The sequence below is a fragment of the Nocardia sp. NPDC001965 genome, assembly GCF_053594175.1.
In genome coordinates this window covers 664-57657 of record NZ_JBSFDZ010000028.1, presented here as the reverse complement: position 1 = coordinate 57657, position 56994 = coordinate 664, and the positions used below count along the sequence as shown (strand labels likewise).

53 protein-coding genes (1 of these 53 only partly in view) are annotated in these 56994 nt (G+C 68.0%); 21 read left to right on the top strand and 32 right to left on the bottom strand.

Annotation, left to right across the window (positions count from 1 at the left end; all coding sequences use genetic code 11):
• The 3 genes from ACWCPQ_RS27890 to ACWCPQ_RS27880 form a co-directional block, all read left to right on the top strand.
• Positions 1–306, top strand: the end of a protein-coding gene (locus ACWCPQ_RS27890) for a diguanylate cyclase domain-containing protein (RefSeq protein ID WP_449904300.1). 960 nt of this gene lie to the left of the window's left edge; only the last 306 of its 1266 coding nucleotides appear in the window; its start codon lies off the left edge, out of view; it ends in the stop codon at positions 304–306.
• A gap of 56 nt (positions 307–362) precedes the next feature.
• A complete protein-coding gene (locus tag ACWCPQ_RS27885) occupies positions 363–917 on the top strand; it encodes a TetR/AcrR family transcriptional regulator (protein WP_449904298.1) in 555 nt (184 codons plus the stop codon).
• Between the two features lie 70 nt (positions 918–987).
• Positions 988–2742 (top strand): alpha/beta fold hydrolase, encoded by a 1755-nt coding sequence (locus tag ACWCPQ_RS27880; RefSeq protein WP_449904295.1) that lies wholly within the window; start codon positions 988–990, stop codon positions 2740–2742.
• Between the two features lie 161 nt (positions 2743–2903).
• Here the strand turns inward: ACWCPQ_RS27880 and ACWCPQ_RS27875 are convergent, their stop codons facing one another.
• The 3 genes from ACWCPQ_RS27875 to ACWCPQ_RS27865 form a co-directional block, all read right to left on the bottom strand.
• Positions 2904–3578 carry an NADPH-dependent F420 reductase gene (locus ACWCPQ_RS27875; protein ID WP_449904293.1) on the bottom strand — a complete coding sequence of 225 codons (675 nt, stop codon included), beginning with the start codon at positions 3576–3578 and terminating at the stop codon, positions 2904–2906.
• Positions 3579–3717: 139 nt separating this feature from the next.
• Positions 3718–4326 (bottom strand): hypothetical protein, encoded by a 609-nt coding sequence (locus ACWCPQ_RS27870; RefSeq protein WP_449904291.1) that lies wholly within the window; start codon positions 4324–4326, stop codon positions 3718–3720.
• Complete coding sequence (locus tag ACWCPQ_RS27865; RefSeq protein WP_449904289.1) at positions 4323–5057, bottom strand: hypothetical protein; 735 nt, start codon at positions 5055–5057, stop codon at positions 4323–4325. The genes ACWCPQ_RS27870 and ACWCPQ_RS27865 overlap by 4 nt, the downstream gene beginning before the upstream one ends.
• Positions 5058–5707: 650 nt before the next feature.
• Here ACWCPQ_RS27865 and ACWCPQ_RS27860 point away from each other — a divergent pair.
• Positions 5708–6091, top strand: a complete 384-nt coding sequence (locus tag ACWCPQ_RS27860) for a winged helix-turn-helix transcriptional regulator (RefSeq protein ID WP_449904287.1) — start codon at positions 5708–5710, stop codon at positions 6089–6091.
• Between the two features lie 11 nt (positions 6092–6102).
• Here ACWCPQ_RS27860 and ACWCPQ_RS27855 read toward each other — a convergent pair whose 3' ends face one another.
• The gene (locus ACWCPQ_RS27855; RefSeq protein ID WP_449904285.1) at positions 6103–6783 is read right to left on the bottom strand and encodes a TetR/AcrR family transcriptional regulator; all 681 of its coding nucleotides are present in this window, start codon (positions 6781–6783) and stop codon (positions 6103–6105) included.
• 118 nt (positions 6784–6901) lie between these two features.
• Here ACWCPQ_RS27855 and ACWCPQ_RS27850 point away from each other — a divergent pair, with 118 nt between their 5' ends.
• Entirely contained in the window at positions 6902–7315 is a 414-nt protein-coding gene (locus tag ACWCPQ_RS27850) for a Dabb family protein (protein ID WP_449904282.1), read from the top strand.
• A gap of 66 nt (positions 7316–7381) precedes the next feature.
• On the opposite strand, the gene ACWCPQ_RS27845 is transcribed toward ACWCPQ_RS27850, so the two are convergent.
• Both ACWCPQ_RS27845 and ACWCPQ_RS27840 read right to left on the bottom strand, forming a co-directional pair.
• On the bottom strand, positions 7382–8212 hold the full coding sequence (locus ACWCPQ_RS27845) for a mycofactocin-coupled SDR family oxidoreductase (protein WP_449904280.1): 831 nt from the start codon (positions 8210–8212) through the stop codon (positions 7382–7384).
• Positions 8213–8227: 15 nt separating this feature from the next.
• A complete protein-coding gene (locus tag ACWCPQ_RS27840) occupies positions 8228–8950 on the bottom strand; it encodes a carboxymuconolactone decarboxylase family protein (protein ID WP_449904278.1) in 723 nt (240 codons plus the stop codon).
• 109 nt (positions 8951–9059) lie between these two features.
• Here ACWCPQ_RS27840 and ACWCPQ_RS27835 point away from each other — a divergent pair, with 109 nt between their 5' ends.
• A complete protein-coding gene (locus ACWCPQ_RS27835; RefSeq protein ID WP_449904276.1) occupies positions 9060–9737 on the top strand; it encodes a TetR/AcrR family transcriptional regulator in 678 nt (225 codons plus the stop codon).
• 199 nt (positions 9738–9936) lie between these two features.
• Here the strand turns inward: ACWCPQ_RS27835 and ACWCPQ_RS27830 are convergent, their stop codons facing one another.
• Positions 9937–11214 carry a cytochrome P450 gene (locus ACWCPQ_RS27830; RefSeq protein WP_449904274.1) on the bottom strand — a complete coding sequence of 426 codons (1278 nt, stop codon included), beginning with the start codon at positions 11212–11214 and terminating at the stop codon, positions 9937–9939.
• A 224-nt stretch (positions 11215–11438) separates the two neighbouring features.
• Here ACWCPQ_RS27830 and ACWCPQ_RS27825 point away from each other — a divergent pair, with 224 nt between their 5' ends.
• Both ACWCPQ_RS27825 and ACWCPQ_RS27820 read left to right on the top strand, forming a co-directional pair.
• On the top strand, positions 11439–12047 hold the full coding sequence (locus tag ACWCPQ_RS27825) for a TetR/AcrR family transcriptional regulator (protein ID WP_449904272.1): 609 nt from the start codon (positions 11439–11441) through the stop codon (positions 12045–12047).
• A 236-nt stretch (positions 12048–12283) separates the two neighbouring features.
• Positions 12284–13120, top strand: coding sequence for a mycofactocin-coupled SDR family oxidoreductase (locus ACWCPQ_RS27820; protein WP_449904269.1), 837 nt, complete (start codon positions 12284–12286; stop codon positions 13118–13120).
• A 102-nt stretch (positions 13121–13222) separates the two neighbouring features.
• Here the strand turns inward: ACWCPQ_RS27820 and ACWCPQ_RS27815 are convergent, their stop codons facing one another.
• From ACWCPQ_RS27815 to ACWCPQ_RS27790, 6 genes are all read right to left on the bottom strand, one after another.
• Positions 13223–17074: an ABC transporter ATP-binding protein gene (locus ACWCPQ_RS27815; protein WP_449904267.1), complete on the bottom strand. Its 3852-nt coding sequence runs from the start codon at positions 17072–17074 to the stop codon at positions 13223–13225.
• Complete coding sequence (locus ACWCPQ_RS27810) at positions 17071–18444, bottom strand: LLM class flavin-dependent oxidoreductase (protein ID WP_449904265.1); 1374 nt, start codon at positions 18442–18444, stop codon at positions 17071–17073. Before ACWCPQ_RS27810 ends, ACWCPQ_RS27815 begins: the two co-directional genes overlap by 4 nt.
• A 14-nt stretch (positions 18445–18458) precedes the next feature.
• A complete protein-coding gene (locus ACWCPQ_RS27805; RefSeq protein ID WP_449904263.1) occupies positions 18459–19181 on the bottom strand; it encodes an ABC transporter ATP-binding protein in 723 nt (240 codons plus the stop codon).
• Positions 19157–20020 carry an ABC transporter permease gene (locus tag ACWCPQ_RS27800; protein WP_449904261.1) on the bottom strand — a complete coding sequence of 288 codons (864 nt, stop codon included), beginning with the start codon at positions 20018–20020 and terminating at the stop codon, positions 19157–19159. Before ACWCPQ_RS27800 ends, ACWCPQ_RS27805 begins: the two co-directional genes overlap by 25 nt.
• On the bottom strand, positions 20017–21126 hold the full coding sequence (locus ACWCPQ_RS27795) for an ABC transporter substrate-binding protein (RefSeq protein WP_449904259.1): 1110 nt from the start codon (positions 21124–21126) through the stop codon (positions 20017–20019). Before ACWCPQ_RS27795 ends, ACWCPQ_RS27800 begins: the two co-directional genes overlap by 4 nt.
• A gap of 99 nt (positions 21127–21225) precedes the next feature.
• On the bottom strand, positions 21226–22353 hold the full coding sequence (locus ACWCPQ_RS27790) for an ROK family protein (RefSeq protein ID WP_449904257.1): 1128 nt from the start codon (positions 22351–22353) through the stop codon (positions 21226–21228).
• Positions 22354–22507: 154 nt separating this feature from the next.
• Here ACWCPQ_RS27790 and ACWCPQ_RS27785 point away from each other — a divergent pair, with 154 nt between their 5' ends.
• Positions 22508–23938 carry a DUF2252 domain-containing protein gene (locus tag ACWCPQ_RS27785; RefSeq protein WP_449904254.1) on the top strand — a complete coding sequence of 477 codons (1431 nt, stop codon included), beginning with the start codon at positions 22508–22510 and terminating at the stop codon, positions 23936–23938.
• Between the two features lie 52 nt (positions 23939–23990).
• Here ACWCPQ_RS27785 and ACWCPQ_RS27780 read toward each other — a convergent pair whose 3' ends face one another.
• The 5 genes from ACWCPQ_RS27780 to ACWCPQ_RS27760 all read right to left on the bottom strand — a co-directional run bounded on the left by ACWCPQ_RS27780 (position 23991) and on the right by ACWCPQ_RS27760 (position 28159).
• Positions 23991–24653, bottom strand: coding sequence for an O-methyltransferase (locus tag ACWCPQ_RS27780; RefSeq protein ID WP_449904252.1), 663 nt, complete (start codon positions 24651–24653; stop codon positions 23991–23993).
• A gap of 60 nt (positions 24654–24713) precedes the next feature.
• Positions 24714–26120, bottom strand: coding sequence for a lipase family protein (locus ACWCPQ_RS27775; protein ID WP_449904249.1), 1407 nt, complete (start codon positions 26118–26120; stop codon positions 24714–24716).
• Positions 26121–26204: 84 nt separating this feature from the next.
• Entirely contained in the window at positions 26205–26846 is a 642-nt protein-coding gene (locus ACWCPQ_RS27770; protein ID WP_449904246.1) for a TetR/AcrR family transcriptional regulator, read from the bottom strand.
• On the bottom strand, positions 26843–27100 hold the full coding sequence (locus ACWCPQ_RS27765; protein ID WP_449904243.1) for a hypothetical protein: 258 nt from the start codon (positions 27098–27100) through the stop codon (positions 26843–26845). Before ACWCPQ_RS27765 ends, ACWCPQ_RS27770 begins: the two co-directional genes overlap by 4 nt.
• Positions 27101–27244: 144 nt before the next feature.
• Positions 27245–28159 carry an alpha/beta hydrolase gene (locus ACWCPQ_RS27760; RefSeq protein WP_449904241.1) on the bottom strand — a complete coding sequence of 305 codons (915 nt, stop codon included), beginning with the start codon at positions 28157–28159 and terminating at the stop codon, positions 27245–27247.
• Between the two features lie 147 nt (positions 28160–28306).
• On the opposite strand from ACWCPQ_RS27760, the gene ACWCPQ_RS27755 reads away from it, so the two are divergent.
• Positions 28307–29245 (top strand): aminoglycoside phosphotransferase family protein, encoded by a 939-nt coding sequence (locus ACWCPQ_RS27755; protein WP_449904239.1) that lies wholly within the window; start codon positions 28307–28309, stop codon positions 29243–29245.
• Positions 29246–29304: 59 nt separating this feature from the next.
• The gene (locus ACWCPQ_RS27750; RefSeq protein WP_449904237.1) at positions 29305–30303 is read left to right on the top strand and encodes an AraC family transcriptional regulator; all 999 of its coding nucleotides are present in this window, start codon (positions 29305–29307) and stop codon (positions 30301–30303) included.
• 21 nt (positions 30304–30324) lie between these two features.
• On the opposite strand, the gene ACWCPQ_RS27745 is transcribed toward ACWCPQ_RS27750, so the two are convergent.
• Together ACWCPQ_RS27745 and ACWCPQ_RS27740 are read right to left on the bottom strand one after the other, a co-directional pair.
• On the bottom strand, positions 30325–31524 hold the full coding sequence (locus ACWCPQ_RS27745) for a cytochrome P450 family protein (protein ID WP_449904233.1): 1200 nt from the start codon (positions 31522–31524) through the stop codon (positions 30325–30327).
• A 149-nt stretch (positions 31525–31673) separates the two neighbouring features.
• Positions 31674–32429: a GntR family transcriptional regulator gene (locus tag ACWCPQ_RS27740; RefSeq protein WP_449904231.1), complete on the bottom strand. Its 756-nt coding sequence runs from the start codon at positions 32427–32429 to the stop codon at positions 31674–31676.
• Between the two features lie 165 nt (positions 32430–32594).
• Between ACWCPQ_RS27740 and ACWCPQ_RS27735 the strand changes: the two genes are divergently transcribed.
• The gene (locus ACWCPQ_RS27735) at positions 32595–33749 is read left to right on the top strand and encodes a TIGR03364 family FAD-dependent oxidoreductase (RefSeq protein WP_449904229.1); all 1155 of its coding nucleotides are present in this window, start codon (positions 32595–32597) and stop codon (positions 33747–33749) included.
• 123 nt (positions 33750–33872) lie between these two features.
• Here the strand turns inward: ACWCPQ_RS27735 and ACWCPQ_RS27730 are convergent, their stop codons facing one another.
• The gene (locus ACWCPQ_RS27730; protein WP_449904227.1) at positions 33873–34676 is read right to left on the bottom strand and encodes an alpha/beta hydrolase; all 804 of its coding nucleotides are present in this window, start codon (positions 34674–34676) and stop codon (positions 33873–33875) included.
• Between the two features lie 240 nt (positions 34677–34916).
• On the opposite strand from ACWCPQ_RS27730, the gene ACWCPQ_RS27725 reads away from it, so the two are divergent.
• Positions 34917–35537: an antibiotic biosynthesis monooxygenase gene (locus ACWCPQ_RS27725; RefSeq protein ID WP_449904226.1), complete on the top strand. Its 621-nt coding sequence runs from the start codon at positions 34917–34919 to the stop codon at positions 35535–35537.
• 9 nt (positions 35538–35546) lie between these two features.
• On the opposite strand, the gene ACWCPQ_RS27720 is transcribed toward ACWCPQ_RS27725, so the two are convergent.
• On the bottom strand, positions 35547–36281 hold the full coding sequence (locus ACWCPQ_RS27720; RefSeq protein WP_449904223.1) for a TetR/AcrR family transcriptional regulator: 735 nt from the start codon (positions 36279–36281) through the stop codon (positions 35547–35549).
• Positions 36278–37504 carry a cytochrome P450 gene (locus ACWCPQ_RS27715; RefSeq protein ID WP_449904221.1) on the bottom strand — a complete coding sequence of 409 codons (1227 nt, stop codon included), beginning with the start codon at positions 37502–37504 and terminating at the stop codon, positions 36278–36280. The genes ACWCPQ_RS27720 and ACWCPQ_RS27715 overlap by 4 nt, the downstream gene beginning before the upstream one ends.
• A 329-nt stretch (positions 37505–37833) precedes the next feature.
• Between ACWCPQ_RS27715 and ACWCPQ_RS27710 the strand changes: the two genes are divergently transcribed.
• On the top strand, positions 37834–38133 hold the full coding sequence (locus ACWCPQ_RS27710) for a DUF1540 domain-containing protein (RefSeq protein ID WP_449904218.1): 300 nt from the start codon (positions 37834–37836) through the stop codon (positions 38131–38133).
• 111 nt (positions 38134–38244) lie between these two features.
• Here the strand turns inward: ACWCPQ_RS27710 and ACWCPQ_RS27705 are convergent, their stop codons facing one another.
• From ACWCPQ_RS27705 to ACWCPQ_RS27690, 4 genes are all read right to left on the bottom strand, one after another.
• Complete coding sequence (locus ACWCPQ_RS27705; protein WP_449904216.1) at positions 38245–38769, bottom strand: MspA family porin; 525 nt, start codon at positions 38767–38769, stop codon at positions 38245–38247.
• A gap of 398 nt (positions 38770–39167) precedes the next feature.
• A complete protein-coding gene (locus ACWCPQ_RS27700; RefSeq protein WP_449904214.1) occupies positions 39168–40034 on the bottom strand; it encodes a hypothetical protein in 867 nt (288 codons plus the stop codon).
• A gap of 116 nt (positions 40035–40150) precedes the next feature.
• The gene (locus ACWCPQ_RS27695) at positions 40151–41419 is read right to left on the bottom strand and encodes a hydantoinase/carbamoylase family amidase (protein ID WP_449904211.1); all 1269 of its coding nucleotides are present in this window, start codon (positions 41417–41419) and stop codon (positions 40151–40153) included.
• Positions 41420–42520: a diaminopropionate ammonia-lyase gene (locus ACWCPQ_RS27690; RefSeq protein ID WP_449904209.1), complete on the bottom strand. Its 1101-nt coding sequence runs from the start codon at positions 42518–42520 to the stop codon at positions 41420–41422.
• 177 nt (positions 42521–42697) lie between these two features.
• Here ACWCPQ_RS27690 and ACWCPQ_RS27685 point away from each other — a divergent pair, with 177 nt between their 5' ends.
• The gene (locus tag ACWCPQ_RS27685; protein WP_449904206.1) at positions 42698–43471 is read left to right on the top strand and encodes a GntR family transcriptional regulator; all 774 of its coding nucleotides are present in this window, start codon (positions 42698–42700) and stop codon (positions 43469–43471) included.
• Between the two features lie 74 nt (positions 43472–43545).
• On the opposite strand, the gene ACWCPQ_RS27680 is transcribed toward ACWCPQ_RS27685, so the two are convergent.
• The 3 genes from ACWCPQ_RS27680 to ACWCPQ_RS27670 are packed head-to-tail and all read right to left on the bottom strand — an operon-like array spanning position 43546 to position 47823.
• Positions 43546–44994 carry a sodium:solute symporter family protein gene (locus tag ACWCPQ_RS27680; RefSeq protein WP_449904204.1) on the bottom strand — a complete coding sequence of 483 codons (1449 nt, stop codon included), beginning with the start codon at positions 44992–44994 and terminating at the stop codon, positions 43546–43548.
• Positions 44995–45011: 17 nt separating this feature from the next.
• Positions 45012–46232, bottom strand: coding sequence for a YgeY family selenium metabolism-linked hydrolase (locus ACWCPQ_RS27675; RefSeq protein ID WP_449904202.1), 1221 nt, complete (start codon positions 46230–46232; stop codon positions 45012–45014).
• 1 nt (position 46233) lies between these two features.
• Positions 46234–47823, bottom strand: coding sequence for an N-acyl-D-amino-acid deacylase family protein (locus tag ACWCPQ_RS27670; protein WP_449904201.1), 1590 nt, complete (start codon positions 47821–47823; stop codon positions 46234–46236).
• Positions 47824–48299: 476 nt separating this feature from the next.
• Here ACWCPQ_RS27670 and ACWCPQ_RS27665 point away from each other — a divergent pair, with 476 nt between their 5' ends.
• Positions 48300–48869, top strand: a complete 570-nt coding sequence (locus ACWCPQ_RS27665; protein WP_449904199.1) for a hypothetical protein — start codon at positions 48300–48302, stop codon at positions 48867–48869.
• Positions 48870–49009: 140 nt separating this feature from the next.
• On the opposite strand, the gene ACWCPQ_RS27660 is transcribed toward ACWCPQ_RS27665, so the two are convergent.
• Positions 49010–49690, bottom strand: coding sequence for an NPCBM/NEW2 domain-containing protein (locus ACWCPQ_RS27660; RefSeq protein WP_449904196.1), 681 nt, complete (start codon positions 49688–49690; stop codon positions 49010–49012).
• A gap of 293 nt (positions 49691–49983) precedes the next feature.
• Here ACWCPQ_RS27660 and ACWCPQ_RS27655 point away from each other — a divergent pair, with 293 nt between their 5' ends.
• From ACWCPQ_RS27655 to ACWCPQ_RS27645, 3 genes are all read left to right on the top strand, one after another.
• Complete coding sequence (locus tag ACWCPQ_RS27655; RefSeq protein ID WP_449904194.1) at positions 49984–50406, top strand: VOC family protein; 423 nt, start codon at positions 49984–49986, stop codon at positions 50404–50406.
• Positions 50406–50978, top strand: coding sequence for a TetR/AcrR family transcriptional regulator (locus ACWCPQ_RS27650; RefSeq protein WP_449904191.1), 573 nt, complete (start codon positions 50406–50408; stop codon positions 50976–50978). The genes ACWCPQ_RS27655 and ACWCPQ_RS27650 overlap by 1 nt, the downstream gene beginning before the upstream one ends.
• Positions 50979–51246: 268 nt before the next feature.
• Positions 51247–52893: a DEAD/DEAH box helicase gene (locus ACWCPQ_RS27645; RefSeq protein ID WP_449904188.1), complete on the top strand. Its 1647-nt coding sequence runs from the start codon at positions 51247–51249 to the stop codon at positions 52891–52893.
• Between the two features lie 139 nt (positions 52894–53032).
• Here ACWCPQ_RS27645 and ACWCPQ_RS27640 read toward each other — a convergent pair whose 3' ends face one another.
• Complete coding sequence (locus ACWCPQ_RS27640; RefSeq protein ID WP_449904185.1) at positions 53033–54529, bottom strand: MFS transporter; 1497 nt, start codon at positions 54527–54529, stop codon at positions 53033–53035.
• Positions 54530–54662: 133 nt separating this feature from the next.
• Here ACWCPQ_RS27640 and ACWCPQ_RS27635 point away from each other — a divergent pair, with 133 nt between their 5' ends.
• Together ACWCPQ_RS27635 and ACWCPQ_RS27630 are read left to right on the top strand one after the other, a co-directional pair.
• The gene (locus tag ACWCPQ_RS27635) at positions 54663–55346 is read left to right on the top strand and encodes a TetR/AcrR family transcriptional regulator (protein WP_449904184.1); all 684 of its coding nucleotides are present in this window, start codon (positions 54663–54665) and stop codon (positions 55344–55346) included.
• Positions 55347–56805: 1459 nt separating this feature from the next.
• A partial coding sequence (locus ACWCPQ_RS27630; RefSeq protein ID WP_449904182.1) for a hypothetical protein occupies positions 56806–56994 on the top strand: 189 nt, incomplete at its 3' end.

The following is a 56994-nucleotide window of genomic DNA, read 5'->3' as shown; positions in this document are numbered from 1 at the left end:
CTGCGCACTGTGGGGGTGCGTCTGCACGGGATCGTGACCGCGGCCGGCGGCGTGGCGGCACGCCTGGGCGGCGACGAGTTCATCGCCATGATCGAACGCTGTTCCGGTGCCGACCGGCTCGCCGCCATGCATGCGGACCTGCTGGCCACACTCGGCGCACCGATGGCCATCCGGCAGCAGTCGATCAGCATCGGAACCAGTATCGGCACCGTTTACCTCGACGAGGCTCCGACCGCGATAGACGAGGCGATGCAGGCCGCCGATATCGCCATGTACCGGAACAAGGCCGCCCGGTCACGCTCCTGATCCGACCGCGGGAACGACCGGTTGCATTTTTATGATGACCGGTCTACTTTCAGCTTATGGGTGCCAAGGGAGCCGAGACCAGGCAGCGAATGATCGAAGCGACCCGATCATCGATCGAACGTCGCGGCTATTTCGGCACCGGACTCAACCAGATCCTCACCGACAGCGAGACCCCACGGGGTTCGCTCTACTTCCATTTCCCCGGCGGGAAGGACGAACTCGTCGCCGCGGCCGTCACCCAGGCTCGCGGTCTCATCGACGCCGCGCTCGACGAGGCCGACCTCAGCGATCCGGCCGGCGCCGTCGCCGGGCTGATCGCCCTGCTCGCCGATCGGCTCGAGGCCTCCGACTGGGAAAACGGCTGCCCGGTCGCCACGGTGGCACTCGAGGTCTCGGGTACCAACGAGACGGTTCAGCAGGCATGCGCACAGGTCTACACCCGATGGACCGAGGCATTGCGCATCGTGCTGCGCGCCGCCGGATATCAAGACGCCGAGGATCTGGCGGTCGCCCTGCTCGCGCTCGTCGAGGGCGCATTACTGCTCGCTCGTACCCATCGCAGCCGCGATCCACTCGATCGCGCGGCCCGCGTCGCCCGCACCCTGCTCTGATCCCGCCCATCCCGGCTCGGGCTTTCACACGCCGTCAAAATATGTAGACCAGTCCAGTTAGGAAATAGCTATGAACCCTCCCGACACTGTCGTCTTCGGCGCGGCCGGATTCATCGGCCGAGCACTCGTCGCCCGACTGCTGGAACAGGGCCGTACCGTCGCCGCCGCGGTCCGCCCCGGTTCCGCGCCCCGGCTCCTGTCCTGGTTGGCCGACCGGGATCTCGACCGGAGCCGCCTGACCGTACTCGACTGCGATATCACCGATCCCGGACTCGGCGCACTCGGTGCGGCGCACCTGGACGGGGTGCGCGATGTGTACAACTGCGCCGCCCGGTTCTCCTTCGGTCTCGACCCCGTGGTCGCCCGGGCGGTGAACATCGACGGTGCCGTCCGCGTTCTGCACTGGTCCGCGAACCGCCCGCATCTGCGCCGGCTGGTCCACATCACCGGCTACCGGGTGACCGTGCCCGATTCCGCCGAACACGACTACGCGGTCGGCGCCTACGGCGCCTCGAAATTCGAAGCCGATGCCGTACTCCGGGAACAGGCGGCAGCCGCCGGGGTCCCGCTCACCATCGCCAATCCGAGCAGCGTTCTCGGCCCGGGCCAGTACATCGGCCTGGCCGAACTGGTCCGCGACCTCTGGAACGGCGCGCTGCCGGCGCTACCCGGTGATACCGAAACCCTGCTGCCGATCGTGGATCTCGGCTACTTCACCGACTTCCTCACCCTGCTCCCGGAAGATCCGGATACAGCCGGTAGGTACTACACCGTGCTCGACCCGGCGAGCCCACCGCTACCGGCGATGATCCGGCTGCTGGCCGAGCATATGCACGTCCGTGCCCCACGATTCACCATTCCGATATCACTGGTGGCACGGCTGCCCCGCATGCTGACCGGCGTGGATCGGGAGCGGCTGGCCTTCGTCGCCGGGGATCGCTATGACACGTCCGCGGCCGACGCGGTGGCCGAACGGGCCGGACTCACCGCCCCACCGGCCGAGGCTGTGCTGCGCGCCTGGGCGGATCACCTGGTGAGCAGCCGATTCGGTACCGCGCAGGCCGATCCGGCGGCGGGCTTCGACCACGGCCTCTGGGTCTCCGGTGAACGGCAACTCCCGGATTTCGTACTGCTGCACGGCCTTCCCGTCGACAGCGACGCCTGGCGCGAGGTCCGCGCTCTGATCGATACACCGACCCTCGCCGCGGATCTGCCCGGCCTGGGGCGATCCGCGCCCGCTACCGGCGATCCGGACCGGTGGCTCGACGACCTCATGGCCCCGGTCACCGGCCGGCCGATCCTGGTGGGGCATTCTCTCGGCTGCGTACCGGTGCTCCGATACGCGGCAGCGCATCCGGACCGGGTCGCGGGTGTGGTGCTGGTGGCCCCGGCCTTCCTGCAACCGCGCGGACCCCGATTTCTGCGCACGCCGATCGCCACGGCGCTTCTGCGGCGGCTGTCTCCCGAACGGCTGGCCACCGCCCTGGGCATCCCGCCCGGCCCGGCGATCGAGAGCGCGCAGGCGAATCTACGGCGGCCGGGTGTCGCGCGACGCACGTCGGCGGCCCTGCGCGCCGCGAGCCGGCCGCGCGCACGAACAGCCGCACGCCGTCTCCTCGACGAGCTCACCGTGCCGGTCCATATCGTCGTCGGGTCCGGCGATCCGCTCGCCACCGCGGTCGACATCCCGGTCACCGAGATAGCGGGTGCAGGTCACCATCCGCATCTCACGCATCCCGGTGCGGTAGCCCGGGTACTCGACGCGGCCCGGCAGGAGGCCAGGGACCGCGGACCGCGAGCGGAGATCGCCGCTCCCGGGCGCTGAACCGTCCCCCGGCCGGTCGGCGTCCTACCGACCGACCGGGCGTATCGACCGCGTCCGCACCGGCCACTGCCCGGCGCCGCCCGAGATCGCCGACGGCGCCGGACCGGCCCCGGCACGGGTAGTGGACGGCACCGGCATACGAGCCGATCGAACAGCAGGAACTACCAGGCCGGCACCGCATCCGACCCACCGGGCACCTCCGCCGGCCGCACCGGCGGCAGCGCGGGTGCCACACTCCGCGGGTCGGCCCCGGCGAACGCCAACGTGATGAACAGCCCGCCCGCCTCCTCCAGTTGCCGCGCCCGCGCCAGCGATCCCACCACGACCGGTTCCGCGCCGGCATCGCGCACCAGGGTCGCGACCACCGCCAACGCGTCCGGTTCGTCACCGCACAGTGGAACGGTGGTCACCGGACCGGCCGCACCCCACTGCGTGGACGGAACCAGATGAAATCCCTTCACCACCCGGCCACCGGGCGCGGCCGCGGCGATCCGGCCGGCATTGGAAAGCCCCGGCGGATTCAGAACCACCCCCACCCCGTGCCCGACCGGGTTGGTCGGGTCGATGATCGGCACCCCGGCCAGGGTTCCCTCGGCACCGCCGGCGGCCGCCACCGCCGCATCGACCGCGTCCCAGGGCACCGCGAGAAGTAGTGCGTCCGCGTCGCGGACCACGTCCCGGGCGAGCCCCGAACCCACAGCTGGGCCCAGCCGCCCCGCCAGTGCCGCCGCCCGTTCCGGCGTCCGTCCGGCCACGACGACCCGGTGCCCGGCGCGTACCCAGCACCCGCCGAGCGCTTCGGCCAGATGGCCCGTTCCCAGAATTGCGATCCGCATCACTCGGCTCCTCCACGTCAGCGCGTCTCCTGCGACAGCTACCGTAGGAATCCGGGTACGCACCGATCGGTGCGTACCCGCGGACAAAGCTGGTGAACGATGACCGGCTACGACTACCGCGACGCCGGTCCGTAACGGCTCATCGGGTGTGGATGAAATCCCGATGGGTCAGATCCGTGGCGTCGATGATCTCGTCGATCACTGCGGAAGCGGATAGATCGCGATCGGCGGACATGACCGAGGTTCCGGATTCGCCCGGACTCCAGACGAACGCGATCTCCGCCCCGGAGCGTAGGCGAACCGCAAGGTATTGACGCCCGCCGGCCGAGCGAGAGAACGTTTTACCGAGTTCACCCTCTATCCTCGGCCATGAAATATCCAACCGCGCTATCGGTCCGATCGGAAAATACTCCGACTCCACTCCGGACAGAATCGAGAACGGACTGTCCGGCCACGGTCTCGCTTCGTCCATATGATCAGAAATTTCCACGAGCAGTCCGCGTATCTCCCCATCGGAGAACCTGGCGCCGACCCTGTCTCCGAGATCCTGTCCGGAACTCAGCGCGTCAGCGATGGCGCGATATTCTTCGTCCGGAGTCAGCGACCAGAGCGGACTGCTCAGCAGGTCGGCGGCGATATGCGCGGCCAACCCCGGTTCGATCGAATCTGCGATCCCTATTCCATGGATAATCGCGTTTACGACAGCATCCGATTTTTCTTCCACCGGCGGCAACTTCCGCTTCGTCACCGTTGGTTCGGACGATATATCGCCCTGAATACCAACACATCCACGTCACGCATCGGTACACCCAGTTCGTGTAGGCGCTGCGCGACCTGTATCGTCATCGCCCTGTTCGGCTTGTAGTGTCCGCTCTCGTTGGTCAATTCCTTCAGGACCCCTTTCTCCACGCGAATTGTGCCGGCTCCGGCAACCGGGCCGCCGGCCAGGTAGCTGGAGTGCTGAAATACTCCGGCTTCGGATATCAGGGATGAATACAAGCGACCCTCTGCGTCCATCACAAAGGTAGCACTCGATTTCGAGCCCCAGAAGAGAGATTTCGCCTTGGTTGTGTCGTACAGCTTGTTGTCGGAGTCATAGAGCTTTTCGTCGATCACGCGGATCTCGTAGCGGCGGCGCTCCTCCTCGGTGAGATACTTCACCTGCTGGCCGGGATACACGGTATTCCCGGGCTTGTCCTCGCCGATGAATTCCGGATCGACTTCGATCGTCTTGTACCGAGCCGCGGGCGGACGCGACGGCGCAGGCACTTCGGCGACAGGAGTTGCCTTCGGGCCGGTCGGATGCCACGGTCGCTCGCTGGGTCCGACGATATCGGGCGCGCCGCGCAGATTGACAGCGAGCTTGCCATCGATATCTCTTCTGACGAGTCGGGTCAGGTCCTTCTCGGTGTTTCGCCAGGCCTGCGTTTCTTTCCCCGTCAGTCGTTCCAGATCTTTCAGTATCCGGGCCAGGGTCATGGCCACACGGTCACTCACCCGAACGTCGCCACCGGGACAGCTGCAGATACAAATTGAGCGACGAGTTCTGCCGTACCGAATACACAGGCGGACGCGTCGGCGGAAATGCGCGGCACAAGACTGGGGATCGAGGTCATCGAAACTCATCTCCTCGATCATCTAAGGCAGTCGAAATACGGGTGCGGTTGCCACTGTCTCCACAGGAGCATCACCCGGCAGTCATCATATATGGCGTAATTCGCCGAAGCGCGGTGACAGGGTTCGAGCAGCCGAGCCTCGGCGACGGAGAGCGATATCCATACTCTCCGGGGACGGCGACCGACGAGATCCGATTATCGGAATCCTGCCGCATATTTCCCTCGAAACCTGCTCCGTGGCAGTGGAATACCGATCCTTGCTACTCTCTCGGCGCACCGGAACGAACTCCACCGCGACGCGGGCCCGATGAACATCGACCGGATCACCGCCACCGCAACCACCGACCTGAACTCGATGAACGGAAGACCGTTGTCGACGTCCGGCGGCGCAGTTGCGCCCCATTGCCGTCGACGCTGTCGACTCCGCCATGTCGGCGCTGCCGGGAAGAGGGCTACCGTAGGAATCCGGGTACGCACCGATCGGTGCGTACCGGCCGACAAAGCTGGTGAGCGATGACCGGATACGACCACCGCGGCGCCGACCCGATCGCCGACTGCCGACTGCGCGGAGCCCTGGACCTGTTCGCCCACACCTGGGACCCGGTGGTCCTGGCCGCACTGGCCGACGGCCCCCGGCGGCGCGTCGACCTGCGCATCGAGATCGGCGGTATCCGCGACAAGACACTCACCGAGGCGTTGCGGCGTCTCCTCGGCCGGGGCCTGGTGGCCCGGCGGCCGGATCCGGTCACGCCACCCGGGGTCGAGTACCGCCTGACCGAGCTCGGCGCGACCCTTGTCGAGGGGCCGCTGCGCGCCCTGGCCGCCTGGGTTCGCGAGTACGGTGACGAACTCCGCGTACCCGAGGGCGCCGATCCGCCACTGCGGAGATCCGAGTGAACGGGTGACGGTCAGGACATATTTCGATCCGAGCCGGAGCGATCCGGCCGCTCGTGACCGGCTCCGTAGGCGGCGAGGAACGTCCGCACCGCGGCGCGCGCGACGGCGCCGAGTTCGGCGGACGGGACCTTGCGGGTGCCGTACGCGGATCGGTTCTCCAGCGGGCCGGTGAGCAACGCGAGGAACTGTTCGGCCGCCGTAGCCGGGTCGGTGGTGGCCAAGCGACCGGACAGGGCGAGCATGCCCAGCCGGTCGGTGAGCGCGTGCAAAGTGCCGGTGGCCGTGCGTTCCCGGACCTCCACGACCAGATCGGGTAACCGATTGGCCTGCGCGGCGGCGAGCCGGCGCAGGGCGTGCGAGGTGTCTCCGGCACAGATACGCAGCAGTTGTCGCGCCGTATCCTCCAGGGCCGCATCGAGATCGGGCCCGGTACTGCGTAGGCGCTCCACCGCGGCGAGGCATTCGGCACCGACCCGGTCGGCCGCTGCCAGCAGAGATTCCCGCAGCAGGCTCTCCTTGTCGGCCATATGGTTGTAGACGGTGGGTTTGGCCACCCCGGCCGCCGCGGCTATCTCCTGGACACCGGCCTGTTCGTAACCGAGCCGGGCGAAGACGGCGAAAGCCGCCTCCAGGATCGCCCGCCGCTTGTCGATCCGCCCCGCGGCGGGGCCGTCCTCTACTCGCGCACGCACTGTTCCATGCTAATCCCTGCAGCCCGGCATTGAACCGAGCGGTTCAAAAATTCGAACCATTGACAAAACCTTTCGGATAGATAATCTGAACTCACTGGTTCAAATGAGAGGTCTCGGGATGATAGTCAACATCTTGCGGTTCAGCTTCAAAGCCGATGTCCCGCCGGACGTACAGGCCGACGCGCTGGAGCGGATGCGCCGGACGGCGAGCGTCGATTCGGTCGAGTTCGGCGTTGTCGGCCGCGATATCGGCGATCCGCGCGACGGATTCACCCACGCCTACACCGCCGCCGTGGCCGACCTGGCCGCGCTCGAACGCTACCTACACGACCCGGTACACCTGGCCGGCGATCCGCATATCCTGCCGCATTTCGCGCGCCTGTCCGCGGTCCGCCTCTCCGACGATCCGGATCCCGAACTGACCGCGAAGATCGAAGACCTGCACCTGCAGAAGGTGCGCACCTACCCCGACTGGGGCCGGATGCTGGCCGAGGTCGTCGACGGCACCATCGCCACCGAAACCCCTTCGTAGCCGATTTCGGGTCGCGATACGGGCATACCCGAGATCCGGCCGGTTTCCGCGGCCGGCCGCGTACCGTCAGCGGATCATGAAGCCGGCGTCCAGCGGCCACTGGACGCCGGTGACGAACTTCGCCTCGTCGGAGACGAGATAGGCGACCGCGTTCGCGATGTCCTCGGGTTCCAGCATCTGCAGCGGGAGGGCGTTCTGCATACCGGAGATCGAGTTATGCCCGCCGGCCGCCGCCTGTTCCATCAGTTCGCGCATGGCGTCGTTGTGGGTCATGCCGCTGGCGACTCCGGTGGGGTGGATGGTGTTCACCCGAATCCACTCGGGTGCAAGATATCCCGCGAGACCCTGCATCAGCGCGACCACACCGCGCTTGGCGGCGGCATAGGCGTTGCCGCTGGCGTTGAGCGAGGGTGAGGCCTTGAGCCCGGCGGTGGAACTGGTGATGACGACGGAGCCGCCGCGGCCGCCTTCGCGCATGGCCGGTAGTGCGGCACGGACGGTGTGGTAGACGCCGGTGAGGTTGGTGTCTATGACGTCGTTCCAGTCGGCGAGGAAGTCGGCGGATTCGGGGCCCATCCGGATGATTCCGGCATTGGCGACGACGATGTCGAGGCGGCCGAAGTGCCGGTATCCGTCCTGGAACGCCGCACACAGGGTGTGGTAATCGCGGACATCGGCCTTGCGGGCGATCATGGTGCGGCCCTGCTCGCGCACCAGTCTCGCGGTTTCGGCGAGGTCGGCTTCGTCGGCGTTGGGATAGGTCATCGACGCGATGTTCTCGCAGATATCGATGCCGATGATATCGGCACCCTCGCGGGCCAGCCGTATCGCGTGGGCGCGGCCTTGACCGCGGCCGGCGCCGGTGATGAACGCGACGCGCCCGTCCAGTCCTGGCATGGTTCTCGTCCTCTCTCAGTGGCCCAGCCGGGCCCAGGCGGCCTCGGCCGTGGCGTGCAGTGCCTCGCCCTTGGCGAAGCCGGAGTAGGCCGCGAGTTGCAGGACGACCTCGTCCATCTCCGCTTTGGTGATGTCGCCGGATCCGAGCGCCGAGCCGACGTGCGAGGCCAGCGGCAGGGCCGCGTCACAGACCGCGACGGAGGCGACGGTGATGAACCGGCGATCACGGCGGCCCAACCCAGGGCGCCGCCATACGTGGCCGAAGACGAAGTTCAGGATTCCCGCGTGGATGTAGGGGGTGTCCGGTGCCGGGGCATCGATCAGGTTGACGTCGATGAACTCCCGGGTCCCTGCGGCGATGCGCTCGGACCGGTCGGTCGAACCCAACTCGGCGTCGTCCGGCGGCCGGACCGTCGCATCGAGCCCCCGCGCGTTCCGCACGCGGGCCCATTGGCGGCGGATCACGCCCTCCAGGTGCGAGGCCTTCGGCCAGCCGTTGTACACCGCGAAATGCAGAACGAATTCGAGCATCTCGTCGATGGTGATGTCGTCGCTGTTGAGTGCGGCGAAGATCTGATCCTCGATCGGCTGTTGCGCGTCTGCCGCACCGACGCAGGTCAGTGTCACCCAGCGGCGTTCGCGCCGCGTCAATCCGGGTCGCGACCACACCTGGTCGATGACGAAGTCACGCGCCACACGCTCGAACGGTGTACCGGTTTCGGGTGGGTCGACAGTCATCACGGACCGATAGCTCTCCATGGCGCCTACCTATCTCCTGGTTTTTAATTCGTTCGACAAAACATTAAGGCTTTAGACTTAAAAATGTCCAGGGTGGTTTGATTGATCCATGACCGAGTCGGCAACCCCCGTTGGCCTCTCCGCCAAACAGCAGCTCGTGCTCACCGCGGAACGGCTCTACGCGATGCACGGCCTCGACGGCGTACCGTTGCGCCGGATCGGCGACGAAGCCGGGATGGGCAACAAATCGGCCGTGCAGTACCACTTCGGGTCCAAGCAGGGCCTGATCGATGCGATCCTGCTCAATCGCGTCGAAGATCTGACGCGGCGCCGACGCCTGCTGGAGGCGCGCCTGCCCGGCGATGATCTGCGCCGTGTCGTGGAGGCCCATCAGCTGCCGTTGATGGAACTGGCCGAGGACGAGAACTGCTACTACCTGTCGTTCCTCGAACAGCTCGTCCGGGATATCCACCCACTGGACAAACTGCCCGCCACCCACCGCGACTCCGAACGCGCCTACTATGCGCGCGTCGGAGCCCTCATCGACCATGTGCCCCAACCCTTACGGGATATCCGCATCCATCAGGCGTCGTCGGTCTGCCTGCACGTCTGCGCGGACCGGCACCGTATGCGCAGGGCGGGCTCTGCCGTCGCGCCGTTCGCGGTCCATATCGGCCAACTCCTGGATACGCTGGTGGCCTTGCTGGCCACACCCCCCTCGACCGAGACCCTGGACGCGCTGGCGGCATCCCGGTTCGAACAGCCCGCCCTGCGCGCACTCCCGTAGGCGCCACCGGGGTACGGGCCCGCTCGCCGACCTCGGCGGGCGTCGCCGTACACCGGAGAGGGGAAGCCGTCCGCACATCGGGCGCGGTGACGGCTTTCCCGCCGGGATCCGGCGACACCGGCGGCGGATTGCGCGGCGCGGCACCGGTGATCATGCGCACCGTGGGCCCCGAACCACTCGGCGGCGCCGCCGGGACAGGTCAGACGGTCGCGAAGGTGATGTGCAGATCGCGCAACCCACGCAACAGGAAAGTCGGCTCGTACTCGTAGCGGGGTGCGTCGCCGGTTCCGTGCGCGCTCTCGTCGATCGCGATATCGCTCATCCGGTCCAGCATCCGGTTGAGAGTGACCTGCCCCTCCACCCGGGCCAGTGGCGCTCCGGCGCAGGTATGGACACCACGGCCGAAGGCGATGTGCTCGCGAGCATTACGGCGGTCGAGACGGAACTCGTCGGGATCCTCGAACTTACGTGGGTCGCGGTTGGCGGCACCGATGCACAGCATGACCACAGTGCCGGCCGGGATATCGACGCCGCCGAGAGTGGTGTTGCGGCGGGCCAGCCGGAAGTCGACCTTGGTGGGGCTTTCGGTACGCAGGGATTCCTCCATGAAATTGCCGACGAGACTGCGGTCGGCGCGGAGTCGCTGCTGGAATTCGGGACGTTCGGCCAGTATTCGGACCGCCGAGCTGAGCAGCTTCGTCACGGTTTCCTGGCCCGCCGCGAACAGGAAGGTGGCGGGGCGCACCACATCGATGACCTCGGGCAGGGTTCCGTCGGGATAGGAAGTCGTGGCCAGGGTGCCGAGAACATCGCCGCGGGGGTCGCGGCGCCGGTCGGAGATATAGGCACCGAAGGTCTCGTCCAGCCACTCCAGCGGATTGAGACCGACCGGCTCGTGATCGAGGGCGCCCACCCGGCTACCGGGATAGCCCTCCCCGGCCAGGGTTCGGCGGAACCGCTCCCGGTCGGCTTCGGGCACGCCGAGCAGATCGGTGATGACCATGGTGGCGAACGGCTTCGCATAGTCCGCGAGGAACTCGCAGCGGCCCGCGTCCAGGAATTCTTCGAGCTGGCGATCGGCCTGCCGCCACATATACTCCTCGTTCTCCTTCAGCCGCTTCGGCGTCAGTAGGCGGTTGAGCAGGGATCTCGCGCGGGTGTGGTCCGGGGGGTCCATGGTCACCATGTGCTCGAAGATCGGGAACCGGTGGCGATGTTCGGCGATCTGAGTGGAGATGTCGTCGCCGGCGGGCTCGAACGGCAACGGCGGAAACGGGCCACCGATGGAGATGCAAGCCGAGAAGTCGGCGGTATTGCGGAATACCTGGTCGGCCTCTCGGTACCCGGTTACCGCGACAACGCCGTAGTGGGGTTCCCGGAAAACCGGGTTCCGGCTGCGCAGGTAGTCCAGGTACTCGTAGGGGTCCTGGGCGATGGCTTCATCGGAGAAGAAGTCCCGTGCGGCAAGGTCGGTCATCGGCTCGCCAGCCTTTCGATACAGGTCTTCGCGGCACCGCTGCCGCGAAGCCTTTCCGGTCTCCGATCGAACACGGCGACCGGTCGCGGTACGCCGCCAGAATTTGATCGATCGATAAAATGTTAGGGTGGACCATGGTTACCATGCGGCATTTCGGTCGGTCAAGAGGTGCGGGGATCTTCGCGAAACGGTCCACGATCAGCACCTCCGGGCGGTGCTGTTGAATGCCGACGAAACGTGGCACCGAGACCGACGACACCGGGACACGGGCGCGATTGATGGAGGCGACCGCTCAGATCATCCGGGAAGAGGGCTACGCCGCGGCGACCTCCCGCCGCGTCGCGGCCGTGGCCGGAGTCAAATCGGCCCTGGTGTACTACTACTTCCCGACGATGGACGACCTGTTCGTCGCGGTGATGCGCGCCGGCGGGGAGAAGGCGCTGGACCGGATGCGGCAGGCCCTCATCGCAGATGATCCGCTGCAGGTGTTGTGGGAGATCAACACCGATGCCCGGTTCACCCAGCTGAACACCGAATTCATGGCTCTGGCCAACCATCGCAAGGCGGTCGGGGCGGAGCTGAAGACATTTGCCGAACGGGTACGCGATATCGAGACCGCCGCCGTCACCCTCGTCCTGCGCTCCTGCGGGGTCGATATCACCGAATACCCACCGGTGGTCGTATCGATGCTGCTCACCGGCGCGGCGCGGATCCTGTGCAACGAGGGCGCGGTCGGAGTGCAGCAGGGGCACGCCGAGCTGCGCACATTCGTCGAGAATCTGATGAGCCGGTACCGCCCGGAGGCGGCGGCGCCCGGACGACTGCGCGAGTGAGAACCGCCCGCCCACCCGGATTCGATCGATCGGATGAGGGCGAGCACACGCGCTACGGATCGGGAGTTCGGTGTCGCCGCCCGCGAACTGGCACTTCTACTGCAGGAATCCCATCTCACCGTTGACAGCCCGGACCACCCGGTGTCACAGTTTGATCGGTCGATCAAACTGTGACCGATCTCCGCGACCATGACGCCCCGGGGCGATGGTCGTTCAGCAACAGAACGAGGTGGTTCATGAGCACGCGGGTCGAAGGCAAGGTCGCCTTCATCACGGGAGCGGCACGCGGACAAGGCCGCAGCCACGCGGTCCGACTGGCACAGGAGGGCGCCGACATCATTGCCGTCGACGTGTGCGGACCGGTCAGCGGCAGCGACGATATCGCACCCTCGACACCGGAAGACCTGGCCGAAACCGTCGCGCTGGTCGAGAGTCACGGCCGGCGCATCGTGACCGCGCAAGTCGACGTCCGTGACTACGACGCGCTGCTAAACGCCCTCGACACCGGGGTGGGCGAACTGGGCCGCCTCGATATCGTCGTCGCCAACGCCGGTATCGGCAACGGCGGCGAAACACTCGACAAGACCAGTGAATCCGACTGGCAGACCATGATCGATATCAACCTCTCCGGAGTCTGGAAAACGGTGAAAGCCGCAGTACCGCATCTGCTGGCGGCCGGGCGCGGCTCGATCGTGCTCACCAGCTCGGTCGGCGGCCTGAAGGCCTACGCCAACACCGGCCACTACATTGCCGCCAAACACGGGGTGATCGGCCTGATGCGCAGCTTCGCCGTGGAACTGGGCCAGCACTCGATCCGGGTCAATTCGGTCCTGCCCACCAACGTCGACACCCCGATGTTCATGAACGAGGCGACGATGAAACTGTTCCGGCCCGACCTCGAGAACCCCGGCCCGGACGATTTCGCTCCCGTGGCCCGGCTCATGCATGTCCTACCGGTGGGCTGGGTCGAACCGGTGGACATCAGCAACGCAGTACTGTTCCTCGCCTCCGACGAAGCGCGGTACATCACCGGCCTGCCACTGCCCGTCGACGCGGGCAGTCTCCTGAAATAGCCCGGCAGCGCGGCGCCGCGGCACGAAACCTACGGCGCCGCCGCCTTTTTTTCACATCGTCGTGCTCCAGCGCACGGTATGGCCGGCCCGAGATTCCACCGGTCAGCGGACCGGCGCCGACTCCCCCGCCGTCCGGCCCACATAGGCCGCCCACAGCGCCCGATAGGCCCCGTCCTCGCGCGCGAGCAGCTCCGCGTGCGTACCGGTTTCCAGCAATCGGCCGTCGCCGAGCACCACGATCAGGTCGGAGTCCGCGGCAGTGGCCAGCCGGTGTGCCACGACGATCGTCGTCCGGCCCGCGGTCAGTACATCTATCGCGGCCTTGACCTTGGCCTCGGTACCCAGATCCAGCGAGGCCGTCGCCTCGTCGAGGATCAGGATGTCGGGTTCCACGAGCTGGGCCCGGGCCAGGGCCAGCAGCTGGCGTTGCCCGGCCGAGAGCCCGCGCCCGTGTTCCCCGATGGGTTGCAGGTACCCGTGATCCAGCGCCGCGATCATCTCGTGCGCACCGACCGCCCGGGCGGCCCATTCGATCTCCGCCGGAGTCGCGTCCGGTCGGCCGTAGGCGATGGCGTCGCGCACCGTATCGCCGAACAGGAACGGTTCCTGCGGCACCACTCCGAGACGTTTGCGATAGTCGCGCAGCGCGTACCGGCGGATATCGATACCGTCGACCAGGACCTGTCCGGCGGTCGGATCGTAGAACCGGGCCAGCAGCTTCACCAGCGTCGATTTCCCGGCCCCGGTCTCCCCGACGAGGGCCACCCGTTGCCCGGGTGCGATGCGCAGCCGCATATCGCGCAGCGCCGGAACGACCGCTCGACCATCGCTGGGCCCGCCCGCGGTCCGCGGGGCGTAGGCGAAATCCACCGCGTTCATCTCGATCTCCCCGCGCAGCGACCGCACCGGCCGCGCGTCCGGGTCCTCCGGGGTATCGACCGGTGTATGGAGCAGTTCGCTCAATCGGTCCACGCCGACCACGGCCTGCTGATAACCGTCGAACACCTGCGAGAGCTGCTGGATCGGGGAGAACAGCAGGTCGATGTAGAGCAGGAAGGCGATCAGCGTGCCCGCGGTCACCACCTCCTCGCGCACCTGGTGCACACCGACCGCGAGCACCCCTGCGGTCGCGACCACCGACATGAACTCGATGAACGGGAAGAACACCGCCATCAGCGTCTGGCTGCGCAGGCGCGCGTCGCGGTAGCTCCAGGACCGGCGCTCGAATTCGGCCTGGTTCACCGCTTCCCGGCGATAGCTCTGGGTGACCTTGATGTTGTCGACGTTCTCCTGGAGGTAGGCGTTCACCACACTGACCCGGTCGCGCGCCAGGTTGTAGGCGGGCACCGACGCCCGCCGGAACAGCACCGTGGTCACCACCAGCACCGGCAGCGTCGCCAGCACCACCACCGCCAGGCCGGCGTCCACCACCAGCAGCGCGACGACCACACCCACGATGGTGATGGTGCTGGTCAGGGCGGTGGCCAGACCGGTTTGCAGAAAGCTCGACAACCCGTCGACGTCGCTGGTCATCCTGGTCATGATGCGACCGCCGAGTTCGCGTTCGTAGTACTGCAATCCGAGCCGCTGCAACTGGGCGAACGTCTTGACCCGCAGTCCGAACAGCAGCCGTTCCCCGGCTCGCCCGGTGACCCGCACCTGGGCCACCGCGATCGCCCAGTCGACCGCCACCACCAGCAAGGTCAGTCCGGCGGCGACGAGCAGGACATCCCGCGCCCCCACGAGCACCCCGTGGTCGATACCGTGACGCACCAGGAACGGGATCAGGACCTGCGCCAGCGCATCGACCGCCACCAGCGCCAGCCCGGCCAGCAGCGGCCAGGCGAACGGCCGCAGCAATCGCGGCAGGGTGAAATGCGGATCGGCGGTATGCGAGAACGATTCGGGCACATCGGGTTCGCCGGTCGCCGCCGGCAGCCGGTCGATGAGACCCGCGATATCCCCGCTCGGCGGGGCGGCCGCCAGCATTCCGCCCATGGCCGCGCCGCGACCGACCCCGGTCGGCGCACCGGCCGCGCGCTGGGCGAATACCTTCGCGACCTGTTCGAGAGTGCGGGTGTCGTCGGTATCGGTATCGGGTTCCACCCACAGCACCGGGGTCGGCACCCGCGGTGCGTCCTGGGTCCCGGTGGTGTCGAACTCGCCCGGATCCGGTGGTGTGAACAGCGCCCGGAACAACTGCCCGCGATCCTGCAGTTCGGCCAGCGCGCCCGATTCGGCGACCCGGCCGGCGTCGAGTACCGCGACCCGGTCGGCCAGGGCCAGTGTGGACAGCCGGTGCGCGACGACGAAGGTGGTGCGCCGCCGCACTTCGGCGGCGATCCGGGTGAAGATCAGCTCCTCGACCCGGGCGTCGATCGCGGAGGTGGCGTCGTCGAGCACCAGGATCGGTGCCTCGGTGAGCAGCGCTCGGGCCAGCGCGATCCGTTGCCGCTGGCCACCGGAGAGGCGTTGACCGCGTTCGCCGATCCGGGTGTCGAGACCGTCGGGGGTGGCCGCGACGAATTCGTCGGCCGCGGCCAGATGCAGGGCGTGCCAGATCTGTTCGTCCCCGGCGTCGGGCCGGCCGTAGGCGACATTGGCCCGGATGGTGTCGGCCATCAGATGGGTGTCCTCGAACACCATGGCGACGCGGGCGCGGGCATCGGGCAGTTCCCGGATATCGATACCGTCGAACCGCACACTGCCGGCATCCGGATCGAACAGCCGCGGCACCAGCTGCGCGAGCACGGACTTCCCGCTGCCCGCGCCACCCGCGACCGCCACCGTCTCCCCGGGCTCGACGGTCAGCTCGAGCCGGTCGAGCACCCGATTCGCGCCGAAGGCGAAGGAAACGTTCCGGAATTCGATTCGGGGTGGGGCGCCGGAACCGCTCGCGGCCGGTCCGACGGGAGCCGGTCGCGCCGGTGGTGTATCGATCACCTCACGGACCCGGTCCAGCGAGGCCCGGCCCTGCTGACTGACGGTGAGCAGCATGGAGAACTGCCGGACCGGGCTCACGAACGAGCCGAGATAGGTCATGAAGGCCAGGAAGGTGCCCAGTGTGATCGAATGCCGCAGCGCCAGCAGCCCGCCGACGATCAGCACCGCCGCCTGCCCCACGGCGGGCACGGCCTGCATGGCCGGGGTGAACCGGCTGGTGATCCGGGCGACCCGCAACCGGGAACGGTAGAGCGCGGTGGCCCGGTCGCGCAGGCCGTCGAGCTCGTGGCGTTCCTGACCGAACCCCTTCACCACCCGCACACCCGCGACGGCGGCCTCCACCTGCATGGCCACTTCCGCGGCCCGGGCCTGCGCATCCCAATTGGACGGGAACAGTTCCCGCTGACTGCGGCGCGCGATGAACCACAGCGCCGGCAACACCAGCAACGCGATCACCGTGAGCGGCGGCGACATGACCGCCATCAGCACCAGCGCGCCGACCAGCAGCACCACATTGCCCGACACCATCGGGATCAGCTGCAGGAACATCTGGATGAGCGTCACGTCGGTGATCGCGCGGCTCACGACCTGGCCGGTCTGCAAACCCTCCCGTTCGCGGCCGTCCAGCCGCAGCAGCGAGGCGAACAGATCGCGCCGTAGATCGTGCTGCACACCCAGCGACAATTTCGACGAACTCACCCGGCGGGTGAACGAGGTACCGAACCGCACCACGCCCAGCACCAGCAGCAACAGCGCCCACGGTGCCACCGGATCGGCGGTCACCGTGAGCGTATCCACCACGTGGCGCACCACCAGCGGCAGCGCCGCGGTGAGCGCGGCCGCGGCCGCGGCCCCGGCGTAGGCACCGATCACCAGGCGACGGTGCACCAGACATCGGCGGGCCAGATATCGCAGCCAGCCGATACCGTCGGCCTCACCGCCCCCGGCCGCGGGGGTGGTCTCCCCCGCGGCCGGTCCGGTGCTCTCCCGTCGCGTCTCGGTGCTGCTCACCGGGCCACCGCGAGCGGAGTCTCGGTGGCGAGCCGGTTCTCCGGCCGGGCCAGGCCGTAGTGACCGCGCAGGGTGGTCTCGGTGTACTCGGTGCGGAACAATCCGCGCTCCTGCAGGATCGGCACCACGCGGTCCACGAAGCGGTCCAGCCCCGACGGCAGCACCGCGGGCATCACATTGAACCCGTCGGCCGCCCCGGCCCGGAACCATTCCTCGATGGTGTCGGCCACCTGTTCGGCGGTCCCGGCGAAGGTACGGTGACCGCGGCCGCCGCCCAGTCGCGCGATCAGCTGCCGCACCGTGAGCCGTTCGGTACGGGCCAGGTTCACGATGAGGGTGTAGCGGCTCTTCGCGCCCTGGATATCGTCTTCGCTCGGCAGTTCCTCGGGCAGTTCGCGATCCAGTTCCAGCGCCTCGACCGGCAGGCCGAACCGCTCCGCCAACTGTGTGCGCGCGTACTCGGGGGAGATCAGCCGTTCCAGCTCGGCGTCCAGTTCCCGGGCCTGTGCCTCGGTATCGCCGATCACCGGCACGATTCCGGGCAGGATCTTGAGCGTCTCCGGATCGCGGCCGAGCAACCGGGCGCGTTCCTTCAGGTCCCGGTAGAAGGCGGTCCCGTCGGCGAGGGTCTGCTGGGCGGTGAACACCGCCTCGGCGTAGCGCGCGGCGAAATTCTTGCCGTCTTCCGAGGAACCCGCCTGCACCAGAACAGGATACGCCTGCGGTGACCTGGGCAGATTCAACGGACCGTCCACCGAGAAGAACTCACCGCGATGCCTGATCTTGTGCACCTTGTTCGCGTCCGCGTGCACCCCGAGCGCTTTGTCGGCGACGATCGCGTCGTCTTCCCAGCTGTCCCACAATTTGGTGGCCACCTCGACGAACTCGGCCGCCTTCTCGTACCGGAGCCGGTGGTCCGGGGTGTCGTCGAGCCCGAAGTTGCGGGCGGCGTCGGCACCGGCGGTGGTCACGATGTTCCAGCCCACCCGGCCCTTGCTCACGAAATCCACCGAGGCGAACCGCCGCGCCAGGTTGTACGGATCGTTGTAGCTGGTGGACGCGGTGGCGATGAGCCCGATCCGGCTGGTCTGCACGGCCACCGCCGTCAGGATCACCGTCGGTTCGAGTTTTCCGCCCGGCCGGCGGCCCGGATCCCCCATAAGGACCGGGCTGTCGGCGAAGAAGATCGAATCGAATTTCCCGCGTTCGGCGGTCTGCGCCAGCCGGACGTAGTGGTCGATATCGATATGGGCGTGCGGATCGCTCTCGGGCAACCGCCAGGCCGCCTCGTGATGGCCCACCGACATGAGGAAAGCGTTGAGGTGCAGGGTCTTCCCGTCTCCGGGACGCGAATGCTCGGCTGAGGTCATCGTGGGTTTTCCTTTCACGCGGCGACCGGGTCGATACCCAGGGCGGAGAGCAGGGTGCGCCGGATGCGCTGGAATTCGGGCAGGCTCGGATCGCGCTGTTCGGGCAGTTCCACGGTCACGTCCACCGCGATCACCCCGTCCTCCAGCACCAGAACGCGGTCGGCGAGGGCGATGGCCTCGTCCACATCGTGGGTCACCAGCAGCACCGTGGGGTTACGGCGGCGGATCAGCGCCCGCAGCAGTTCGTGCATCTTGATCCGGGTGAGCGCGTCCAGCGCGCCGAACGGTTCGTCGGCCAGCAGGAGATCGGGTTCGTCGACCAGCGCGCGGGCCAGCGAGACCCGCTGCTGCTCACCACCGGACAGTTCCGCGGGCCAGGCCCGCTCCCGGCCGGCCAGCCCCACTTCGGCCAGTACCCGCACCCCGTCACCACGACGGCCGCGCGGCTGCCCGAACAGCACATTCGTCAGCAGTCGCTGCCAGGGCAGCAGTCGCGAATCCTGGAAGACGACCGAGGTCTTGTCCGGCACCCGGAGGCTGCCCGACCCCGCCACGTCGTAGTCCAGACCGGCCAGCGCCCGCAACAGCGTGCTCTTCCCCGACCCGCTGCGGCCCAGCAGTGCCACGAACTGCCCCTTCGGGATCCGCAGATTCAATCCGTCCAGGACGGTGCGGTCCCCGAAACCACGGGTCAGGTCACGCACCTGGACATCTAGCTCGCGATCGTGCGTCGCCACGACAGCACCTTTCGTTCCACCAGCCGGATGACCGCGTCGGAGAACAGACCGAAGGCGCCGTAGACGACGAGACCGACGAGGATCACATCGGCTTGGCCGTAGTTCTGCGCATTGGTCATCATCTTGCCGAGACCGTCGATGGCGTTCACCGATTCGACGACGATCAGGATCAGCCAGGCGCCGGTGACCGAAAGCCGCAGGCCGAGGAAGAAACCGGGGAGCGAGCCGGGAATCACCACCTGCCGGATGAAGGTCGCCCGGGACACTCCCTGGACTTCCGCCAGCTCCACCAGTCGTTTGTCGATGGTGGTCAGTGAGGCGTGGACCTGGATGTACATGTGCACGATCACCCCGAGCGTGATCAGCACGATCTTGAAGGTCTCCCCGATCCCCAGCCACAGAATCAGCAGCGGAATGAGGCCCAGTGTCGGCACCGCGCGTTTGATCTGCACCGGCCCGTCCACGATGGATTCACCGAGTCTGGACAGACCGGAAACGAGCGCCAGCGCGGTACCGATCACCACGCCGATACCGAGGCCGATCGCCGCCCGCTCCACAGAGGCGGCGATATTGCTCAGCAGGACGCCGTCCGCGACGAGTTCCCAGCCCGTCAGCACGACCGTCCACGGCGCGGCGAGTTTGCGTTCGTCGATCACCCCGGCGTAGACACCGGCCGTCCAGAGGCCGAGTACCAGCACCACGCCGAACAGGCGGGCGAACGGTACCGATTTGCGCAGACCCAGCCGGCGCAGCGGCCGCCGGGCGACGAAGCCGTCCGGACGCGCCGGGGCGGCGAGCCGGGCACGGCCGAGCGCAGTGGGGTCGAGTGTGGCGGTCATTGCGACTCCTCGGTCCGGTACTGCGGTGCCACCGCGGCGGCGGCTATCCCTTCGAAGCGGCGGTCGAACAATTCCCCGGCATCGAAGGAATCGCCGAAGAATCCGGACCCGGTCACCAGGTCGACGGTTTCCTGCTCCCATTCGATCGCGGCATCCCAAGTGGACGGGAAATAGGGTTTCTGAGTTGTCTTCAGAATTCGACGGCCGTCCGCGTCGGAAACTTCTTGATCCTCGACGTAATAGGCTTTTATCCATTCTTCCGGATGTTCCCAGGCCCATACTTCGCCGCGCGCCCAGAATTCTACGAATTTCTTCGCGGCGGCCAGTTTCGCCGAATCCTGCAGGACCGCGGTGGGTGCCCAGAGCACCGACAGGGCGTCCACGGCACCGGTGGGTATCCCGGTGGCCCCCTGCGCCCGGTACTGGTCGAGATATTTGGTGAGCGAGGGTTCGCCGAGCGGTGCGACATCGATCTGACGGCCCTGCAACGCGGTCAGGAACTGGGGGCTGTTCAGTTCCACGAGTTGCACTTCGTCCAGGGCGATTCCGGCGGCCCGAAGAGTGCGCAGTACCACCACACCCTGGGCCTGCCCGGGGGAGAAACCGATCTTCTTACCGCGGAGGCCGGCGATATCGGTGATACCGGAACCCGGTGCGGTGGCGAGCTGATAGTTCGGCAGTGACCGCTGCTTGACCCCGATGATCTTGGCGTCCAGGCCGGTCGCGTGCGCGTGGATCGGCGGAATGCCCGCATTGGACGCGATATCGACCGCACCCCCGCGGAATGCCTGGATGACGTCGGGTCCGGCCGAGACGGCGGGCCAGTCGCTCACCGTGAAGGGCAGATTCTCCAGTTGGCCGGAGGCCTGCAGCGCAACCCGGGCGGTACGGACCGAAATCGAGAGCGTGGTGCCCGCCGGCACCGAATCCGGCAATGCGGCGGTGAGCGCGACATCGCCGCCGTTGTCGGTGGCGCAGCCGGCCAGCAGACCGCCGGCCGCCAGCAGGACGGCTATTCTTCGCAGAGCATTGTGCACGATGGCTTCCTGGGTCTGATTCCGGATCGGATTACGCGGTTTTCCGGCACCGGACGACAGCGTGCGCATGATTTCCCGGCCACAGCGAGATAAATTTCCCTCATGAAATTACTGTGCCGAACCGGCCGTGGAAGCGTCAATATTCGTCCGTATTAAAATTAGTCCGAATCAAACGGCGGCAGCCAGCGGCCGGTCGAACAACCGCTGCAATGCCACCGCGGCCGCCGCCGTCTCCAGTACGCGCCCCTCGAATGTGGAACCCGTGATCAGCCGGTCGGGTTCGATACCGGCCGCCGACTGGTCACCGAAGGTGTCCAGGTAGGCCTGCCGGACCCCGGGCACCCGGGTGTAGGCGCGATCGCTGATCACCACTGCGGCGGGATCGAGCAGATCGACGAGCGCGGCCAATACACCGCCGAGCGTGACGGCCCGCGCCCGGAACAGATCCCCCACCGCCGGGTTCCCCGCCCCGCCCAGCAGATCCGGGAAATCACCGAACTCGCCGAGCGACCGATCGCGGGCGGCGCGCAACAGAGCATGATCGGCCAGTTCCTCGAGTTCCGCGGGCGCGATCGGCCCGGTGCGGGTCCCACCCAGCCAGCGCGCCAGTGAACCGGCCGCCGACCGCGGTCCATAGTGCACCCGCCCGTGCACCGCGAACGCCACATCGATCACATTGCCGACGAACAGCATGATCGAACTCGGCGCCGCCCGGATGGCGCCGTAGAGCTGCTCGGCGTACATCAGGGCCCGGGTGTGATTGTCCAGTGCGGTCGGCAGACCGGTCGCCGCGGCCAGCCGGTCGCGCACCGGCACATTCCGCCAGCCCAGGAACGAATGGTGCACTACGGTACCGGCTTCGGTATCGACTCGGCCGCCGGTCGCCACCCCCAGCCCCACGATCCTTCCGGGGCACTCGTCGCGTACCCGGCACACCTGCGCCGCCGCGAGGTCGAGGACGGCCTCCGGCGCGGCACCCGGATGCGGGAAACGCTCACTGCGCAGCACCGTTCCCGCGATATCCACCACCGCCACGGTGACGTGCTCGGCAGCGATGTGCACACCGATCACCACATTTCCGGCCGCGTTCAGCGCCAGCGGACTGAACGGGCGGCCCAGACCGGCCGGCGCCGTGGTCTCGGGCAGCTCCACCAGCAGACCGGCCGCGATCAGGGCGCGCGACTGCCAGGTGAGGGTTGCCGGCGATATCCCGGCGTGCCGTGCGATCGCGCTGCGCGGCGCCGGCCCCAGTTCCAGTACCGCCCGGAGCACCGAACCCGCGCTGCCCTCCGCCATCGCCGCCACCTCTTCATCAACGCGTCGGCACGACGCTAGCCAGCGGTCACCCCCGCACGCAGGGTTGAGCGCAGCGTGATCCGAAGCGCGGCGCCACCCGCTTCACCCGGATCGGGTGACGACAGCGATCGGCACCCGGACCTACCGTCCCCATATGGGCACACCGCACGCCGTCCCGATCCGATCCGGCGCCGATTCCGCGACCCGGTCCGTGCTCACCGAACACGGCGCGCGCCAGCGGAGCCTGACCCCGTTCGCCGCGATCGGCGGGTTCGCACCGGCCCCCGGCCGCGACCCGCTCGCTCTTCTCGAATCCCAGGTGCCGACCCGGGTCCCCGAACTGGTACCGGTGCGATACGGGCGGATGGCGGTTTCGCAGTTCGCGTTCTTCCGGGGTGCGGCGCTGGTGATGGCCCACGATCTCGCGCAGTCGCCGAACACCGGCCTGCGCACCCAGCTGTGCGGTGACGCCCATCTGAGCAATTTCGGGCTCTACGCGACCCCGGAACGCAAACTCGCCTTCGACGTCAACGATTTCGACGAAACCTATCCCGGGCCGTTCGAATGGGATGTGAAAAGGCTGGTCGCGAGTCTCGCGATCGCCGGGCGCGACAACGGGTTCAAGAAGAAGCAGCGACGACGGATCACCCGTGCCTGTGTGGCGGAGTACCGCGAGACCATGACCTACCAGGCCGGGCGCGGCGAACTCGCGGTCTGGTACTCCCATATCGATGCCGCGACGGATATGGCCGAACTGCGCGATGTGCTGGATTCCTCGATCCGCAAACGCGTCCAGAAGACCATCGACAAAGCCTGGACGCGGGACAGTTTCCAAGCCCTGTCCAAGCTGACCGCGCCCGCGAACGGCACCCCGCATATCGTCAGCATGCCGCCGTTGATCGTCCCGGTCGAGGAACTCTATGCCGATGCCGACGCCGAGCTGATGCACCGGAATCTGATGCGGCGCCTGGCCGATTACCGCGGCACTCTGCAACCCGACCGCCGGTTCCTCCTGGACCGTTTCGACTATGTGCACGCGGCCCGCAAAGTGGTCGGGGTGGGCAGCGTAGGCACCCGCACCTGGATCATCCTGCTGCACGGGCCGGGCAACGAACCACTCTTCCTGCAGGCCAAGGAGGCCCAGCCCTCGGTACTCGCGCGCTTCCTCGACGGCCCGGAGTACGGCAACCAGGGTGAGCGGGTGGTCACCGGGCAGCGGCTGATGCAGGCGGCCAGCGATATCTTCCTGGGCTGGCAGCAGGATCCCGGCCCGGATCCCGACGGTGTGACCCGCGATTTCTATATCCGCCAGCTCCGCGACGGTAAGGGGTCGGCGGTGATCGAGACCATGTCCCCCGATCTGATGGCCCTCTACGGCAGATTGTGCGCGCGAGTCCTCGGCCAGGCCCACGCCCGCGGCGGCGACCGTTTCGCCATCGCCGGATACCTGGGCTCCGACGACGAGTTCGACGAAGCGATCGCGCAGTTCGCTGAGGACTACGCCGATCAGAACGCGCTGGACCACGCGGAACTGCGCCGGGCGATCGACGACGGGAAGATCACCGCCTCGCTCGGCACGGACTGACTGCGCCGTACGGCAGCGGTGGGCCCGTTTCCTGCCGCCCGGCGCACCTGCCTCAGTTCACCACGGCGAAAGCGAAACCGTCCCAGCCCTTCGCGCCCACCGTCTGGATCACGGTCGCGTCCAGGCGCGGGTCGTCGGCCAGCAATTGCACGAGGTCCCGGCTCGCCCGCACCGCGGGATCGTCGGTGCTCTCGTCGGCCAGCCGGCCGCCACGGACCACGTTGTCGACGACGATCACCGCGCCGGACGCGGTCAGCCGCAACGCCCACTCCACATAGTTGGAGTTGTTCACTTTGTCCGCGTCGATGAAGACCAGGTCGTAGGGATCCGGTTGTTCGCCGGCCAGCACCGGCAGACTGTCCAGGGCCGCACCGACCCGGATATCGACCCGGTCACCGACTCCGGCCCGATCCAGGTTCGCCCGGGCCACCTCGGCATGTTTCGATTCGTATTCGAGGGTCGTCACATGCCCCTTCGCACCGACGCCGCGGGCCAGCCACAGTGTGCTGAATCCCCCCAGCGTGCCGATCTCCAGTACTCGATTCGCCCGGGTGGACCGGGCGAGCAGGGCGAGGAATTTCCCCTGGGCCTCGGACACATCGATGGCGGGCAGCCCGGCATCCGCGTTGGCCCGCAGGGTCGCCTGCGTCTCGCCGTCGCGCGCCAGACGATCCACCACGTAACGATCCACGTCTGCCCAATCCGGTGTGCTCATATCCGCAGTCTGCCACTGAAAGTCCGGGGAGGGCCGACCCCGCGCTCGCCCGCCCCGGTATCAGCGCACACCGATCGGTTTTCCGAAGAAGGAGGCGACGGTCTCACCCAATACCGAGGCCAGGAAGGGCAGTTCACCGGGCGTGGCCAGCATGGTGGGGGTATCCGTGACGATGCAGCCGGGCTCGGCGGGGACCCCGTTCAGCCGATCGCGCATCCACAACAGGCCCGCGGGACCGCCGACGACTTCGCCGACGATGTGCTCGCTGGCGTGGTCCCGGGTGTAGCGGACACTGGCCCGAGGATCCCGGCAGTAGGTGTCCACCAGAGTGTTCGTCGCGTGCAACGGCAGGATCTCGTCCCACGCCGAATGCCAGAGGTAGAGCGGCATATCGGGAACCGACTGTCCCATCCTGGTCTCGTCGAGCACGGCCGCGACCACGGGATCACGCATCGGGTCGCCCTGGGTTCGCATCATGGCCTTCAGGTTCAGGAACGGCAGCAGCGCCGACTGGTACTGCACACAGAGCGGGGCTTTCAGCGCGGTCAGTGCGCTACCGAGCGGATCGAGATTCCGTTCCAGGAAAGCCGCGAAATCCGGGTACTCGCGGGCCAGTCCCAGCACGGCGGCGAACACCAGCCCGGTGGTCGCCTGATTGTTCGACATCTCCAGCGCCGCACCCAGGTCGGCGCCGACCCCGCCCATCGCGGTGGCGACGATGTTCAGTTCCGGCGCGTACGCGCGGTGCAGCTCCGCCGCGTGCCCGGTGGCGATGGATCCACCGGAATAGCCGTACATACCGACCGGCGCGGCCGGGCCGACTTCGAGGGCGGAGAAGGAGGTCGCGGCCCGGATGCCGTCGAGCGTGATGCGCCCGGCGAGCGGGCCTGCGGCGTACGCCGAATTCGGTCCCTGATGGTCGGGGATCACCACCGCCCAGCCCTGTTGCAGGGCAGCCTGGGCGAACAGGAATTCCGCCGGGGCGACGATCTGGCCCACGGCCGGCGCGACCGACAGGTGCTGGAGTGCGTAGGAGGGCGTGCAGTAACCGGCGGTGGAGTCCTCGGCGATCTGCACCGAGAGCAGTGGGCGCGGTGCCCGTGCGGTATCGCGGGGTTTGAGCAGGGTCGCGACCGCCGGGATCGCCTCGTCGCGGCTGTTGTTCGAGCGGTAGGAGACCTGCCAGGCGTCGACGGACAGCGGAATCAGCCCGAAGTTCGCGACGTTCACCTGCCGGGCCGCGATGATCTCGCCGGGTTTCCGCGCGGCGACCACCTCGGCGGGCGGCCGGTAGAAGGCCGGGTCCAGTTCCGGGGGCAGCGGGAGCACCCGGGCGGGTTCGATCGGTGGCGGTGCCGGTTCGGCGCGCACGGAACCGGCTGTCCCGGTGTGCAGTACCCCCGCCACGGCGACAGCGCTGAGCAACAGCGCGCAGATCCGGAGTATCCGGCTCGGCTCGGTCTTCATCGACCCACATCCTCACGGCCAACTTGAGACGTCAGCGTCTCAAACTTGGCGCAGAGTATGACACGACGGTGACGGAGGTCGCAATCAATCGATGGGGGCCGCGGGTAGTACCAGCGCGAGCAGCAGTGCCGAGAGCACGCCGAGCAGATCCTCGACCGGCGGCCGCGGCTGCCGACCGCTCCAATGGTGCACGGCACCGTTGACCGCCCCGATGAAGGCCGACATCGCCATATCCCAGCCGCCCGGCGGCGTGCGCACCCCGGGGACCGCGGCGGCGGTGGCCGCGACCACCTGGCCCCATCCTTCGCGCACCTGGGCGCGATGCCGCTCGACTTCCGCGCTCACCCCCACGATCTCCACGAAAGCGACCTGTACGCAGCGGATATCCGAGGTGACCGCCCCGACGTAGGCGCGCATCCCGGCCTCGATCAGCACTCGGGGATCGCCGCTGCCCGCGCCCGCGAGACCCTCGACGAACGCCGCCCGCGCCCGCCGCTGCACCTCGTCGTACACATCGACCAGCAGCTCTTCCCGGCCGGAGTACTGCTCGTAGAACTGTCGCCGCGACAGCCCCGCCGCGGCGCATACCTGCGCGATGGAACTGCCGGCATAGGACCGTTCGGCGAAAACCGTCAGACCCGCATCGAGGAACAGTGTGCGCCGCTCGGCCCGGCGCTCGGCGACCGATCGCCCGGAATAGTGATGTCTGGTACGCGCGCTACTCAATTCCGGCACTCCCGGCGATGCCGGACAGCGGCCACCCCGTCGTACATCGGCGACACCAGCTCGTCCGTGCCGGAGACACCGCGCCAGGGGGAGGCCCCGGCCGTACCCGATTCCTCGGCGACCCGGCGCATCACCGGGGTCCCGATATCTTCCGCGTCGGGGCGCCGGATACAGACGGCGGCGGCGAGGCTCGGGCCGGGCCGGAATTCACCGGCCCGGACCCACAGCGAGTTCGTCGGATCAGCGGATGGCACACCGGTAAGCATGCCTCGAGCCGGTTGCGAACACCGTTCCGCGTTCGGCGGGCTTGCCGCTGCTCGGGATCGCGCGGGCCCTGGCAGTGCCGGCCTCGGTGCTCCTGCGGCAGCACCGGGCGATTCGGCGCGGGCGAGCGGTCGTCACTCCGTGCCGGCGCCCAGCGCCGCCGCCAACGCGTCCAGCTGGACCTTCCGGTAGTCACGGGAAACCGGTGCGCCGTGCTCGACGAGGTCGAATCCGTGGTAGGCGCCGCGCACCTCGTGCAGGGTGCAGGACACCCCCGCGCGGCGCAACCGGTCGGCGTAGGCCAGGTCCTCGTCGTGGAACAAATCATGGGTGCCGACACCGATCCACGCGGGCGGGAGCCCGGCGAGATCGTCGTACCGGGCCGGAGCCGCCAGCGGCGGAACCGCCGCCGATCCGAGATCTCCCAGGTAGGAACGCCAACCGAAACGATTGCTGTGGAGGCTCCACATCCGCAACCACCGGGGGTCGATATCGGTACGCGCGCAGGTCCGGTCGTCGAGCATCGGGTAGGACAGCAATTGCAGCACCGGGCGGATCTCACCGCGATCGCGGGCCAGCAGCGCCAGGGCGGCGGCGAGACCACCGCCCGCGCTCTCACCGGCGATCGCGATCCGATCCCGGTCCACCCCGGGCAGTTCGGCGAGCCGGCGCAAACCCGCGTAGCAGTCCTCCAGCGGCACCGGAAAAGGATGTTCGGGCGCCAACCGGTATTCGACCGAGGCCGCGACCGCACCGAGCCGGGCGGCCACCGCCGCGCAGAACCGGTCGCCCATCGCGGCATTACCGATGACATAGCCCCCACCGTGCACGAACAGCACTGCCGGCGCCCGAGCGGCCGCGGGAGCGGGCCGGAACACCCGCATCGTCACCTGGTCGTCGACCCGCTCGACCGTCCCGCCCGCCGGTGGTGTCCGCCCGGCGCGGCCGCTGAGCGCGCGAATGACCCGGAGCGTACGCGGGGACACCACGGCGCGGGGCAGATACCGCGCTCGCCGCAGGTCCGGATGGAAGCCGGTTTCCGACGTCATTGCCGTATCCACACTCTCGTCGCCGCACACCGGTACCAACCCGGTGACCACCTCCGCAGCCTACGGCTCCGGCGCCGGTGGCGGGCTCGATCGCGCGCACACATTTACTCGGTTGTGGCCACGCTCGGGTCTCGGCAAGCTGTATCCGTGACGATCACCCTCCCACCCGATGTCGAAGCGACCATCCGCACGGTCTTCGAAGAACGCGGCGAGCGCTGGCTGGCCGAACTACCCGCGACCGTCGCGCGGTTGTGCCGGGACTGGGAACTGGAGGTGACCGGGGCATCCTTCACCGGGGGGACCCATTCCTTCGCGGCGCCCGTGCGCCGGGGCGACGGTGGGGTGGCCGTACTCAAGGTCCCGGTGACCGATGAGGAGAACGCGGGCGAGGCCGCGGGAATGCACTGCTATCGCGGCGACGGCGCGGTCCACCTCTACGAATTCGACCCGGACAGCGGCGCACTGCTACTGGAATGGGCGCGGCCCGGTACCCCGCTGGTGGAGCAGCCGCCGATCCCGCTGGAGGGCCTACCGGAGAACACCGGTGCGGTGCGGACAGCGTGCGAACTGTACCGGCGACTGCGCCGGCCGCTCACCGCACTGCCGCCGGGATATCCCGCGCCACCGCTGGTCGCCGATATCGTGGCCGGCTGGTCGAACCGGCTGACCGATCCCGCGTTGACCGCATACCTCACCGATTCCCTGAGCGCGCCCGCCCGCGACCGGTGCGCCGCGCTGGCGGTGCCGGACAGTCCGGAGGTGATCGTCAATCGCGATACCCATCTGGGAAATATCGTGGCGGCCGAACGCGAACCCTGGCTGCTGATCGACCCGAAGCCCTATCTGGGCGAGGCGGCCTTCGATTCCGGGTTCCTGGTCCTGAAGATGGTCGAGTCCTATCCCGACCCGGACCCGCGGATCGCCCGACGCATGGTCGCCGCCGCGGCCGACGCGCTCGAGGTCGACCGGGAGCGGACTCGCGACTGGGCTTTCCTGCGCGCGATCGAGGAGATCGCCTGGTCGCTCGAGGACGACCGGACTCACGACGCGGCCCGCTTCCGCCGGGTCGCGGCAGCACTAACCTGAACACTTCCGGTCCCGCCCGATCTCGGCCGGAACGCCCCGGTCCCGCCACACACAGTATTGTGAGAACACTGATCGTATCGGCCGTAGGGCAGCCGATCCTGATCGAGGGGATGGTCACATTGCGCTGGTACGACGTGGCCGCATGCGGGCCCGAGTCGTTCTCCGAGCTCGCCGACGGATTCGTACCCATGGCACACGAATTCGGCGAGCACGACGGCTGGCACGCCGGACTCACCGCGCAGGAATCGAGCACCTACACCCTGCTGCGCTGGGACCAGCACGGAAGTCGGCTGTGCCACCGAACCCGCCGGCACATCCGCAAGATCCCCGGTGACGATTTCTTCTGGGTCGTCCTCCCCGATCGCGGTGACTTCGCCATGCGCTTCGAGGACCGGATGAGCCACGTCCCGCCCGGACACGCGATCGTGGCGGGGCTCGAGGTTCCGTGCCGGCTGCACATTCCGGATTCGGCAGCCTACGGACTCCAGGTGCCGCGCACCGAGATCGAGCACCGAGTGCGGCCGGGAGCGCATATGAACCTGGTCCTCGATATGAACCGCGGCCTGGGCCGGGTCGCCGCGGATATGATCCGCGGCGTCCACGCCGAAGAATCCCGGCTCTCCGAACGCGAGTTCAACGCGGTGTGCGATCGGGCCACCGAGTTGCTGTGCATGCTGGCGGTCGGTGAGACGACGCCGCAGGCGATACATCACGCCCAGGTAGCCGAGAGCATCCGGCGCCATCTGCGCGCGCATATCGGCAGATCCGATGTGCGCCTCCCCGCGGTCGCGCACGCGCTCGGCTGGTCGCCTCGACAGCTGCGGGCTGTACTGCACGAGAGCGGGACGACCTTCCGGGACCTGCGCCGCGAAGAGGCCCTGCGGGTGGCACGCGAACTCCTGGCGGATCCGCGCGCCACCATGACCATCGCGGAATTGGCGACCCGATGTGGTTTCACACCCACCTGGTTCTCCGCGGCGTTCAAGGAGCGATTCGGCGTGACGCCCCGCGAGTTCCGGCGCAGCAGGCGTTCGGAAACCAGGAATTCCAGGACGTGAACCGCCGGGCGCGAACCCGTCCTAGGAAGCGGAATTCAGCCGCACCGGAACCTCCACCGGACCGGCGGTGCTGGTCTGGACCGCGTACTCGATCTCGGTGCTGGGCACAGCCAGGATCAGCTTCGGGAACCGGGTGAACAGCGTTTGCAACGCGATCTTGCTCTCCAGCCGGGCCAGCGGTGCGCCCAAGCAGAAATGCGGTCCGCGGCCGAACACGAGCTGGTCGCGGTGTTCGTGGTCGATATCGAACACCTCGGCGTTCGGGACGAGCGACGGATCCCGGTCGACGCCGCCCCACCACAGCGTCGGCGTGCCCGCCGGGATATCGACACCGGCGACTGTCACATCTTCGACCGGGTAGCGCATGAGCGCCCCGACCACCGAAGAGCGATAGCGCAATGCTTCTTCGACCACATCGGCCCAGCGATTCTCGGTCTGTGCCTTCGCGAGCTGTCCGGGATGATCGCGCAATGCGATCACCGCGTTGCCCAGAAGATGAACCGTGGTCTCGTGCCCGGCCACGATGACCAGCCACAGCACCCCGATCAGTTCCTCCTCGGTGAGCTCGTTCTCCGCGTTGGCCTGCAACAGCGCCGAGGTCAGGTCGTCCCCAGGTTCGGCCCGCTTACTGGCGATCAGTTCGACGAAGTAGCCGCTCATCGCCGCCATGGCCGCCTGGGTCTGTTCGCCGGTGCTGTGCGCCGAGACGATCGTCAAGGTCCAGTCCTTGAGCTGCGACTGCATATCCAGCGGCACCCCGAACAGATTGCAGATCACCCGGACCGGCATGGGCACGGTGTAGTTCGCGACCAGGTCGATCACCTCGGAATCGGGGAAATCGGCGATGAGTTCGTCGGCGATCTGCTGGATCTGCGGTTCCAGCGCCGCGATCCGGCTCGGCGTGAAGGCCTTGTTGATCGTCTGGCGCAACCGCCGGTGCTGGGCACCGTCCTGATTCAGCATATGTTCGGCGTCGGTCAGGGCGCGCAGCGGCCAGTCGGCGGGAATCCGGCCGTCGTGCAGCGCGGGACAGTTCGACGGATGTTTGGCGAAGACCTTGTCGTCGAGCACCTGGTTGGCGGCGCGATGGCTGGTCGCGATGTAGGCACCGACGCCACCGATCAGTTCGATGGGTACGACTTCACCCGCGCGGATCAGCCGCTCGACCGTGTCGTACATCGGCTCTCCGGGGGTCGGAAACTGAATGACGTTCTCGGACATGCTCTCTCCCTGAATTCGGCGCAATCAAGGATCGAGTGTCGGCTGCCACATGTGACCGCACAATCGGGACGCCGGATCCTGCCTCACCCCGATATTCCGGGACACCGGAACATAATTCCGTCGCTCTGTGCGCGGGAGCCGGCGCCGGATCACCCGGCGAGTTTGCCGATCTTCGGATCGTGCACCGCGCCGGAGGCTGCCGGGCGGGCGTTGTCGATGGTGAAGGTCACGCGGTCCGGCCGATAACGGTCCTCGCCGTATTCGAGTGGCACCCCGGCGGCCGACGAAGTGTGCCGCCGCTCCCGTAGCAGCGGTGTGCCCGCGGCGATTCCCAGCAGCATCGCATCGGTCTCGTCGGCGCCGACCGCGTCGATGGTGTGCCGGGCCGAATACAGATCCACGCCCCGGTCCGCGAGGTGGGCGTAGATCGACGCGGCATCCGGATCGAAGTCGAACAGCAACCGGCCCACCGTCTCGACGAAGGCAGCGCGTTCCACCATCACCGGTTCGCCGTCGAGCAACCGCAGCCGCAGCACCTCGATCACCGGAGCGCCGGGATCGATGCGCAGGGCTGCCGCGGCATCGGCAGTGGCGCCCCGGCGGGCGATCTCCACGGTGCGCTGACCGGGGGTGCGGCCGATCCGTTCGGCCCAGGCAGTGAAGGAGAGCAGCGCTTCGAACGGTTGTCCGGCGGCGGTCTCACACACCACGGGGCGGCGGCCCTGCCCGCCCTCGATGAGACCTTCGTGCCGCAGCGTCGCCAGGGCGGTGCGCACGGTTCCGCGTGAAGCCCCGAATTCGTCGCACAGCTCCGATTCCGAGGGCAGCGAGGTACCGGCGGCGAGTTCGCCCCGGCGGATCCGGTCCCGGAGCGTGCCGGAGACCCGGGCGTGCAGGGCTGTCACATCGTCCTCCCGACAGGCGGTGGCATTGATCGTACAAGTCGAATCTGCCCGGTGCGATATCGCCGGAGTTTCGCCGTCGAACTGGAGAAACAGTCGGTGAACTTATATGTACAAGTTCAGCCGACCTCTTGAAACAGCGCAGCGAACCTTGCGAGCATCACCGCCATGGCTCACACCCCCGGCCCCACGCCCGCCCTACCGGAGCATCCGGTCGATCTCGCCGTCGTCGGCGCCGGAATCGTCGGTCTCGCGCATGCGATCGACGCCGTGGAACGTGGGATGCGCGTCGCGGTGGTCGAACGCGACGAACGCGCCGTCGGCGCCTCCATCCGTAACTTCGGCCATATCTGCGCCACCGCGCAGACCGGCGAGGCGCTGGACTACGCGCTCGTCGCCCGGGAGAAATGGCTGCGCCTCGCGGACCTGGCCGGATTCGAGGTCGCGCGCACCGGGACGCTGGTGGTGGCCCGCACCGCCGCCGAACTCGGCGTACTCGAGGAGTTCGCGGCCGACCGCGGTGCCGATCAGGTGCGCCTGCTCGGCCGTGCCGAGGTGGCCCGGCTGTTCCCACCGGCCGCGGACCCCGGTAGCGAGATCGCCGGCGGCGCGCACCTACCGCTCGATCTACGGGTCGACCCCCGGGCGGCGGTTCCGGCGCTGGCCCGCTGGCTGGCCTCGCGCGATGTGCGATTCCTGTGGCACACCCATGTGGGCGCGGTATCCGAAGGCATCGTGCACACCGCGCGCGGGGAGCTGGCCGCGCCCTCGATCGTGCACGCCGCCGGTCACGATATCGACCGGCTCTTCCCGGAGATCGCCGAGGACTACGGGGTGCGCCGCTGCCGGCTCCAGATGCTCGAGATCGCACCGCCCGGCGATATCCGCATCGAACCGGCCGTCCTCACCGGGTACTCCATGCTGCGCTACGGCGGGCTGGCCGCCACCTCCGCGGCCGCGGAGGTCCGGCGCGAGATCACCGGCCGGGCACCCGAAACCCTCGATGCCGTCATGAACCTCATGCTCACCCAGCGGCCGGACGGTGCGGTGGTACTCGGCGACACCCACCACTACGCCCGCACCCATCTGCCCTTCGACGACGAGGCGATCACCGATCTGGTGCTGCGCGAAGGCGCCCGGCTCTTCGCCGTCGACACCCTGCCCGTGCGGAGACGGTGGCGCGGCGTGTACGCAGATTCCCCGAAGACCGATTTCCTGGTGGCCACACCTGTCCCCGGTGTCCGGGTCGTCTCGGTGACCTCCGGCATCGGTATGACCACCGCGCTGGGGTTGGCGCCGACGGTGCTGGAACAGCTGGTGTGAGCGATATCCGGGTGACCCGGACCCGCCACGATGGCGATCCTGCCCGAAGGTCGCCGTGCAGAGGTCGCACACCGGTGCGACCGACATCCAGGCCGGATACCGGTCGCACCGCGAGCCGCGTGATCAGCCTGCGGCGGTGACGATCGTGGCGGTGACCTCGTCGGGGTGGGACACCAGCGAGGCGTGCGAAGAATCGAGCTCGGTGGTCTGCGCGCCCATCCGCTCGGCCATGAACCGCTGCGCGGCCGGCGGAATGACCCGGTCCTGCTGGGAGACCAGGTACCAGCTCGGCTTACCCGTCCAGGACGGCGCGCCGGAAGGTTCCAGGTTGGCGGCCAGCGCGATCGACTTCTGGTGGGCGAGCATATCGGCGGCGGTGGCATCGTCGGTGTCCTGCGCGAAGACATCGTGGAAATACTCGGGCGCCACATAACCGTCGAGATTGCGTCCCGTGATGCCCTGTGGATCGTCGACGACCTTCACCTGCAACGCCGGGGGCAGCAGCTGACTACCGGGGAATCGGACCGGATCCAGGAGCAGCTGCGCGAATTCCCCCTGGGTCGGTGCGAAGGCCGCGACGTAGACCATCGACACGACATCCGGGTCGTGCACATTGGTGATCACGAACCCACCGTAGGAGTGCCCCACCAGTACGATCGGGCCCTCGACGGTATCGAGCGTGCGCTGGATCGCGGCGGCATCGTCGGCCGGGCCGCGCAACGGGTTCTCCGGGGTCAGTACCTGATATCCCTGTCCTCGCAGCTGCGCGGCGACCCCGTTCCAGCTGGTCGGATCGGCGAACGCACCGTGCACCAGAACCACGGTCGGCCGGGGGCCGGCCCAGGCGGGCATCGCGACGGCCGCGAGCGCGACGACCGCGATGAGTACGGCCAGCAGAGCGGAACGCAGAGTACGAATGGCGGTCATTGATCTCCCTGTCCGGTCTCGTTCGGTTTCCTCACGAATTCGAGCAGTCCGGCGCGAACGACGCGCAGCGCCGCACAGGTGATACGGAGGAACAGTGTAGCGGGGCGGGCCCCGGACGAAAGGGCACGATCCACCCGGCGCCGACGACGGGTCCCCTTGCCACCACGACCTCGGGAGAGCAGGGTGAAGAGCACCGGTGGCGCCGCCGGGGCGTTGCCTCGAGCAGAGAGGGGGTGGATCGTGTTCGCGCGATCTACCACGATTCAGGCGCAACCCTCAGCTATCGATGCCGGGATTGCGCATATGCGAGATACCGTGCTGCCCGCCTTGCGGGAAATCCCCGGATGTATCGGATTGTCCCTGCTGGTCGACCGGGACAACGGGCACTGCATCGCCACCAGCGCCTGGGAGTCCGAGGACGCGATGCGCGACAGTACCGACCGGGTCGGCCCGATTCGCGACCGCGCGCTGGCGGCCTTCGGCGGTGGTGCGCAGATCGAGGAATGGGAGATCGCGGGCCTGCACCGGGCCCATCACGCGGACGCGGGTGCGTGCGTACGCGCGACCTGGGTCAAGACCGATCCGTCCCGCCTGGATTCGGCCGTCGAGATCTACAAGGCCGCCACCCTGCCGGCCATGGAGGACCTGGCGGGATTCTGCAGTGCGAGCCTGATGATCAACCGGAAATCCGGCCGAGCCGTTTCGTGCACCACCTACGACAGCGCCGCGGCGATGCGCGCCGGCCGCGAGCAATCGGCGTCCCTGCGGGTCGACGCGGCCCGGCGGACCGGTGTCGAAGCGCTCGACGTGCGGGAATTCGAACTGGCCCTCGCCCACCTGCGGGTCCCGGAGCTGGCCTGACCGGACCCGCTATCCCACGTCTCCGGCGGTGAGGCCCATCCCGGCGGCGAGGTCGGTGAGCACCGCGTCGAACAGCACATCCGGATCGCTCACCGGCATCGGGTAATTACCGAAGACCTCCAGCGTCACATGGCCGTAGAGCCGTACCCAGACCGTCATCATCAGGTACGCCACGCCGAGATCGAACTTCTCGGCCGGGAATTTCTGGTCCGACCCGGCCAGCAGCGCCAGCAGCTCGCCCTGGAACGCCAGCAGATCGGTGCGCAACGCCTCCGGGATCGATTCGGTCGGCGGGGTGGCCAGATCGTAGGCCGCCAGCAGTTTGCCGGCGGCCTCCAGGAACACCAGCCCGAACGATTCGTCGAACCGGCGCACCGTATCGGGACCGCCGGCCGCCGGTGACGCGAACACCAGCGTGAACTCGTTGCGATGGTCGAGCCCCCAGCGCCGGAAGGCACGGCAGATGGCGAAGAGCCGGACCACCCCGTCGTCGGGGAGTTCGGCCACCTGGGCGGCGAGGTCGTCGGCCAGCCGTCGGCAGATATCGCGGCGCAGTGCGGCCAGCAGCTCTTCGCGGGACGGGTAGTAGCGGTAGAGCGCCGGAGCGGTGATACCGAGTGCGCGCGCGATGGCGCGCAGGGTCAGCGCTTCGGCACCCTGTTCCACCAGGAGTTCCGCGGCCACGCGCCGGATGTCCGCGTCACTGACCGCGGGCATCCGGCCCCGCCGCGCGGGAGGTGTCATTCGTAGGCGACCTGCCAGTTCTTGATTCCGTTGAGCCAACCCGACCGTAGCCGAACCGGTTCGGCGACCTGACGCAGGTTCGGCATCACATCGGCGATGGCGTTGAAGATCAGGTCCAGTTGCAGGCGGGCCAGATTCGCGCCGACGCAGTAATGGGTGCCGGTGCCACCGAAGCCGACGTGTGGGTTCGGGTTGCGGGTGCAGTCGAACTCGAACGGGTCGGTGAAATGGTCTTCGTCGAAGTTGGCGGAGGCGTAGAAGAGGCCTACCCGCTGTCCCTTCGCGATCTTCTGTCCGCCGATTTCGGTGTCCTGCAGCGTGGTTCGCTGGAAGGCGATGACCGGGGTCGCCCAGCGGACGATCTCGTCGGGGGCGGTGCGCGGGCGTTCGGCCCGGTAGAGCTCCCACTGGTCCGGGTTGTCGACGAAGGCCTTCATCCCGTGGGTGGTGGCGTTGCGGGTGGTCTCGTTACCGGCGACCGCGAGCAGGATGACGAACCAGGCGAACTCTTCCGAACTCAGCGCCTCACCGTCGATATCGGCGCTGAGCAGCTGGCTGATGATGTCGTCGGCCGGACAACCGCGGCGCTCTTCGGCCAGGTTCCAGGCGTAACCCATCACCTGCGCATTGGCCATCTTGTAGCTGTCGGCGTATTGGGGGTCGTCGTATCCCATCATCTGGTTCGACCATTCGAAGAGTTTGCCGCGATCCTCCTGCGGCACACCGAGCAGTTCGGCGATCGCCTGCAGCGGAAGTTCGCAGGCCACCTGTTCGACGAAATCGCCGCCACCGGTCTTCTTGGCGTCGTGCACGATCCGCTCGGCGCGCTCGCGCAGGGCGTCGCGCAGGCTCTGGATCGCGCGGGGCGTGAAACCGCGGGAGATGATTCGGCGCAGTTTGTCGTGCTCCGGCGGGTCGGTGTTGACCAGCATGGCCCGCTGGATATCGATCTCGTCCCGGGTGATCTCGCCGTTGAAGCGGATCACCGCGGTATTGGCGTGGGTGGAGTAGACCTCGGAGTTCTTCGAGATCTCCTTGATGTGGTCCAGCTTGCTGACCACCCAGTAGCCGCCGTCGTCGAAACCGCTCACCCCGTTCGGCTGATCGACCCACCACACGGGGGCGGTCCGGCGCAGTTCGGCCCATTCCTCGATGGGCAGCCGGGCTGCCAGCAGGTCGGGATCGGTGAAATCGAAATCGTGGGAGAGGGACGGCGCGGCCACTCTGCCTCCTTACGAAGTTGAAACATGCGGTTCGCGGGGGCCGGAGCGACGGCGGTATCGCAGCACCGTGCTTCCTGGCGGAACCCTGTCCCCAGGAGTGAACCACACCACATCCCATTTGTGAATGGGTTTTAGTAAATAGCGTTCACAAAATCCGGCCGCGGCCCGATCGCGACCTTTCGGCTAATTTTTCGCTACTTTTTCCCGGGGGCCCTCATTGCACTGCGCGAACACCGGCGGGAGCCGCACAATGAGTTGTTCGTCCCAGATCCTGACCAGCCCGGTATCCGCATGAGCACAACTCCCGACCCCTCCGGAGGACGAAGCACATGACGACCATGGAAATGCCGCACGTCAGCGAATGCACAGTGAACAGCTGTTCGTACAACCACGACGGTTGCCACGCCTACGCCATCAACGTCTCCGGCCAGAACGGCAGCGCCGACTGCGCCACCTTCATCCCGCTGGCGGTCCGGGGCGGCCTGGACACCGTCACCAGCATGGTGGGAGCCTGCCAGCGCGCGGACTGCGTACACAACACCGACCTCGAATGCACAGCAGGTGAGATCCGGGTCGGCCCGGGCAGTGCCCACCATTCGGCCCGCTGCACGACTTACACCCCGCGCTGACCGATCGGCCGGTCACCCGGCCCGGACCGAGCCTGGACGAATCGGCCACCGCACCCGGCGGTGACCGATTCGTCCCTGCACACCGGTTGCGTCACCGACGGAAAGGCACGGTCATATCCACAACGGATCCCCGTAGACGACACCTCGCTCGTCCACCGCGTCCGATTTCATCTGGATCTCGGTGTACTGCCGGATCACGGCCGGTCCGATACATCCGTTGATGACGAGATGGACATCGTGGTACACCACCCGGCCGGGCACCCCCGGCACGATGTCCTTGTCCACCAGCGGGACGTCGGCGACCTCTCCCGGTGCGATCCCGATGGAATACCCCGGAGAGTCGTAGGTCACGCCCGCGCCCCCGGAAGCCCCGGTGAGTTCGACGGCGCATCCGACGTGATAACCCACGTGGAGTTCACCGCCCCCGCCCTCGCCGACACTGCTGTAGGCGGTCCCGGAGACGAAGACCTCGCGTACCGTCCCCGACGCGTTCAACGGCGGAACCTTGTTCACGGTCTCACCGGAATGTCCCACCACGAAAGCCGGTCCACCCTCCGCAGCGAAAATCTTCTCGTGTGGCGCCATATAGACCACTTCCGCATGGACGCCGGGCGCTGTCGATACAAGAGAAATCAAAACCGAACCTGCGCCCATCGCACACGACAGAAGCCTTTTCGCGGGAGATTTCATGCGCGGAACAGTAACAGAGGGAAACGGTCACTCGGACTTGCCTGGCGGCGTGTCGATTCCGGTTAGACCTGCGGATTCACCTCCTGCACCACAGGCTACGACCGAGCCCGGAAATCCGCCGAGCCGATAATCGCGACCCGGCCCGGCGAGTCGGACGACTTCGTCGAACACCCACAGAAGTCCCCACCGAAAAAGTACACCTGCCATTCTGTTACGGCCCTGGAGAATTCGCCTCCCAGGTTCACCGAGATAGTATTTTCCGGGCACTCGGAACCATTACGGTCCGCGACGGAGTCCGACGAGTTCACCCGGCAGCCGGAGCATTCGGCCGGTGCCGCCCACCGTTACCAGGGTCCCCGGCCGAACAAGATCGGCCGAGCGACCGAGTTCGGGCCGTCCACGAAGGGCGTCAACCGGCTCACTGTCGTGATCTGGACGGCGTCGGTCACCGTCCCCAGGACAGCGGGCGCTGCGGGCGGAGGCCAGAAGCTGTACACCTCAGGATCCCGTTGCGGCCCGATGAGCCGCCCCGTCGCTACTGCGGTGTGGCCGTTGAACTCCCCCCAGCCGTCCCACATGATCACATCCCCACGACCGGGCCGCGGGCCGTCGCGATCGCTCATATCGAGATCCCGCGTTCCGTGCGGAAACGTGGAGTCTCGAGCATGCCGCGGAAAATCACTCGGCAGAAAGCCCTGCAGCCGATTCCGCCGGGCCCTCCTACCCAGCAGCGGCGCATACTGCGACCGGAGCTGGGCGTGGGTCAGCACGCCCGCGTGGGCCGCGGCCCACATGACCATCTCCCGGCAGTTGAACCCGGACTCCGGATCGAGCCCGGGTAGTGGGCCCTCGGTCTCCGCGGTGATCCATTGCTCGAATTTTCGCTGGTGCAGGAATCGTGGCAGGAAATTCGTCCACGTGGCCTGCGCTCCGGAGAGATGGATCCGATGCAGCTCATCCGCTACGACCAGCCCGGGATGACGATCCACCGAGCCGGACGGCGACGATTCGCCGCGCGGCAGCCCGTCTACGTCTTCCGCTGGGCGGCCGCCGAACCCGCGTGCCGCCGTCCGGTCCTTACCCTCCGCGAAGTCGGCCGCCTTGCCGACTTCGCCGCCCACCGTCCGCGGCGGGTGTTCGGCGGCCCGGCCGGCCTCGGCAACTACACCGCGCACGCGTCGGTGCAGTTCGTCGAGAACCCGGCGCAGCATCTCGGTCCTCCGGCTCCGATACGAGGGCACTGGAACAGCCCGGCGCGATGGGGACGATCGGATCGTAAGAGGGTTCGCTGCGCAGCGGAAGCCGAAATCACCGAACGGGCGATTTGTTACCGGGCGCCCGCCAATTCGGTCACCGCGCGCAGGAGCACATTGATTCCGTCGGCGCAGGCTTCGGGCGAGGAGTACTCCCGGGGATTGTGACTGATGCCGTCGTAGCGTCCCGGGACGAAGATCATTCCGGCCGGGCAGAGCGCGGCGATCTCACCGGCGTCGTGACCCGCCCCGGAAGTTATTCCGGTACAGCTCATTCCGAGATCAACGGCCTGTTTCTCGATCAGATCACGCATGGACTTCGGGAACTCCACCGGCGGCGTCCGCGCCGTGGTGCGCGCGGTGACGGTGACACCGGTGCGCTCCGCCACCTCCGCGATACAGACTGCGAGGTCGTCCTCGGCCCGGCGCATGGCAGCTCCGTCGTGGTTGCGCAGGTCGATCGTGATCAGCGCTTTCTCCGGCACGATATTGATCAGGTTCGGATAGACCTCCTGACGGCCCACGGTGGCCAGCATCCGGCCGTAGTCGCCGGATTCCACCATCTCGTCCAGCCGTACCGTGATCAACGCCGCGGCCAGGCCCGCATTGCGGCGCAACTGTTGCGGAGTGGCACCGGCATGCGCGGCGCGGCCGCTGATCAGCAGTTCCAGCCAGGTGATCGCTTGCACGCCGTGCACGACACCGATCCGCGTTCGGGCGGCGTCCAGCACCGGCCCCTGCTCGATATGGCATTCGAGATAGGCGAACGGCGGCGCGATCGGCACCGGCACCTCGCCGGACAGTCCGTGCCGGTCGAGCTCGGCGCCGACCGTGACACCGTCACGATCGGTACGTTCCCGGGCCCGGTCCAGTTCGATCCGCCCCGCCGCCACGGCGCTACCGAGCATATCGGTGCCGAACCGGACGCCTTCCTCCTCGGTGAATATCGCCACCTCGACCGGCCGCTCGGTGGACACCCGGTGATCGTTCAGCGTGCGGATCACTTCGAGACCACCCAGCACGCCCAGGCAGCCGTCGAAGCGGCCCGCCGTGGCGACGGTATCGATATGCGACCCCATCAGGACCGGGGCGAGGGTGTCGTCCAGTCCGGCCCGCCGGGCGTACACATTGCCGATCCGGTCGGTTCGCACGGACAGCCCGGCCGCACGCATCCAGCCGAGAACGAGCTCCCGCCCGGCCATATCGGCGTCGGTGAGCGCCAATCGGCGCACACCCATCAGGCCGGTGCTCTCATCGGAATACGCGCCGACCGCGCCCAGTTCGGTCAGCGATCGCCACAGCCGGTCGGAGTCGATCCGGATCGGCCGGTCCGAGTTGTTCATCTAGACCTCCGATCCAGCGGCGAGCCGAGCGCCGGTGATGCGGTCGAAATTCGCGATATCGGTGGCCCCTTCGGTGGATATCACGAGGACCCGGTCATCGGGGCCCAGCCCCAGCGCCGGGGCGTGGGCGAGGATCCCGGCGAGACCGGCCGCACCGCTCTCCCCCGATACGAGACCGTCGGCGTACATCAGCCGCATCGCGTCCTCGGCGGCGGAATCGGCGATCGTGACGAAGGTGTCGTACCCGGCCGAGACATCCGGCCAGGCGATCACCGACGGTGTGCCGCAGTTGAGCCCGGCCATGATCGAGCGCTGCGGGCCGGGGATGGTGGTGACGCCGCCCGCTTCCACACTGGCGGTCACACAGTCGGCGTCGGTCGGTTCGACGCCGATCAGCCGGATCCCCGGTTCACCGCTGAATCCACGGGCCACCGCCGCGGCGAAGGCACCTACTCCGATCTGGGCGGCGACCACGGTGGGCCGCGGAACCGTCCCGGCGGCGATCTCGTCGAGTATCTCGGTGATCATCGTGGAGTACCCGTCGATGACCCAGGACGGCGGTTCGGTGTACCCCGCCCAGGAGGTATCGGAGATGACGAGCGCGTCGGCGCCGGCCAGTTCGGCGCTGCGGCGGATCGCGTCGTCGTAACCGCCGGCGACGATCTCCACCTCGGCACCTTCGCCGGCGATCGCGTCGATGCGCGCCCGCACCATATCCTCGGGCACCAGGATATGGGCGGCGAGGCCGAGTAGCGCGGCCATCCGGGCCACCGCGCGACCGTGATTACCGTCGGTGGCCGAGATCAGGCGCGGCCGGCCGTGACCGGCGAGTTCGGTTTTCAACTCGCCGAGCGAGATCGCGCTGTCGGCGGGCAGGCCGAGATACGCGAGCAGACTCCGGTAGGTGGCCCAGGACGCGCCGAGGATCTTGAAAGACGGCATTCCCATCCGGCCCGCTTCGTCCTTGGCGTGGACCGATCCGATACCCAGCCGGGTGGCGGCCGCCGGTAGCGCCACGACCGGCGTGCGCCGGTAACCGGGCATGGATTCGTGGAAGGACCGGCTCCCGCCGACGAGTGAGCGTACGGAAGCCTTGGACACCAAAGGGTTCCGTACCAGTCGAGGTTCTGACATTGCGTTCCTCCCGGGCCGGCGAATAACGGGTTCAGCGTAGAAATTTGTATGACAACTGTCAAGTGACTTAAGTCAGATCGTCCTGCTAGGCTGCGGACGCGTCCGGCACATTTCTCGACCCAGGCGAGCGAAAGGGTTTCCGCGATGGCCACCAAAGCCCCCGCCGGCTCCGAGGGCATCGGCGACGACATCTCGCGCATCCGCGCCCGGCGCCAATTGCACGCCGAGATCCGCGACGCGATCCTCAACGAGTTCGTCCTGTCCGGGCGGCTGGAAGCCGGTGCGCGGCTACCGTCGGAGAGCGAGCTCTCCCGGCTGTTCGGTGCCTCCCGGGTGACCATCCGGGCCGCCCTGCAGAGCCTGAAAGACCAGGGCTACATCCGGATCGTCCGCGGCTCCGGATCGATCGTGCTGCCGCGGCCGGAATCGATCAGCTCCGGTATCGACCGACTCTCCTCGTTCGACACCTTCGCCGCGCAGTCCGGTCAGCAGATCCGCACCGCCGACCTCGAATTCACCGTCATCGAGCGCGAGGACGACCCGCTCGCCGCGGTATTCGAACCCGGTCCGGTCACCAGGGTGTCGCGGACGAAGACGATCGGCGACCGCAAAGTCGCGCTGATCGTCGACTACGTTCCGCATTCGATCCTGCCGGCCGAGGTCCTGCGCCGCCGGTTCGACGGTTCGGTCCTCGATCTGCTGCTCGCCGATGGACTGGCCGAATACTCCGACTGCACATTGACTCCCGTCGTCGCCACCGGAGAAGTCCTCGGCGAACTGGGCTGCCCGGCGGGCAGTCCGCTGCTGCAACTCAGCGAACTGACCCGGGACTCGCTCGGGGCGATCGTCGATCGCAGTGAGGCGTGGCTCTCGCCGGAGGTGTTCCGGTTCCAGCTGCGCCGGCGCCGCGAGAGCTGAGCGACCGCGGCGCTGGGCCCCGCCCACGAGTTCCGCCCCGCCCACGAGTATCGCGGCGGGGCGGAACCGCTCCGTCAGATCGAACCGGTCGCCGGCGTCGTGCTGTTCTCCCCGGACCGCTCCTTCTCGGCCTGCGGCCCGTAGGCATCCCCCACCAGCCGTCCGCGGCGACCGTCGATCAGATGGATCGCCAGGAACGAGGCAAGTCCGCACAGGCTGCCGAAGATGATGGAGGCGATCTGGAAAGGTTCGTCGCCGAGTTCCCAGACGAATCCGGACACCGTGCCCACGACGATCGAGACCACGCCGGCCACCCGGCTCGTCTTCTTCAGCACCAGCGCGAACAGGAAGGCCGAGAAGGGTCCGGCCGATCGCATGGTGAAAGCGAAGACCAGCAGCGGTATGATGGCCTGGCTCCACAGCGAGATCAGTGTGGCCAGTATCCCGACGACCACCACGGCGATCCGGCTGTACCTGATCTCGTTGTCCGCGTCGACCTCCCGACCCAGTTTGGGCAGTAGATCCTTGATGAAGATGGTCGAGGATCCGAGCATGTTCCCGCTCGCGCTGGACAGGGTCGCCGATACCACCGCGCTCAGCAGCAGACCCGCGATCAATCCGGGCAGCAATCCGACGGAGACGGTGGCCAGCGCGTTGTTGGCATCGATATCGGGATACACGGCGAGCGCGATCAACCCGAGTACCGCCGGGATGAACGCGTACAGCGACATCAGCACACCGCACAGCAGCGAACCGAGCACCGCGACCCGCGGCGTCCGGGCCGAGTAGTAGCGCTGTACCGCCTCCTGACCGGTGGAGAAGGTCATGAAGTAGAGCACCACGAGCCCGATGATGGTGGGCCAGCCGATCTTGGTGAAACCGAGCTGCCCGTCCGGGAGGTTGTCCACGACAGTGCTCCAGCCACCGGCATTGTGCAGCGCGAACGGTACCGCCACCGCGAAACCACCGACGATCAGGAAGAACTGCACGAAATCGGTGAGGGTGACACTCCACATCCCGCCGATCCAGGTGTAGAAGATGACCGCCACCCCGGTGAACACGATCGCCCACGGCAGGCTCACTCCGCCCAGTGTCGACACGATGGTCGCCGTGGCAGTGATCTGTACCGCGGTGAGCGCGACCAGCGCGACGCTGCCCAGCACCGCCGACATCGTCTGCGCGGCCGCTCCGTAACGCCGGCCGATGACCTCGGGCACTGTCACAGCCATGGTGCGGCGCATCGCGGGCGCCACGAAGGACACCAGCAGGATGCCGATACCGGCGGCCACGACGTACCAGCCCGCCGAGAGCCCCCAGTCGCCGTAGGCCTTACTGGCCACGCCGACCGAGCTGCCGCCACCGATCTCGGTGGCCGCCAGCGTTCCGGCCATCATGAGTACGCCGAGACGGCGGCCGGCGAGGTGGTAGTCGGTTCCGTCCTTGATCCGGGTCCGGGAGTACAGGCCGATCCCGACCATAACGGCCATATAGACCACCATGATGGTGATGACGGTCGCGTTCATTGTCGATCCTCAGGTGTTCAGATCTGCTCGGACGCAGACTTTTCGGATTCCGCGGCGAGCAATGCCCGGAGCAGCACGGCGAAGCCGTGTGCGCCGAGGTACAGGTCGTCGAGGTCGATGGATTCGTCGGTGGTGTGGGCCCGGCCGGGATCCCCCGGCCCGAACCCGATCGTGGGAATTGCGAGCCGGCCGGCACTGGCCGACCCGTTCGTGCAGAACCGGTAGTACGCAGGCCGGTCGTCGAGGCCGGCCGCGGCGAACGCACGGAGCACCGGGGCGGCCGGCCAGCGGTCGGCGGGAAACCACCAGGCCGGCGCGAAGGATTCGGCACTCACCTCGGTCCCGGTCCAGGTGGTGAAACCGGTGCGGGCGAGTTCGATACGCACCCGCGCCCCGGCGGCGGCCGCCACCCGGCCGGCGTGCTCGCGGAGCGGGCCCAGCACATCGGCGGCGGTTTCGCCGAGTACGGTCCGGCGGTCGTAGGTCGCGACACAGCGATCCGGCACTACCGAGACATTCGGATACGGCGCGGATTTCAGGTTGGTCAGGGCCATCATGGCGGGGCCCAGGTCCGGGTGGTGCGGGAATTCCAGACCGCGCAACGCGACCAGCACATCGGCCATCACCTCGGCCGCGTTCACCCCGGCGTCGGGATAGGCCGAATGGCACGACCGGCCCGACACTTCGACCACCACTTCCGCCCGCCCGCGCTGCCCCAGCATCAACCGGTTCGCGGACGGTTCGCCGATGATCACCACATCGGGACGTACCCGGTCGAGCACCCGGGTCAGCGCCGGGCCCTCGACCAGTTCCTCGCAGACGGTCCCGCTGATCACGACGGTCCCCCGCTGCACCCCGGTGAGCGCCGCGGCCCCGTACACCGCGGCCGCAAGCGGGCCCTTCATATCGATCGTGCCGCGGCCGTAGACCACTGCGCCCGCCACCTCGCCCCACGGATCGTGCGACCACCGGGCCGGGTCGGTGACCGCCACCGTGTCCAGGTGACAGTCGACCAGGATGACAGGACCGGGGCCGAAGCGCCTGGTGCCGATCACATTCCCCCAGTCGTCGACAGTGACCGAGAACCCGAGGGCTGCCAGCTCGGCGCTCAGCACCCGCACTGCCGGTTCCTCGGCCGTGGCCTGGCTACGCGCCGCGATCAGGCGCAACAGGAATTCCCGGAGGGCGTCACGGTCGGTATCGCCGCCGCGGAATCGGCTCGTGGCGGTCGCGCTCATCTCAGACCCCACCCGCATCGATGGCTCCGGTGACGGTTCCCGGCCGCGCCCCGGTGTGCGCGCCCGTTCGCCATACCGCTGTCCCACCGACTGTCACGAGGTCCACGCCGTCGGGGGTGCGATGCGGATCGGCGTAGGTCGCCGTGTCCACGTAACGCCGCGGGTCGATCAGCACCAGATCCGCGCGCAGCCCCGCGGCGATCGCGCCGCGGTCGTCGAGCCCCAGCAGCCGGGCCGGGCCCGTCGAGAGCCGGTGCACGGCGTCCGGCAGCGTGATCAGCCGCTCCCGCAGCGCGAATCGGCCCAGCACTCTGGGGGCCGTACCGTAGAGCCGCGGATGTGGATGCGGATTGAAGACCCCGTCGGAGCCGACCATCGCACCGGACCGGACGAAGATCTCCTGAACTACGGTCTCGGCCGAGTAGTGATCGATCATGGCGGCGTCGAGATCGGTATCGGACAGCAGATCCAGCACCGCGAACGCCGGATCCGTGCCGGTCTCCTCGGCGATCCGCGCGACCGTCTTGCTCATATCGCCGCTTCGCGGGGCGGCGGCCTGGGTGATCACGATGTTGTCGGGCCCGCAGGCGCCGAAGAGGTTCTCCCAGTTCGGGATGCCCTGGTGCATATCGCGGCCCATCCGTTCCCGTTCGGCGGGATGGCGCAACCGCTCGAGGGTGGCGGCCGGACCTCCGTCGAAGGCGTAGGGCGGTAGTAGCGCACTGAGCAGGGTGCTGCCGGCGCCGTACGGATACTGGTCGAAGGTGAGCCGGATCCGGTCCCGGGCCGAGCTGAGCAGATCGATCAGGTCCGCGAGCAGTTCCGGTACTCCGACGAGTTTGACGTGCGAGATATGCAGCGGCGCCCCGGTGAGCTCGGCGACCCGGACGAATTCCGCGATCGAATCGAGCACCCCCGCCGCCTCGTTGCGCACATGCGGGACCAGCGGGACGTCGAATTTCGCCGCGGTCTCGGCGATACCGATCAGCTCGGCGGTGTCCGCGTAGAGGCCCGGTGCGTAGATCAGGCCGAACGACACCGCCCGGCAGCCGGCGGCCAGCGACTCCTCCACGAGATTGCGCATTGCCGCCATCTCGCGCCGGTCCGGGCGCCGATCGGCATTACCCATCACCGTTTCGCGAACCGCGCTGTGCGGAACACAGGCGACCATATTGGCGGCCGGACGGGCTTGCGCCAGCGCGCGCAGATACTGTTCCGTGCCCAGCCAGTTCCAGGGCGCGGCCACGCTCGGTTCGAGGCCCATGAGGTACTGCCGCCGGCTGTCCAGCGTCGTAACGGTCACCGGCGCGGGCCCGAGACCGTCCGGGCAGATCAGTTCGGTCGTGAAACCCTGGGCGATCTTCGGGGTCAGCAGCGGGTCGTCGAAGGGGCGCAGCGCGGAATGCGCGTGCAGATCCACGAACCCGGGCAGCAGCAACCGGCCGGTCCCGTCGATGCGTTCACCTGCGGATTCGACGGGTAGCCGTGGTCCGACCGCGGCGATGCGGCCGCCTTCCACGGCGACATCGGCGGTTCGGACACCGGTCTCGTCGACGACGTCGACGTCGGTGATCAGCAGGGCTGCCTCCACGGTGCCTCCAAATTTGTATGACAACTGACATGAGTTCTAACACAGGGTGGTGGAACAGGGAAGAGTCACAGACGGGGAAGAAACATGATGGTTACGTGCGATCAGCCCCGAAATCCGGTCGACACGCACGGTCAGGGGCATACCGGGGTCACCACCGGTGGTGTGCGGCAGGCGGAGATCCCGGGCCGGCCCCGGCTACCGTGGCGACGTGATCCCGGGGACGAGCACGCCACCCAGGCCGGCCCACGGCTCTCCCGACCGCCACGCGGCCCCGCGCCGAGATGCGCCGGACGCCCACCGCACACCGGTGCGACGATGCTGATCCGATCCGAAGAATTGCTGCGCCTACTGCGCAGGAGCGCCACCGACCTGGTCGAACACCTGACCGAGGCAGGCCGATAACGGCGCGCGACGTCGAATCGGCCGGCCTGGAGGCGAAAACGGCCGCCGGTGCGATACCCGGGGCCGACCGGGGCTTGCACCTGCCCCCGGGAGAATCCCGCTCGGGCGCACCACCTTCGGACGGTCCGGGCCGGCTCTCCGATTCCCTACCGGAGAGGTTCTACAACGGCGCCCGGCTTCGGCAGTGCGACCAGATCTTTCCCGCGGCTTTCGCCCGCGACGCCGCCGAGGCCGGCTACATCCGCTCCGCGTCGCACTCCACGGCGGGAGACGTCGTCTATCCGACCGACGGTGACGATATCGCCGACGGCTACGACACGATCACCAGCTGGACCGATGTCCGCGACGGCACGAAGCGTTTCCACCCCGCCGGGATGGTCCTCGGTATCGACGCCGGGCGCCTCCGGGTGGATCGAATGGCCCCCGACGGACATTCGGCGCGCGACTACGTCGAAGGCGTGAGCGACCGAGTCTTCACCACGCCGGGCCGAGTGGCCACCTCCGATATCGTGAGCGTCCGATTCCAGACCTACGACAACATCATCGCCGACCCCGAGGTCACTCTGGTCGCCGACGGTTTCCCGGGTTTCGACGGGCTGCCGCCCGCGGCCCTGCGCGACCCGCGCTGGTCGGCGACCGGCTGAACCGGATCGCCGCGGCGGTGCGTGAGCACTACCCATCGCTCGATGTCACCGTGGGCGGCAATCCACTCCCCGGCGACGAGGCCGTCCGTGCCTTTCTCGCGACCTGAGCGTACGGTCGTCCGGCCGGACGGACCGGGGCACTATTTGGTGAGCCCGGCTTCTCCCCACACGCCGTTGCCCGCCTGGCTGCAACTCTCCAAATTCCCGCCCACGAACAAGAAACTGATCGTCAGGTTCTGCGCTCCCGCCACCGACACATCCACCGCCGGTGATTGCCCCACCGGAACGTTGCCGGAGGAATAGATCGATTTTCCGTCGGCGATCAGTTCGAACTGGAGTACCGATTGGGAATTACCCCCCTCGGCGATACCGATTGTCGAAGTGAACCGCGACCATTCGCGATTCAGGTTGTAGGTGTGACTCACCTCGGTATCGCAACCGCTGAACTGCTGATAGATCGAATGCGGGTACGACGTGCCGTTGACCGACATGGTCCCGGTATACGCCGTGCCACTGGTGGGTGACAGGTCCGCCAGGTACTGCTTGGGCAGCGGAGCGGCGGGCGACGGGGCCGGAGCGGCGGGGAGGGCCGGGGTCTCGGTCGCCGTAATCTCCTGTGCTGTATCGGATTCCGCTTCCGTTGAGCCCGAACCGATCAGCAGCGAGACCACCAGACCGACGACGGCCAGCGCGACACCCGCTCCCGATACGAGCAATACCCCGCGCTCGGCGCCGTGGGCACTCGTGCCGGGCCCGGCACCGGTCGCCAGTGAATTGGGGCGCGGGATCGGCCCGCGAGTGGGTTCGGTTGGGTTGGACACGCGCACACTCTTCTTCGACGGAACTCGACGGGGCCCGGCCGGACGCCGCAGCAGAGATATACCACGCCGGGCGGGGCGATGGAATTGGAGCGCTTCGATCGATTGCCCGGCCCACCCGTGCGGGATTCGAATTCTCCGTGCTCGGCGGCGGGATATCGAAAAGGTCGGCGGGCTTTCACTTTTCATAGGTCCGGACCGGAGACGCGACCGGCCGGGCCACCGGTAACCACCTTTCACATCCGCGCCGAGCGAGGAACCAGGTTTCGATACGGTACGTACTGTACCGTTAACGTATGATCACCGAAACCGACTGGCCCGCGAACCTGGGCGTGGCCCAGGTCAGGTTCGCCCGCCCCACCGACCGGCTCGACGACGTGATCCGGTTCTACGTCGAGGGCTTGGGTCTGCGCGAGCTGTACCGGTTCGACAACCACGCCGGCTACGCCGGGGTGATGCTCGGCCTGCCGGGCACCGGCTACCACCTCGAATTCACCAGCCATATCGACGGCAGCCCCGGTGCCGCGCCGAGCAAGGAGAACCTGCTCGTGCTGTATTTCGAGTCCGCGGAACGGATGTTCGAGACCGTGGAACGCCTGGGCGAATTCGGCGCCGAACCGGTCCCCACCGAGAATCCGTACTGGGCCGCGCACGGGGCCCTGGCCTTCCCCGATCCCGACGGCTGGCAGGTCGTACTCGTACCGCGGCCGGTGTTCTGATGGCGGGCCGCACCAGAGACGAGCGCATCGACAGCGCGGTACTGAGTGCCGCGCGGAGCCTGCTCGACACCGAGGGATACGCGGGGCTGACCATCGGACAGGTCGCCGCCACCGCCGGTATCCATCGCCCGGCGATCTACCGGCGCTGGCCGTCCAAACGACATCTGGTGGTCGCGGTGGTCGCCGATCTGCTCGGGCTCGAACCCACACCCGATACCGGCGATCTGCGCGCCGACCTGGTGCGCTCGATGCGAGAACTCACCGCCGCACTGCACGACACCTCGCTGGGCCGGGTACTCCCCGCCCTGGTCGCCGATCTCGCCGCCGACCCGGAGCTGCGTGAACAACTGTGGTCCACCGTATTCGGCCCACGCCGGGACAGTACGGCGCGCGCCCTGCGGTCGGCGATCGCTCGCGGTGAGCTGGACGCGGCCGCCGATATCGAGTTCGTCCTGGACGCAGTGGCCGCGCCGATCTACTTCCGGGCGCTCTTCGGACATCTCCCCCTGTCCGACGACCTCGCCGACCGGTCGGTGGATACGATCCTGCGCGCACTACGGCCCGGGCCCTGAACACATTCGGACGGCGGCGGGCAACCGCGCCGGAGACCGGACGGAGATGGGTCACAACGTGCCGCAGGTCACCGCGACGGAAAGGAACGGGCGGTACGGTAGTCTCTCGGTAGTACCCGCGCCAGATGCGCACACACGTACTCCTCCGTCGCGGATTACAGCCTTTCGCGTCGGGACCCGCGACGCCGCCACCTCGAGTAGGCGCGGACAGACGGTCCGAACGGACGTCGCGGTATCACCTCCGATGCCGAAAGGCGCCCATATCTTCATGCCTGCCAACACTGCTGCTGTGCAGTCCTTCGCCGATCTCGGTGTGCCCGCCGATATCGTCCGCTCCCTCGCCGACGGCGGTATCACCCAGCCCTTCCCCATCCAGAGCGCGTCTCTTCCCGATACCCTCGCGGGCCGCGACGTCCTCGGCCGCGGTAAGACCGGTAGCGGGAAAACCCTGGCCTTCGGGATTCCGGTGGTCGCCCGGCTGGCCGACGCGAAGCGCGCGCCGGGGCTACCCACCGGATTGGTCCTCGCGCCCACCCGCGAACTCGCGACCCAGATCGCCGCCACGCTGACCCCGCTCGCCGAGATCCGCGGCCTCCGGGTCACCACCGTCTTCGGTGGTGTTCCGGTGAACCGGCAGATCCGAGCCCTCAAACAGGGTGTCGATATCGTCGTCGCCTGCCCCGGCCGGCTCGAAGACCTGATGAAGCAGCGTGCGGTATCGCTCGACGCGGTACGCATCACTGTCCTCGACGAAGCCGACCATATGGCCGATCTCGGATTCCTGCCCGGCGTGACCCGGATCCTGAACGCGACCCCGCGCGACGGGCAGCGGCTGCTCTTCTCGGCGACGCTGGACAACGGTGTCGGGAAGCTGGTCGACCGGTTCATGCGCGCCCCTGTTTCGCATTCGGTCGACGAAGCTGCCGCGCCGCCGCCGAAGATGGAACATCACGTCTTCGAGGTCGACGGCGCCGCGGCGAAGAAGGAACTCGTCCGGGCCCTGGCCGCCGGCAGCGGTCGCCGCATCCTGTTCATGCGCACCAAGCACCATGCCCGCCGGCTCGCAGGTGAACTGTCCCGCGCCGGTATCGCGGCCGTCGACCTGCACGGTAATCTCTCCCAGCCCGCCCGCGACCGCAACCTCGCCGCCTTCGCCGCGGGCACCGCCCGCGTGATGGTCGCGACCGATATCGCGGCCCGCGGTATCCATGTCGACGATCTCGAGTTGGTGGTCCACGTCGACCCGCCCGCCGAGCACAAGGCGTATCTGCACCGGTCCGGCCGCACCGCCCGCGCGGGTACCGCCGGCACCGTGGTCACCCTGGTGCTGCCCGAACAGCGCAAGGATGTCGCGGCGCTGCTGCGGAAAGCCGGTATCGATGTGAGCGCGCGTCCGGTGACCCCCGATTCGCCGGTACTCGCCGGTCTCGCGGATTTCGCGGCCGCCGCCGAAGCCGCGGCCGCCGCGCCGCGCAAGACCGACACCGAGGAGACACCCCGGGCCTCGACCGGCAGCCGGCGCGGACAGCGCGGTCGCCGGGGCGGTCCGGGCACCCGGGCCGGTGGCCACGCCGATTCCGCGAGGTCGGGTGCGCGCACGGCGACAGGTGAGCGGAGCCGCCCGGAGGGCGCCGGAAAACGATCGAGGCAGAGCGAACGGTCGGGCGCGGCCGAACACGCCGGGGCCCGGGGGTCGAGCGGTCGGCGCGGGAACGCGGCCGGACGGTCGGGCAGCCGGTCCACCGCCCCGGGCCACGAGGCCCGCCCCACCTCCGCCCAGCGCAGCCAACCGGTGTCCGGCGCGAAACGCGGCGCGGATCCGACTCGCACCGGGGGTGGGAAGTCCGCTGCCGGTCAGTTCGATTCGGCGCGTGGTCAGCGCCGGCCCCGCCGGGCTACCCGGCCCGCCGGATGAGTTCGACCTGCTCGTAGCGCCCCGACCGGCAGACCCGTTCCGACTCCGTCCGAACGGCCGCCGGACTCGGATCAGCCGCCGATAAGACAACCGCCCGCCCCCGCGTAACTGCGGGGGCGGGCGGTTGCCGTAGTGGAACTCAGTGCGCGAGTACCGGTTCCCCTTCGGCCGGAGCCGGGACGGTGCTCGGCAGCAGGAACGCCAGCACGACGGCGCCGAGGACGAAAATGCCCGCGGCCCAGGTGAAGCTGGTGGTGTAGCTCTCGATGGCCGACTGTGCGACCGTGATCTGGTTCGGCGTCCGCCCACCCAGATAATCGCTCGCCGCCGATGCCGCGATGGTGCTCAACATCGCGGTGCCGATCGAACCACCCACCTGCTGACTGGTGTTGATCATCGCGGACGCGACTCCGGCGTCGTCGTGCTTCACACCGGCGGTGGCACTCTGGAACGCCGTCGACATCGCTCCACCGAGGCCGAGGCCGAGGAGGATCAGCCCGGGCAGGATATGTGAGGCATATCCGGTGTCGAGCCCGATCCGGGTCAGCCAGGCCATCCCGAGCGCGGCGATCGCGAACCCGCCACTGACGATCACCTTCGGCCCGAACTTCGGCAGCAGCAGTGACGGGGTGGTGGTGGAGGAGGCGACCATCGCCGCGACCATCGGCAGGAACGCCACACCGGTCATGATCGGCGAATAGCCCAGCGTCAGCTGCATGTAGTAGGTCAGGAACAGGAAGATCGCGAACATGCCGATACCCATGACGAACACCGCGAGGTAGGCCCCGCCTCGGGTGCGGTCGAGCACGATGCGCAGCGGCAGCAGTGGATGTGCCACGCGGGTTTCGAGCCAGACGAACAGACCGAGCAGTACCGCGCCACCGACGAGGAACGCCAGCGTGACCGGGTTCGTCCAGCCGTCGCTCTCAGCGTGTGAGAACCCGTAGACGATGCCGAACAGGGCAGCAGTGACCACCACCGTTCCCGGGAGATCGAGTTTGGGTCGCGTCGTGGCGACATGTTTGGCCAGCAGCAGTACCGCACCGACGAGTGCCACGGCCGCGAAGGCCAGGTTCACGAACATCACCCAGCGCCACGAAGCCCATTCGGTGAGCGCGCCGCCGAGCAGCAGGCCGATCGCGCCGCCGGTTCCGGCGACGGCGCCGAAGATACCGAAAGCCTTCGCCCGTTCGGACGGTTCGGTGAAGGTGACGGTGAGCAGCGACAGTGCGGCCGGCGCGAGCACCGCACCGAAAACGCCCTGCCCGATACGGGCCGCGACCAGCATCTCGAAGTTGGCGGCCGCACCACCGATGGCAGAGGCCACCGAGAAGCCGATCAGGCCGACGATGAAGGTGTTACGCCTGCCGAACAGGTCGCTGAGGCGCCCGCCGAGCAGCAGCAGACTGCCGAAGGCCAGCGCGTAGCCCGTGATCACCCACTGCCGGCTGGCATCGTCGAAGCCCAGATCACGCTGGGCCTCCGGCAACGCGATATTCACCACAGTCGCGTCGAGTACGACCATGAGCTGGGCGACGCCGAGCACGGCGAGAACCCACCACCGCAGCGCGTGCGAACCGCGCCTGCCCGACGGTATTTCCTGCGCGGATGGACCGCGATCGATCGTGGTAGTCATCTCGCCCCTCGAAGGAAGGTTGGATTGGGAGGAAGAAAGAGAGAAGCGGAGATATCATCTCCGCTTACATGAAGACTAACACAATAACGGAGGATCGCCCTCCACTTAATCCCACCGTTGGTAGAATGCCGATGTGAAACACGCCACGACCCTGCGCGCACCCCGGCGTCTGCGCGCCGACGCCGCACGCAATCAGCAACGCATCGTCGAGGCGGCCCGCGAACTCTTCGCCGACCGCGGGCTCGAGATCACCCTCGACGACGTCGCCGAGCGCGCGGGCGTCGGCGTGGGCACGGTCTACCGTCGTTTCGCCAACAAGAAGGAACTCATCGCCGAGGTCTTCGAACACAGCCTCGGCGCCTTCGCCGATACCGCCGAGAAGAGCCTGCGCGACCCCGACCCCTGGCACGGCCTGGTCCAGTTCGTCGAATACGCCTGCCGGCATCTCGCCGTCAACCGCGGCTTCAGCGAGGTCATCCTCGAACTCGACCTCGACACCGAGCGTTTCCACGGCCTGCGCGACCGGATCAAACCCGCCGTCGCCGCGATCGTCGACCGCGCCCGCGAGGCCGGGGTCCTCCAACCCGATATCGAACCGTCGGACCTGTTCGCGATGATCCACATGGTCGACGGCCTGGCCGAATTCGCCAAACCGATCAACCCCGAGATCTGGCGCCGCTATATGGCCATCACCCTCAACGGTATTCGCGCCGATAATGTCGCGCGCCAGGAACTCCCGGTCCGCGCCCTCACCGACGACGAGGTCGATCAGGCGAAAACCGCCAAGGCCGCCCCCTGCGCCGGCCGTCGCCGCTGACCGGGCCACCGTAGCGCCCGACGACTACCCGGGCGCGCCGGCCCGGCCACCGCCCCGGCACGACCCATGAGCCGGCCACCGCGGCCGTCCGCTATAGCGGTCACACGGGCGGATCGGCAGCCACCCGGCACGACGCGAGAGATCGCCGAGAAACGATGTCCGCCCACGATGCGCCGGCAGCCGGCGGGCTCGGCGCTGGTCAAGCAACTCGATGCCTCGGCCTCCGCAGGCGACGAACGTACCCCGTTCGTCGCCTGCGGTAATGGTCATGCCCGGGAGTTCACCGCAACCGGGAATGCCCCGGGGGCGATGCCGCCCAGAGTACCTGTGCCGGAAACCTTTCCGGCACAGGTCCGCCTCTTACAATCCTTGTCCCGAGCTGGTACCGGGAGCGTCCTCGGGGGGTTCACCACCCTCCGTGGATTCGCCTTCGCCAGGCGGCTGCCCCTCGGCAGGCGGTTGCCCTTCACCGGGCGGCTGACCCTCGGAAGGGGGCTTGCCTTCACCAGGAGGCTGACCCTCGCCCGGCGGCTGACCCTCCGCAGGAGGCTGACCCTCGCCCGGCGGCTGACCCTCACCAGGAGGCTGACCCTCGCCCGGCGGCTGACCCTCCGCAGGAGGTTCACCCTCACCAGGAGGCTGACCCTCACCGGGCGGCTGACCTTCCGCAGGAGGTTCACCCTCACCAGGAGGCTGACCCTCACCGGGCGGCTGTCCCTCACCCGGAGGCGGCACACCCGGCCCGGGGTTGGGCGCGGGAGCGGAAGCCGGCGGGCCATCGGACTCGTCCTTATCGGATTCCTCGTCGCCCTTGTCATCGCTACCGCCCTCGTCTCCGGCGAGACCTTGAGCCATCATCGCCATCATGAGCGGGGTCATCATGTCGGCACCGCCTCCGCTGGAGCCGCCACCGACACCGGGGGTCGGGGTGACACCAGGACTCGGACTCGGGCTGGGGCTCGGAGCGGGACTCGGACTCGGGCTGGAGCCGGAGCCGGAATCACCCGATTTGCTTTCGCCGGAACCGAGTTCGTCTGCCGACAGTTCACCCGATCCCAAGCCGTCAGGTCCGAACAAGCCCGATGGTGAACCCGTGCCGGGCGAACCCGAACCGGGCGAACCGGGCGAACCGGGGCTCGGCGTACCAGGACTCGGCGTACCGGGGCTCGGCGTACCGGGGCTCGGTGTACCAGGACTCGGCGAACCAGGTGAACCGGGTGTGCCGGGCGAACCAGGCGTATAAGGACTCGGCGTACCCGTACCAGGGCTCGGCGTACCCGTACCAGGGCTCGGCGTACCCGTACCAGGGCTCGGCGTACCCGAACCGGGAATGTCGGCCGGCGTGTTTCCTTTTCCTTTGTCGTCGGTCGGCGTTTCCACGGAAGGCTCGTCACCACCGAAGTAGTTGCTCGCCGCGTAGGCGATGCCGGCACCTGCCGCGACTCCGATACCGACCTTCTTGATTGTCGAGCCCCGATCCGAACCCGGCGAACCCGAACCCGGTGAACCCGAGCCGCTCGGCGAACCCGTTGGTGTGCCCGGCGAACCCGAACCCGGCGAACCCGAACCCGGCGAACCCGAACCCGGCGAACCCGAACCCGGCGAACCCGAACCCGGCGAACCCGAACCCGGCGAACCCGAACCCGGC

What these genes read in the sequence shown, in the direction of transcription:
- ACWCPQ_RS27835 (WP_449904276.1), top strand. Translation starts at nt 9,060, where the DNA reads ATGACCGAGTCGGCAACCCCCGTTGGCCTCTCCGCCAAACAGCAGCTC.
- ACWCPQ_RS27795 (WP_449904259.1), bottom strand. Translation starts at nt 21,126, where the DNA reads ATGCGCACGCTGTCGTCCGGTGCCGGAAAACCGCGTAATCCGATCCGG.
- ACWCPQ_RS27885 (WP_449904298.1), top strand. Translation starts at nt 363, where the DNA reads ATGGGTGCCAAGGGAGCCGAGACCAGGCAGCGAATGATCGAAGCGACC.
- ACWCPQ_RS27680 (WP_449904204.1), bottom strand. Translation starts at nt 44,994, where the DNA reads ATGAACGCGACCGTCATCACCATCATGGTGGTCTATATGGCCGTTATG.
- ACWCPQ_RS27745 (WP_449904233.1), bottom strand. Translation starts at nt 31,524, where the DNA reads ATGTCCGAGAACGTCATTCAGTTTCCGACCCCCGGAGAGCCGATGTAC.
- ACWCPQ_RS27840 (WP_449904278.1), bottom strand. Translation starts at nt 8,950, where the DNA reads ATGACTGTCGACCCACCCGAAACCGGTACACCGTTCGAGCGTGTGGCG.
- ACWCPQ_RS27800 (WP_449904261.1), bottom strand. Translation starts at nt 20,020, where the DNA reads ATGACCGCCACACTCGACCCCACTGCGCTCGGCCGTGCCCGGCTCGCC.
- ACWCPQ_RS27710 (WP_449904218.1), top strand. Translation starts at nt 37,834, where the DNA reads ATGACGACCATGGAAATGCCGCACGTCAGCGAATGCACAGTGAACAGC.
- ACWCPQ_RS27830 (WP_449904274.1), bottom strand. Translation starts at nt 11,214, where the DNA reads ATGACCGACCTTGCCGCACGGGACTTCTTCTCCGATGAAGCCATCGCC.
- ACWCPQ_RS27685 (WP_449904206.1), top strand. Translation starts at nt 42,698, where the DNA reads ATGGCCACCAAAGCCCCCGCCGGCTCCGAGGGCATCGGCGACGACATC.
- ACWCPQ_RS27790 (WP_449904257.1), bottom strand. Translation starts at nt 22,353, where the DNA reads ATGGCGGAGGGCAGCGCGGGTTCGGTGCTCCGGGCGGTACTGGAACTG.
- ACWCPQ_RS27735 (WP_449904229.1), top strand. Translation starts at nt 32,595, where the DNA reads ATGGCTCACACCCCCGGCCCCACGCCCGCCCTACCGGAGCATCCGGTC.
- ACWCPQ_RS27825 (WP_449904272.1), top strand. Translation starts at nt 11,439, where the DNA reads ATGCCGACGAAACGTGGCACCGAGACCGACGACACCGGGACACGGGCG.
- ACWCPQ_RS27720 (WP_449904223.1), bottom strand. Translation starts at nt 36,281, where the DNA reads ATGACACCTCCCGCGCGGCGGGGCCGGATGCCCGCGGTCAGTGACGCG.
- ACWCPQ_RS27655 (WP_449904194.1), top strand. Translation starts at nt 49,984, where the DNA reads ATGATCACCGAAACCGACTGGCCCGCGAACCTGGGCGTGGCCCAGGTC.
- ACWCPQ_RS27850 (WP_449904282.1), top strand. Translation starts at nt 6,902, where the DNA reads ATGATAGTCAACATCTTGCGGTTCAGCTTCAAAGCCGATGTCCCGCCG.
- ACWCPQ_RS27820 (WP_449904269.1), top strand. Translation starts at nt 12,284, where the DNA reads ATGAGCACGCGGGTCGAAGGCAAGGTCGCCTTCATCACGGGAGCGGCA.
- ACWCPQ_RS27650 (WP_449904191.1), top strand. Translation starts at nt 50,406, where the DNA reads ATGGCGGGCCGCACCAGAGACGAGCGCATCGACAGCGCGGTACTGAGT.
- ACWCPQ_RS27875 (WP_449904293.1), bottom strand. Translation starts at nt 3,578, where the DNA reads ATGCGGATCGCAATTCTGGGAACGGGCCATCTGGCCGAAGCGCTCGGC.
- ACWCPQ_RS27860 (WP_449904287.1), top strand. Translation starts at nt 5,708, where the DNA reads ATGACCGGATACGACCACCGCGGCGCCGACCCGATCGCCGACTGCCGA.
- ACWCPQ_RS27645 (WP_449904188.1), top strand. Translation starts at nt 51,247, where the DNA reads ATGCCTGCCAACACTGCTGCTGTGCAGTCCTTCGCCGATCTCGGTGTG.
- ACWCPQ_RS27695 (WP_449904211.1), bottom strand. Translation starts at nt 41,419, where the DNA reads ATGAACAACTCGGACCGGCCGATCCGGATCGACTCCGACCGGCTGTGG.
- ACWCPQ_RS27865 (WP_449904289.1), bottom strand. Translation starts at nt 5,057, where the DNA reads ATGACCCTGGCCCGGATACTGAAAGATCTGGAACGACTGACGGGGAAA.
- ACWCPQ_RS27675 (WP_449904202.1), bottom strand. Translation starts at nt 46,232, where the DNA reads ATGAGCGCGACCGCCACGAGCCGATTCCGCGGCGGCGATACCGACCGT.
- ACWCPQ_RS27810 (WP_449904265.1), bottom strand. Translation starts at nt 18,444, where the DNA reads ATGACCTCAGCCGAGCATTCGCGTCCCGGAGACGGGAAGACCCTGCAC.
- ACWCPQ_RS27880 (WP_449904295.1), top strand. Translation starts at nt 988, where the DNA reads ATGAACCCTCCCGACACTGTCGTCTTCGGCGCGGCCGGATTCATCGGC.
- ACWCPQ_RS27760 (WP_449904241.1), bottom strand. Translation starts at nt 28,159, where the DNA reads ATGACGTCGGAAACCGGCTTCCATCCGGACCTGCGGCGAGCGCGGTAT.
- ACWCPQ_RS27730 (WP_449904227.1), bottom strand. Translation starts at nt 34,676, where the DNA reads ATGACCGCCATTCGTACTCTGCGTTCCGCTCTGCTGGCCGTACTCATC.
- ACWCPQ_RS27775 (WP_449904249.1), bottom strand. Translation starts at nt 26,120, where the DNA reads ATGAAGACCGAGCCGAGCCGGATACTCCGGATCTGCGCGCTGTTGCTC.
- ACWCPQ_RS27780 (WP_449904252.1), bottom strand. Translation starts at nt 24,653, where the DNA reads ATGAGCACACCGGATTGGGCAGACGTGGATCGTTACGTGGTGGATCGT.
- ACWCPQ_RS27700 (WP_449904214.1), bottom strand. Translation starts at nt 40,034, where the DNA reads ATGCTGCGCCGGGTTCTCGACGAACTGCACCGACGCGTGCGCGGTGTA.
- ACWCPQ_RS27640 (WP_449904185.1), bottom strand. Translation starts at nt 54,529, where the DNA reads ATGACTACCACGATCGATCGCGGTCCATCCGCGCAGGAAATACCGTCG.
- ACWCPQ_RS27785 (WP_449904254.1), top strand. Translation starts at nt 22,508, where the DNA reads ATGGGCACACCGCACGCCGTCCCGATCCGATCCGGCGCCGATTCCGCG.
- ACWCPQ_RS27845 (WP_449904280.1), bottom strand. Translation starts at nt 8,212, where the DNA reads ATGCCAGGACTGGACGGGCGCGTCGCGTTCATCACCGGCGCCGGCCGC.